This is a genomic window from Streptomyces sp. ERV7 (assembly GCF_001653515.1).
GTDB lineage: Bacteria > Actinomycetota > Actinomycetes > Streptomycetales > Streptomycetaceae > Streptomyces.
This window is the reverse complement of record NZ_LYOY01000001.1, coordinates 340114-396285: the sequence shown is the minus strand read 5'-3', so window position 1 is coordinate 396285 and position 56172 is coordinate 340114. Positions and strand designations below refer to the sequence as shown.

Below are 56172 nucleotides of genomic sequence, written 5' to 3'. Positions count from 1 at the left end.
CGCCGACGTCCGCGCCGAGCTCGCCCGCGCCGGGTTCCAGGTGGACCTGTACGCGCTGGAGGAGCTCGGGCGGCGCCCGGACGGCAGCCCCCGCTGCCGCCTGCTGGTCGCGACGGCCCACTGAAGGTCAACCCCTCTCACCTGCGGTGATAACGCCTGGTGATGCTCGTGTGGCGCGGGGTGAACGGCGGTCGTACCGTGACGGAGGTGGTTCTCACCGGACCGCCGCCAGGGCGCGGCGAACCGGTATTCGACACTCTCGGGGTCACGAGGTGAATGCCTTGCCCTCCGTGCACTTTCCTCTGATGCTCGCGCTGGCCGTGGGCGCGTACTTCCTGTGGCGCAAAGGCGGCACCAAGCTGTCCCACGCGCTGATCTGCGCCGGATTCGGCTTCTACTTCGCCGATACGGCCGCGGCCCCCTCGCTGCACAGTGCGGTCAACTCGGTTATGGGCATGCTCAGTCAGCTGGGCTGAGCCGCCGCCCTTCTCGCTCAGGCGTCCGCGACCCAGCTGCCGTGGAAGCCGAGCGGCACCCGCCCGGGCAGATGGATCCGGGCCAGCGGACGGCCGGTGAAGTCCTGCGCCGACAGGATCAGCAGGTCGGCGGCGCCGCGCTCCGGATCGTGGACGTACGCCAGGGTGTAGCCGTCGTCCTCCGCCGCCCTGGGCGCCGGGTCCGGCCCGTGCGCGGGCACGAAGACCGCCTCACCGACGGCGGCGCCCCGGGGGAGCCGGTGCGACTGGGAGGTGCCGCGCAGGAAGTCGTGCTTGATCAGGGCGTTGCCGAAGGAGCGGTCCGGCGGGACGCCGTCGGCCGTCAGATACGCGGTGAACATCTCGGCGCTGGCCGCCGTGTACCCGTACCGGTGGCGCCGGGACACCAGCGCCTCGTTGACCCGGGGGAACTCCTGCGGCCGGTCGTCGAGCCGCCGGGTGTGCACGCGGCCGTGCGCCAGGTCGACGGTCCAGCGGTCGAGCGAGGCGGGCGCGAGCGCCGAGGGGCCGTCGGAGTCGCGGCCCGCGACCTGGAACGGCGCCGGGAAGGTGGTGAGTTCGACGACCACCGAGGCGCCGTCGTCGTAGGCGTTGAGCGTGTGCGAGGCGAAGACGGGGTCGATCTCGAACCAGCGGACGCCGCCTCCGGCGCGGGGCATGACGCCCACCCGCGCGGGATGCCGGTCGTTCCACACGTACGGGACGATCGCGCCCGCCTCGGCCGCCGCCGCGTCGAAGGTCACGGGGACGTCGAAGAGGACCACATACCGCTCGGTGAGCGCGAAGTCGTGCATCATCGGGCTGTCGGCGACGGGGATCCGTGTCGTACGCGCGACCCGCCCGGTCCGGTCGACGACGAGGTGGCGGACGTGGTCCCAGGTCGGGTAGTAGGTCACCGCGTGCAGCTCGTCGGCGTGGGCGTCGTACTTGGTGTGCGCGGTGAAGGCCCCGCTCAGTGTGGAGCGGAAGTCGTACGGGCGCAGGGTGTTGAGCTCGCCGTCGAGCTCGTACGGCAGCGGCCCGCTCTCCTGGAGGGCGAGGATGCGCCCCTTGTACGGGATGACGTGGGTGTTGCAGGCGAAGTCGCCCTCCGGGACGGGGCCGGGGTACGGCTCGCCGAGCTTGCGGCTCACGGCGGCCGAGCGGACCCACCGGTTGCGGTACCACTCGGCCCGCCCGTCCCGCAGCCGCACCCCGTGGACCATGCCGTCCCCCAGCATCCAGTGGTGCGCCCGGGGGTCCTCCAGGCCCAGCACATTGGGGCCGGTGCGCAGATAGCGCCCGTTCAGCGAGCGGGGGATGCGGCCGGTGACGGGGAGGTCGAAGGCGGTGAGCTCTTCGGTGACGGGCGCGAAGGCCCCGCGCAGAAACGGCAGGCCCATGGCGGACGGCGCCGGTGCGGGCGGTGTGATGCGCGGGGCGGCGGCCGCGGCCGGCCCGCCGCGCAGGGCGAGCAGTCCTCCCGCCGTCGCGCCCGCCGCGCCGCGCAGTACGTTCCGCCGAGTGTGATCGTTCATGTCCGAGCCCCCTGCTCCCTCGTTCGCAAGCCCTGTCGCCGACGATCGTCCGCCCGGGCGGGGGCCTTGGTCAGGAGGCCTGGGCCCCGGACCGGGGTGGTGCCAGGCCCCCTCTTCCCGCCGGGGCCCTTCGGGGTTTTCGCACGAAATCCCAGGCAAGGTGTTGAATGTGCGACTATTGAGATGATGTGATGCGGGTCACAGATCGGGAGTGGCAGCAAGGAGCGAGTCGATGTCCACCACTGTCGAACAGTCCGTCCTGGCCCGCCTCGTCACCGACGCCTCCCACGGCGTCCCCGTCCCCGTCACCCTCAGCTATGACGGCGCCGACCCACTGGCCGTCCGGATGGTGTTTCCGCCCGAGGTCTCGCTGCACGACGGCGGCGTGACCTGGGTCTTCGCCCGCAACCTCATCGACCGGGGACTGTGTGCCCCGGCCGGCACCGGCGATGTGCACGTGTGGCCGCTCGGAAGGGCCCAGACCATGGTGGAGCTGCGCTCCCCGGACGGCCTGGCGCTCCTCGAATTCGGCACGGCGGCGCTCCGCCGCTTCCTCTTCCTCACCTACGCGGCGGTCTCCGCCGACGTCGAGAACCAGGACCTCGACATGGACACCGCCCTGGCCGAGCTGCTGCGCGAGAGCAAGTGAGCGCGCTGCCCCGGTGAAGCCGGGTCACCCCAGCACCGGCGCCGCCCGGTCGAGGACGGCGCCGATGCGCTCCCAGGCCGCCGTGTCGCGGGCCACCGGCTCCAGCGCGACGCCTTCGCCCGTACCCCACGCCGTCGCGGTCGCCACCGCGTCCGCGCCGGTGACGGCCGCCGCGGCCAGCGCGGCGGCGCCGAGTGCCACGAGCTCGGTGGCGCGGGGCACGATCAGCGGCCGGCCGGAGAGCCTTCGTACGGTCTCGACCCAGGTACGCCCCTGGGCGCCGCCCCCGATCAGCCGCAGTGGAAGGGTCGCGGCCCCGGGCCCGGCGGGGTCGAGGCCGCACGCGTACAGCAGGTCGTCGAGGGCGCGCAGGGCGGTGAAGACCGCGCCTTCGTAGGCCGCGCCCAGGAGTTGGGGCCCGGTGGTGGCGTGCCGCAGACCCGTGAGCAGCCCGGCGGCTCCCGGCAGGTCGGGGGTGCGCTCGCCGTCGAGGTACGGCAGGAGCACCGCCTCGCCGCCGGGTTCCGCCTCGTCGCGGCCGAGTCCGAGCAGGGCGGCGACCTTGTCCACGGCGAGCGTGCAGTTCAGGGTGCACGCCAGCGGGAGGAAGGTGCCGTCGGTCGCGGCGAACCCGGAGAGCGCGGGCGAGGCGGGCCGGGTGCGGGTGGCGGCGAAGACCGTGCCGGAGGTGCCGAGGCTGAGGACGGGGTGGTCGAGCAGGCCCGCGCCGCCCAGCCCCAGCCCCACGGCGGCGGCCATGTTGTCGCCGGTCCCGGCGGCGACCGCGATCCCGGCGGGCAGCCCGAGCGCCTCGGCGGCCCGGGCCGTCAGGGACCCCACCCGGGTGGCCCCGGAGGCGGCGACCTCGGGCAGCAGCCGGACGTCCAGGCCGAGGAGCTCCAGCAGCCCGGGGTCGTAGGAGCCGGTCGCCGTCGAGAACCAGCCGGTGCCCGACGCGTCCCCGGGGTCGGTCGCGGCGGTTCCGGCCAGGCGCTCGGTGAGGAAGTCGTGGGGGAGGCGGATTCCGGCGGCCGCCGAGGTGTGCGCGGGCTCGTTCTCGTGCAGCCAGCGCCACTTGGCGGCGGTCACGGCGGCGACCGGCACCGAGCCGGTGCGCGCGGTCCACGCCTGCGGGCCGCCGAGCGCCTCGGTGAGGGCGGCGGCCTGCGGGGCCGAGCGGGTGTCGTTCCACAGCAGGGCCGGGCGCAGCGGACGTCCGGCGCGGTCCAGGACGACCAGGCCGTGCTGCTGTCCGGCGACCGCGATCCCGGTGACGGCCGAGGCGGGCACCCCCGCCTCCTCGATCCCGGCCGCGACCGCCTCGCACAGCGCCCGCCACCACAGCTCCGGGTCGCTCTCGCGCGCTCCGGCGGAGCCGTCGACCCGGTGCGGGGCGCGGCCCACGGCGAGCGGCCGCCCGGTCTCCGCGTCGGTGAGCAGCGCCTTGGTGGACTGGGTGGAGCTGTCCACCCCGATGACGACCGGCCCCTGCGCCATACGGCACCCCTTCTGCTGCGGATCCGGCCTGCGGACCTGGACGTGCTGACCTGCACGGGCGAATTTGCGCGTGCGCGAAACAAATTAGGTGAAGGCCCGGGGTTACGGAAGCCGCGGCGATCATGTCATATTTGTCAGGTCAGTGAACAAATACCAGCAGGGGCCGTCGGGCGCCCCGCACCGAGGTGGACACGACGATGACGGAACGCTTCACTCCCACCCCCGAGGACAAGTTCACCTTCGGTCTGTGGACCGTGGGCTGGCAGGGGCGCGACCCGTTCGGCGACGCGACCCGGCCCGCCCTCGACCCGGCCGCCACCGTCCACCGGCTCGCCGAGCTCGGGGCGTACGGGGTGACCTTCCACGACGACGACCTGATCCCGTTCGGCGCGTCCGGCGCCGAACGCGGCGCCCACGTCAAGCGCTTCCGCGCGGCGCTCGACGCCACCGGCCTCGCGGTGCCGATGGCCACCACCAACCTCTTCACCCACCCCGTCTTCAAGGACGGCGCCTTCACCGCCAACGACCGGGACGTACGGCGGTACGCGCTGCGCAAGACGATCCGCAACATCGACCTGGCCGTGGAGCTCGGCGCCCGGGTGTACGTGGCGTGGGGCGGCCGCGAGGGTGCGGAGTCCGGGGCCGCGAAGGACGTACGGGTGGCGCTCGACCGGATGAAGGAGGCCTTCGACCTGCTGGGCGAGTACGTCGTGAGCCAGGGGTACGACCTGCGGTTCGCGGTCGAGCCCAAGCCGAACGAGCCGCGCGGGGACATCCTGCTGCCCACCGTCGGGCACGCGCTCGCCTTCATCGAGCGGCTGGAGCGCCCGGAGCTGGTCGGGGTCAACCCGGAGACCGGGCACGAGCAGATGGCCGGGCTCAACTTCACCCACGGCATCGCCCAGGCGCTCTGGGCCGGAAAGCTCTTCCACATCGACCTCAACGGCCAGTCCGGCATCAAGTACGACCAGGACCTGCGGTTCGGGGCGGGGAATGTGCGCGACGCGTTCTGGCTGGTCGACCTGTTGGAGTCGGCGGGTTACCAGGGCCCGCGCCACTTCGACTTCAAGCCGCCGCGCACCGAGGACGCCGACGGGGTGTGGGCCTCGGCGGCCGGCAACATGCGCAACTACCTGATCCTGCGCGAGCGTGCGGCGGCCTTCCGCGCCGACCCGGCGGTACGGGAGGCGCTGCGGGCCTCCCGCCTCGACGACCTCGCCCGCCCGACGGCGGCGGACGGCCTGGCCGAGTTGCTCGGGGACCGCTCGGCCTTCGAGGAGTTCGACGTGGAGGCGGCGGGAGCGCGCGGCATGGCGTTCGAGCAACTGGACCAGCTGGCGATGGAGCATCTGCTGGGGGTGCGGGACTGAGCGGGCGTGGGGTTTCCGGGCCGGGTGGCGCTGCTCGGCGGGTGAGCGGCCGTCCCGGTCAGGACTCCGCCCACGCCGCCGGGTCGTCCAGTACCGCCTCCACGACCAGGGCCGCCGCGCCCCGGGCCGCGTCCCCCGCCAGGGACGAGGCGCGCAGACGGCCGCTGTCGCGGGGCCACAGGCCCGACACCACCCGGGTGGTGAGCTCGGCCTCGGCCGGGGGCGTCAGCCACGGCGCCAGTGCGCGGTAGACGCCGCCGAGGACGACGGTCTGCGGGTCGAGGAGGTTCACCGCGCCCGCGAGGACCCGGCCCAGCATCCGCCCGGCCGTGCCGAGCGCCGTCAGCGCGGGCTCGTCGCCCGCCCGCGCCCGTCGCTCCAGCTCGGCCACGCCCGCCGCCCCGGCGTCCTCGTCGAGGCCCGCGCCGCGCAGCAGCGCCGACTGGCCCGCGTACTGCTCCAGGCAGCCCCGCGCCCCGCAGCGGCACTCGGGCCCGGCCGGATCCACCGGGACATGGCCGATCTCCCCGGCGAAGCCGTGCGCGCCGCGCAGGAGTTCGCCGTTCAGGACGAGGGCGCCGCCCACGCCGATCTCGCCGGAGAGGTAGAGGAACGTACGGGCCTCGCCCGGGCCGCCGAACCACAGCTCGGCGAGCGCCGCCAGATTGGCCTCGTTCTCCGCACTCACCGGCAGGACAGGGGCGTTCGGGCACTCGGCCAGCGCCCGCGCGAACAGGACGTCGGCCGGGACGCCGTTCCAGCCCAGGTTCGGTGCCTGGCGGACCGTGCCGTCCGCGACCAGGCCCGGCAGGGCGAGCGTCACCGCGGCGGGCCGCAGCTCCTGCTGACCGGCGGAGTCCAGCGCCTGCGAGGTGAGCCGGGCCGCCCGGGCCAGCACCTCGGCGGGCGGCGCGCCCCGGTTGTCCAGGTGCTCGGTGAGCCGGACCCGGTCGGTTCCGGCCAGATCCACCACGCACACGGTCGTGTGGTCGACGTTGATCTCGACACCGACCCCGGCGGCGCCGGTCCTGGCCGGTTTGAGGACCGTGCCGGGCCGCCCCGCCTGCCCGCTGAAGGTCTTGCCCGACTCCGTCAGGAAGCCGCCCTCCAGGAGCTGCTCGACCAGCGAGGACACGGCCGCCCGGGTCAGTCCGACGCGCGCCGCGACGCCCGCCCGGGTGGTCTCGCCCTCGTCGTGGACCGCCCGGAGCACCAGGCTGAGGTTGTGCCGACGCACGGTGTCCTGGTCGGCCTTGGGCGCCAGCGGGGCGAGGTTGCTCTTCATGTCGTGGCCGAGCCTATGCGATGGTCCGGGCGCCGCAGTTGCCCGATCCAGCGGCGCTCGAACGAGACTCGCGTCCCGGCGCTAGGTTCTCTGATCATGAGTGAGAAGACCATCACCGAACTGCCCGCCGACGAGGCCTTCGCGGTCGCCGCGAGCGCCGAGAGCTTGGAGAGGGCCGCCGAGGCCCTGCGGGGCAATGGATTTGCCGTGCACATAGTGGACACCGCCGCCGATGCCCGCGCGCTGGTGGCCGAGGAGCTGCCGACCGACCAGGCGATCTTCGCCTCGACCAGCGAGACCCTGCGGCTCTCCGGGATCCAGGAGGACATCGACGCGTCCGGCCGGTTCAAGAGCATCCGCGCCGAGCAGGCCGACTGGGACCTGCGCGCCCGCCGCGACGACGTACGCACCGCGCGTTCCGCGCCCGACGTGGTCGTCGGCAGTGTGCACGCCGTGACCGAGGACGGCCGGCTCGTCACCGGCTCCGCGAGCGGCAGCCAGCTCGCCGCGTACGCGTACGGCGCGGGCCGGGCGATCTGGGTGGTCGGCGCCCAGAAGGTCGTCGCCGACCTCGACACCGCGCTGCGCCGCATCGAGACGTACTCGCTGCCCAAGGAGGACGTCCGGGCCCAGCGGGTGATGGGGCAGCGCAGCGTCCTCGCCAAGATCCTCATCACCGGGCGCGAGGTCGTTCCGCGCCGCAGCACCGTCGTCCTGGTCCGCGAGCCGATCGGGTTCTGAGGACCGTTCCCGGACTCTCCGGCACCATCGTCCGAGCCGCCGCACCGCAAGGTGCGGCGGCTTCCGCCGTTCTGTAGGCGGTCGGGGCCGAGATGCGGTTGAACGTAACACCGTTGCAATCCCTTGCGAAAGAGTTTGCGGCGAGAAAGCGGAGAGAAAGCGCGGAGATTTCCCTGGTGTGGCGACGGTGTGTCCAAAGGGTTGACCAGTTGGTCCGGGCCGCCTACGGTCTCGACCGCAATAGCTTTCCGGTTGTTTCAGCAAGAACATTCAGAGTCCTCCTGGGGTAGCAGGGCCGCGCCGCCCCGGAGGCCGCTCCCCCCCCCCGCATCCCCGGCCCCCTGCACCGCTTCCCCGCGAACCCGAAGGACTGATGACCATGCGCCGCACCCGACCAGCCGCACTCGCCCTCGTCGCCGGCACCCTCGCCCTCTCCCTCGCCGCCTGCGGTCAGGACAGCGAGGGCGGCGGCAAGGCGACGCCCAAGGGCGGCAAGGGAGCCACGATCGGCATAGCGATGCCGACCAAGTCCTCGGAGCGCTGGATCGCCGACGGGAACAACATGGCCGCGCAGTTCCGGGCGCTCGGCTACAAGACCGATCTCCAGTACGGCGAGGACAGCGTCGACCAGCAGGTCGCCCAGCTGGAGAACATGATCACGAAGGGAGTGGACGCCCTGGTGATCGCGGCCATCGACGGACGCGCCCTCGGCGACGTCCTCAAGCAGGCCGCCGACCAGCACATCAAGGTCATCTCCTACGACCGCCTCATCCTCGGCTCCCCGAACGTCGACTACTACGCCTCGTTCGACAACGAGAAGGTGGGCGTGCTCCAGGCGACGTACATCGTCGACAAGCTGGGCCTCAAGAACGCCCAGCAGGCCGGCGGCAAACAGGGCCCCTTCAACATCGAGCTGTTCGCCGGATCGCCCGACGACAACAACACCCGCTACTTCTTCCAGGGCGCCCTCAAGACGCTCCAGCCCTACATCGACAAGAAGCAGCTCGTCGTACGCAGCGGCCAGACCCGGCTCAACCAGGTGACCACACTGCGCTGGGACGGCGCCACCGCGCAGAAGCGCATGGACGACCTGCTGACCAAGGCGTACTCCACCGAGCACGTCGATGCCGTCCTCTCGCCGTACGACGGGATCTCGATCGGCATCCTGTCCGCCCTGCGCTCCGGCGGCTACGGCACCGCCGCCAAGCCGTACCCGGTGGTCACCGGACAGGACGCCGAGGTGGCGTCCGTGAAGTCCATCATCGCGGGCGACCAGGCCCAGACCGTCTACAAGGACACCCGCGCCCTGGCCAAGCAGGCCGTGCAGATGGCCGACGCGGTACTCACCGGCAAGACGCCCCAGGTCAATGACACCAAGACCTACGACAACGAGAAGAAGGTCGTGCCGGCCTTCCTCCTCAACCCGGTCAGCGTCGACAAGTCCAACTACCGGGCCACCCTGGTCGACTCGGGCTACATCAAGGCGAGTGACCTCAAATGAGCACCCCGGACATGGGGGCGCCGATCCTGGAGATGCGCTCCATCGTCAAGACGTTTCCCGGCGTCCGGGCGCTCTGCGACGTCTCGCTCACCGTCGCACCCGGCGAGGTGCACGCCATCTGCGGCGAGAACGGCGCGGGCAAGTCCACCCTGATGAAGGTCCTCAGCGGCGTCCATCCGCACGGGAGTTACGAGGGCGAGATCCTCTTCCGGGGCGAGCCCTGCGCGTTCAGGGACATGAGGGCCAGCGAGGCGCGCGGCATCGTCATCATCCACCAGGAGCTGGCGCTCGTCCCCTATCTCTCCATCGCCGAGAACATCTTCCTCGGCAACGAGCACGCCACCCGGGGGATCGTGAGCTGGGGCGAGACGCTCAAGCACGCGGCGCGGCTGATGAAGAGGGTGGGGCTGCGCGAGCACCCGCAGACCAGGGTGGCGGACATCGGGGTCGGCAAGCAGCAGCTCGTGGAGATCGCCAAGGCCCTCTCCAAAGAGGTCCGGCTGCTCATCCTGGACGAGCCGACCGCGGCCCTCAACGACGAGGACAGCGCCCATCTCCTCGACCTCATCCTGGAGCTGAAGGCCCAGGGCATCGCCTCGATCATCATCTCGCACAAGCTCAACGAGATCGCGGCGGTGGCCGACTCGGTCACCGTCCTCAGGGACGGCCGGACGATCGAGACCCTCGACGTGAAGGCCCCGGACACCACCGAGGAGCGCATCATCCGGGCCATGGTCGGCCGGGACCTCGACCACCGCTTCCCCCCGCGCACCCCCTACGAGGGCGATCCCGGCGCCCACCCCGCCCTTGAGGTGCGGGACTGGACCGTGCACCACCCCATCGACCAGCAGCGCAAGGTCGTCGACGACGTGACCCTGCACGTGCGGCGGGGCGAGATCGTGGGCGTCGCCGGGCTGATGGGCGCGGGCCGCACCGAGCTGGCCATGAGCGTCTTCGGCCGCTCCTACGGCCGGGGCATCAGCGGCACGGTGTGGAAGGACGGCCACCGCATCCGTACGAGGACCGTCCCCGAGGCGGTCGGCCACGGCATCGCGTACGTCACCGAGGACCGCAAGCACTACGGCCTCAACCTCATCGACACGATCAGCCGCAACATCACCCTGGGCGCCCTGGGCAAGGTGTCCCGGCGCGGGATCGTCGACGAGCACGAGGAGCGGCGCGTCGCCGAGTCGTACCGCACCTCCATGGGCATCAAGGCGCCGACCGTCTTCGAGCCGGTCGGCCGTCTCTCGGGCGGCAACCAGCAGAAGGTCGTCCTCAGCAAGTGGATCTTCGCGGGTCCCGATGTGCTGATCCTGGACGAGCCCACGCGCGGCATCGACGTGGGCGCCAAGTACGAGATCTACACCGTCATCGACCAGCTCGCCGCCCAGGGCAAGGCCGTCGTCTTCATCTCCTCCGAACTGCCCGAACTCCTCGGCATGTGCGACCGCGTCTACACCATGGCGGCCGGCCGGCTCACCGGCGAGACCGCCCGCGCGGACGCGACCCAGGAAGTCCTGATGCGCCTCATGACCACGCACGACATGACCACGAACAAGAGGTAGCCGAAAATGGGTCCGGTCACCACCGACGCCGCACCGAGCACCCCGAGGACTCCCGAGCCCCCACGCTCCCCCGCCGGGGCGCTGCTCCTGGACGCGGCCCGCCGCAACATGCGCCAGTACGGGATGCTGGTCGCGCTCGGACTGATCGTCGTGCTCTTCCAGATATGGACCGACGGCGTCCTGCTCAAGCCGAACAACGTCACCAACCTGGTGCTCCAGAACAGCTACATCCTGGTCCTGGCCATCGGCATGGTGATCGTCATCATCGCCGGCCACATCGACCTGTCCGTGGGCTCGCTCGCGGCCTTCGTCTCGGCGGCGTGCGCCGTGATGATGGTGGAGCACCACGTGCCCTGGGTGCTCGCCCTGGTCATCGCGCTCGCCATCGGCGCGGTCGCGGGCGCCTGGCAGGGGTTCTGGATCGCCTATGTCGGCATCCCGTCCTTCATCGTCACGCTCGCCGGGATGCTGCTCTTCCGGGGCGGCACCCAGATCCTGCTCGGATCCCGCTCGCTGGGCCCGTTCCCCGAGGGCTTCCAGAAGATCTCCACCGGATACCTTCCGGAGGTCGGACCCGACACCAACTACCACAACCTCACCATCCTGTTGGGGCTGTCCCTGGTCGGAGTCGTCCTGGTCCAGGAGGTGCGCTCACGGCGCCGGGAGCAGGCCTACGAGCTCGATGTGCTCCCCCGCGGCCTGTTCCTCACCAAGTGCGTGGCGATGGCCGCCGCCGTCCTCGCCTTCACCCTGACCCTGGCCAGCTACCGGGGCGTACCGGTGGTGCTGCTCGTGCTCGCCGCCCTGCTCATCGGGCTCGGCTTCGTGATGCGCAACGCGGTCGTGGGACGGCATGTCTACGCGCTCGGCGGCAACCAGGCGGCGGCGAAGCTCTCCGGCGTCAAGGACAAGCGGGTCACCTTCCTGGTCTTCGTGAACATGGGGGTCCTCGCGGCGCTCGCCGGTGTCGTCTTCGCCGCACGTCTCAACGCCGGCACACCCAACGCGGGCGTCAACTTCGAGCTGGAGGCCATCGCGGCGGCCTTCATCGGCGGCGCCTCGATGAGCGGCGGCGTCGGTACGGTGCTGGGCGCCATCATCGGCGGCCTGGTGCTCGGCGTCCTCAACAACGGTATGTCGCTGGTCGGCGTCGGCACCGACTACCAGCAGGTCATCAAGGGTTTCGTCCTGCTGGCCGCCGTCGGCTTCGACGTCTGGAACAAACGCAAGGTCGGCTCATGACACCCCATCACCTTCTCTGAGGAGCAGCGGACATGAACACCAGCAGACGTACGGTGATGGCCGCGGGCCTCGCCGCGGGCGTGGCGGCGACGAGCCTGGGCACGGCCCAGGCCTCGACGACGACCCGCACCCCCACCAGGACACTGTTCGGCACCCTGGACGACGGCACTCCCGTACACCTGTGGAGCGTCACCAACGGCGGTATCCGGCTGGAGGTGCTCTCCTACGGCGGGATCGTGCACCGCCTCGACGTGCCCGACCGGCACGGGCGCCGGGCCAACATCGCGCTCGGCTTCGACAACCTCGCCGACTACGTCGCCAAGTCCCCCTACTTCGGCGGTCTCATCGGCCGCTACGGCAACCGCATCGCGGCCGGCAGGTTCACCCTCGACGGGCAGACCTACCAACTGCCGCTCAACGACAGTGCGAACAGCCTGCACGGCGGCACCAAGGGCTTCGACAAGCAGATGTGGCACGTCGAGCCGTTCACCCACGGCTCCCGCACCGGCCTCGTGCTCTCGCGGATCTCGCCGGACGGCGAGATGGGCTACCCCGGCTCCCTGAAGGTCCAGGTCACCTACACCCTCACGGCGCGCGGCGAGTGGCGCATCGACTACCAGGCGACCACGGACCGGGCCACCGTCCTCAACCTCACCAGCCACACCTACTTCAACCTGGCCGGCGAGGGCAGCGGCTCGATCCTCGACCACACCCTCGAACTGGCCGCCGCCCGCTACACCCCGGTCGACGCGGGTCTCATCCCCACCGGCGAACTGGCCCGCGTCACCGGGACCCCGTTCGACTTCCGGCGTACCAAGCCGATCGGCCGGGACATCCGCCAGGGTCACCAACAGCTCCTGTACGGCAAGGGGTTCGACCACAACTGGGTCCTGGACAAGGGGACGAGCCGGGAGCCCGCGTACGCGCTCACCCTCGCCGAGCCGCACTCCGGCCGGGTGATGAAGATGTTCACCACCGAGCCGGGAATGCAGTTCTACAGCGGCAACTTCCTGGACGGCACCCTGGTCGGCACCTCGGGCCGCACCTATCGTCAGGGCGACGCCCTCTGCCTGGAAGCCCAGCACTTCCCCGACTCGCCCAACCACCCCGCCTTCCCGTCCACGGTGCTGCGTCCGGGCGAGACGTACCGGACGTCGACCGTGCACGCCTTCTCGACGCGCTGAACCCCGGGGACGGCCGGGTGCCGCCTTCGGCTCAGCCGGCGAAGGCGGTGCCCGGCAGCCCGTGTCCCAGGCCCGGCAGCACCAGGAGCGCCCCGGAGAGCGGGTGCGGCCGGCGCAGGCCGGTGCGGGCCGTGGTGACGTACAGGTCGGTGAGGTCCGGGCCGCCGAAGGCGCAGGCGGTGGGGCGCCCGACCGGCAGCTCGACGACCAGGTCGAGCGTGCCGTCCGGGCCGTAGCGGCGCACCGCGGCTCCGTCCCACAGCGCCACCCACACGCCGCCGTCCGCGTCGACGGTGAGCCCGTCGGGGAAGCCGTCCTCGTCCTCGAACCGTACGAACGGCCGCCTGTCGTGGCCGAGTCGGCCGTCGAAGTCGAGGACGTCGATGCGCCGGGTCGGGCTGTCCACGTAGTACATGAGCCGTCCGTCCGGGCTCCAGCCGGTGCCGTTGCTCACCGACACCGGCCCGGGCAGGGCGGTGGTCGCGCCGTCGCCCGTGATCCGGGTGAGGGTACCGCCGCCCGGCGACTCGTCGTAGCGCATGGTGCCCGCCCACAGGGCGCCGTCCGGTGCGACCGCCGCGTCGTTGCCGCGCCGCCCGGGCACGGGGTCCCGCAGCAGCCACGAGAAGGCGCCGTCGGGGCCGTAGAGCCCCACGCCGTCACGGAGGTTGACGACGAGGCCGCCGACCGCGCGCGGCTTCGCGGCGCCGACGTGCTGCCCGGTCGCCATGACCGTACGCCGGCCGCTGCCCGGCTCGTACGTATGGATCCGCGAGGCCAGGATGTCGACCCAGATCAGCCGTGCGGTCGCCGGGTCCCAGGTCGGCCCCTCGCCGAGCTCCGCCCACTCCCGTACCGCCACGTCCGGCCTCATCGCGTCCCCCGGTGGCCGAGCCGCACGGACAGGTCGCCCGCGCCCTTCAGCGCCAGCTCGGCGAGCTCTGCCTCACGTGCCTCGCTCCACCTGATGACGGGTACGGAGATGGACAGCGCGGCGACGACCCGGCCCGCGCTGTCGCGGACCGGGGCGGCCACACAGCTGACGTCCGGGTTGGACTCCCGGTGCTCGAACGCGGTCCCCCGGGCCCGGATCCCGGCGAGCGCGGTGCGCAGCGCGGCCGGGTCGGTGATGCTGTCGGGGGTCATGGCGACGAGCTCGCCGTCCGCGATCCTGGCGTCCAACTCGGGTTCCGGGAGCGAGGCGAGCAGCATCTTGCCGACGGAGGTGCAGTGGGCGGGCAGACGGCGGCCGGCCGCCGAGACCATGCGCACCGCGTGGGTGGAGTCGACCTTGGCGATGTAGATGACGTCGGTGTCCTCCAGGATGGCCACATGGACGGTCTCGTCGCAGGTCTCGGCGACCTCGCGGGCCACCTGCTGCCCCTCGGCGGCGAGGTCCAGCTGCTCGGCGTACCGGCTGCCGAGCTGGTAGGTGCGGACGCCGAGCCGGTAGCGCCCCGGCTGCTCGGGCGTCGCGACCAGATAGGAGCGGGCGGCCAGTGTGGTGACCAGCTCGTGGACCGTCGTCCGTGGCAGCCCGAGCCTGCGCATGACGTCCGGCGCGGAGAGCGGCGCCTCGCTCTCCAGGAAGAGTTCCAGCACGTCCAGTGCCCTGGCCACCGCCGGCACGAGTCGCCCCATGGCCCGCCACCCACCCTCTACGTTCGAAACTTCGATCAACGACCGGAATGACGAACACAGGCTAGCGACAGGGAGGTTCAGGGGGCAATGGTCAGGACCATGCCCCCTCCGGGGCCGGGCCCGGTCACCGGGCCCAGGGGTACTCAGCGCGGGCGTGCGGTGGACACCGCCGGGGCGGGGATGCCGCGAGCGGTGACGAGGCGGGCGCTGCCCTCGGCGAGCTGGTAGGCGAGGCCGACGACGCCGGTGTGGCCGGAGGCCACCTGGTCGGCGAGCACGCGGGAGCGGTCCAGGAGCAGGTCCACGGTGTGCTGTATGTGCGTGTCGATGAGATCGCTGTCCGAGGTGAGCCCGGCGGCCCGGGCGGCCAGCACGCTCGGGGTGACGCGCTCGACGACGTCCCGGACGTACCCGGCGGCGGACATCCCGTCCTCGACGGCGGCGCGGGCGGCCGCGACGGCGCCGCAGGAGTCGTGCCCGAGGACCACGACGAGGCGGCAGTCCAGGACGCTCGTGCCGTACTCGATGCTGCCCAGGACCTCCGGACCCAGCACATGCCCGGCGGTGCGGACCACGAACAGGTCGCCGAGCCCCTGGTCGAAGATGATCTCGGCGGCCAGCCTGGAGTCGGAGCATCCCAGCAGCACCGCGAAGGGCTTCTGCGCCGGCGCGAGTTCGGCCCGCCGTGCGGCGTCCTGGTTCGGATGCCCCGGGGCCCCTGCCACGAAGCGCCGGTTCCCGGCGAGCAGGGCGTCGAGGGCGTCGGCGGGAGAGACGGGAGTGGAAGCCATGTCGCCAGACTCTACGAGGCGGACGCCGGCGGCGCACGGCCCGGGAACCGCGCCGAGGTGGAGCACAGCACCGCATACGCTCCATAACCGACGAATGTGACGATTCCATGACCATGTGGCCGTTGGTGGTTGTTTTCGGCCAGGATCGAGACCGTCACTCCGTGTGCAGGGTACCCGGCCCCCCCTCCCGCCGTCCTCCTGCGCGCGTCGACGTACGGCCGTTCCGTCGCGCACACCGAGTGGCAGGCATTCATGCGGACTTACCGTGAGTTCGGCGAAAATTCTTATGCCTTTCTGACAAGTTACGACAAGACTCGACCGAATCTGACCGTGATCCTTTGACTCTCGATCGGCGGCTCGGTGAAGGTCGTTCACATGTCCGACACATCTGGGGCCTCCACGGGGAGCCCGATGCGCCGACGCGACTTCCGGATGCTGCTCGCAGGAGCGGCCGCCGGACAACTCGGCGCTCAGGTCACATTGGTGGCCCTCCCCCTGGTGGCCGTCCTCGAACTCGACGCCTCCGCCATCCAAGTGGGCCTGCTCACGGCCGCGGAGACCGCCGCCTTCCTGCTCGTCGGTCTGCCGGCCGGGGCCCTCACCGACCGTATGCGCAAGCGTCCCCTGATGATCCGGGCGGACCTGGTGCGCGCCGTGGCCATGGCCAGCATCCCCGCCGCCGCGCTCGCCGACGCCCTGACCATGGCCCAGCTCTACGCCGTCGCGCTGATCACCGGCGTGGCGACCGTGTTCTTCGACGTGGCCCACCAGAGCTTCCTGCCGCAGATCCTGCCGCGCGAGGAGCTCATGGCCGGCAACGGCGGTCTGGAGACGGTGCGTTCGACCGCGCAGGTGGCCGGGCCGGGGGCCGGAGGCGGGCTCGTCCAGCTCTTCGGGGCACACCTCGCCGTCCTCGCCGACGCCCTCGGCTATCTGCTCTCCGCCCTGTTCCTCCTGCGCATCGAGCAGCCCGAGGAACCGCCCCGCACCGCCGCCGACGCATCCCTGCGCAAGGACATAGGCGAAGGCATCCGCTTCGTCACCGGCCATCCGCTGCTGCGCGTCATCGCCCTCACCACGGGGCTCGGCAACCTGTGCATGGCCGTCCTCATGGCGACCCAGACCGTGCACCTCGTACGCGTCGTCGGCCTCGAACCGGGCGCACTGGGACTGGTCCTCTCCGCGTCCGCCGTCGGTGGGCTCCTGGGCGCCCTGTGCTCCGGGCGGCTCGCCTCCCGGTGGGGTCAGGCCCGGCTCATCCTCTGGTCCGTCCTGCTGAGCGGGCCGTTCGCCCTGCTGTGGCCGCTGTCCGGGCACGGCACCCTCGGGGCGGCCCTGTTCGCCACCGGGTCGGCGGGCATCTCCTTCGGCGCCGTCGTCTACAACATCGCCCAGGTCAGCTTCCGCCAGGGGCTGTGCCCGCCGCAGCTGCTCGGCCGGATGAACGCCACCCTGCGCTTCCTCATGTGGGGCACGCTGCCGCTCGGCGCACTCCTGGGCGGCGCCCTCGCCGAGACCTTCGGGCCGCGCACCGCACTGGCCTGCTGCGCCGCCGGTTTCCTCGCCGTACCGCTGCCACTGCTGCTCTCCCCGCTGCGCCGGATGCGGGACCTGCCCGAACCCGAGGCCCCCCGGGCGGACACGGCCCTGGACGGCGACGAAGAGCCCGCACCCGCCCGCTGAACCACGGCGCACCCCAACACACCACCACAGAGCGAGGATTCCGTGCCCAGCATCACGAGCCAGTACCTGGCCCGCTACCGGCGTATCACCGCCGACGACGGGGCGGGCGCCCTGCTGCCGGTCACCGGGGCACAGCGCCGCTTCGCACTGGTGCGTTCGCTGGACCCGGCCGGACGCCCGGACCTGGTGCCGATGTTCTTCGCCTTCCCGTACGGCACCGTCGACCCCGAGCGCCTGCGGACGGCCGCCCGCCGACTCGCCGCACGGCACACCGCCCTGCGCTCACGGCCCGCCGTCGTCCGGGGCACCCCGGTCCTGCACACCGGGGAACCGGACGTCCACGTCACCTGCCCGGCCCCCGCGCCGGGCGAGCGCCCCGCCGACACCCTGCGCCGCGCACTCGCCTCCTGGGATCCGCAGGGCCCGCCCCTGCGGCTGTTCCTCGCCCGCGACGAACAGGACCGCACCCAGGACGTCCTCGCCGTCGTCCTCGACCACGCCGTCTGCGACGGCCGGTCGCTGGCCCGGATCGCCGACGAACTCGGCGCCGCGTACACCGAGGACACCGTCACCACGCCCGAGGAGACGGCAGCCGAACTCGCCGCCTACCGCGAGGCGGTCCTGCTCCAACTCGGCGCCGAGGAACGCGCGGACACGCCCGAGGCGGCCGCGTACTGGGCGGACCGGCTGCGCGCCGTGCGGGCACACGCGCCGCTGCCCCGCCCGGAACGCGTACCGGCGGGCACGCTCCCCAGCGGCTCGGCCGAGACCCGGCTGCCCGCGCACGACGGCGGCGTCCCCTTCCCCGGGCTGCTCGACGCCTGTCGCGCCGCGACCGGCGCCCTGTACGGCCCGGACCACGTCGTCCCGCTCGGCTACCCCTGGGGCGGCCGCCCCGCCGGTGCGCGGCCGGTCGTCGGCTGCTTCCTCAACACCGTGGTCTTCCCCGCCGCCACCGGCCACGAACCGGCGCCGGAGGCGACGGCCGACGCCTGGTGGGACGACCTCGACCGGGCCGACATGCCCTTCGACGCGGTGGTGGCCGCCGCGCGGTCGGCCGGTACGGGCTGGAACGGCGCTCTGGACGGACTGCTGACCGTCGACGACGACAGCCGCCGCCCGCCCCTGCGACTGGCCGGTGTCGAGGGCCGGGAGGTCCACATCGACGGCAGACCCGTACGCGGCCCCTTCGCCGTCTCCGTCACCCAGGGGGCCGAGATCCGTCTGCGGATGGTGTGGGACCGCGCGGTACTCGACGACGCCACCGCGCACCGGGCCTTCGAGGCACTCGCCCAGGCGCTGCGCCCGGCGACGCGCACCGCGGGCTGACCCCGGCACAGCGGCCGACAAAGGGCGCGCGGCACTCAAGCCGCCGTGGAGCGCGCCCCCTTGGAAACGCGGCGCACCCCGCCGCGCCGCACACCCGACGCATCCCCCAGACCCCACACGCCCTTTCACGCGGCCCCGCGCGACCCGCGAGGCCGCCCGTACGACCCTGCCCGGCACGACCGTGACCGGGCCCCGGAAACCGCCCGACAACCCTCAGGGACCGCTCATGCTTCCGCTCTCCGCCTCGCAGGAGATCGTCTGGCTGCACGAACAGATGCAGCCCGGCAGCCGTGCCTACAACTTCACCGCCGCACTCGACCTGTGGGGCCCCCTCGACACCGAGGCCCTGCACCAGGGCCTGGCCGCCACCCTGGCCCGCCACGCGGGCCTGCGGCTCGAACTCGTGGAGCGGCCCGGGTCCGTACCGGGCCAGCGGGTCGCGGAGCGGTGCGCGCCGAGGCTGCACACCACCGACCTCAGCGGCGAGGACGACCCCGAGGCGGCCTTCCAGGACCTGCTGCGCGGCGAGGCCGAGACGCCGCTCGACACCTTCGAGGCGCCGCTGATCCGCTGGACGCTCGTACGACTCGCCGAGCACCACCACCGGCTCGTCCACGTCGAACACCATCTGATCCACGACGGGCACTCGTTCGCGATCCTGCTCGACGACGTCTTCCGCACCTACCGCGCCCGCGTCACGGGGGAAACCCTCACGCTCCCGCCCGCCCCTTCGTACGCGGACCATGTGCGGGCCCAGGCAGACACCGCCTACGCCCTGGAGTCACTGGAGTTCTGGCAGGCCGAACTGCGCGACCAGCCCCGCGACCTGCCGCTGCCCGGACTGACCCGCCCCGGCGCCCACCGCAGGCACCACGGCGGACAGCTGCGGCAGACGATCGGCGCCGATCTCGCCGAGCGGCTGCGCGCCCACACCCGTGAGCGCGGCCTCACCCCCTTCGCCACGCTCCTGGGACTGTTCGCCGAACTCCTGCGCCGCCACAGCGGCCGCTCCCGGATGGTCGTCGGCACCGCGGTCGGCAACCGGCCGCCGGGGTACGAGGACGCCGTCGGCATGTTCGTCAACACCATCCCGCTGCCGCTCGCCCTGGACGCCGCCGTCCCGGCCCAGGACACCATGGACGAGGTCACCGACACCCTCATCCGCGCCCTGCCGCACCAGGACGTGCCGGTCCAGGAGCTGACCCGGGCGCTCGGCCTGCACACCTCCGGCGCCGACAACCCGCTGTTCTCGGTCATGTTCAGCGCCCACGACGCACCGCTGCCCGAGATCGACCTGCCGGGCCTGGACATCACCCTGTTCGAGGGGTTCAACACCGGCACCACCCGCTTCGACCTGGACGTGGTGCTGCTGCCGGACGACCGGCGCGGCGTCACCACGCGCCACGGCGCGCCCGGCATGACCCTGGTGTGGGACTACGACGCCGACCTGCTCGGCGAGGACGTGGCCAAGCTGCTCTCCGGCCGCTTCCTGGAGCTGCTGCGCGCCTACCTCGACGCCCCCGAGGCCCCGTTGGCCGACCTCGCCCCGGCCGCGGTGGAGCCGGCCGCCGAGGCCGCGCCCGTGCCGTACGACCGCGATCTGCTGGATCCGGTGGCCGCCCACCACCCGTCGCTGCCCGCCCTGCTGTGCGGGGCGCGCCGGGTGACGTACGGCGAACTCGACGAGCGGGTCGCCTCGCTCGCCGAGCGGCTGCGCACGGCGGGGGTCGCACCGGGACAGCCGGTGGCCGCCGTCCTGCCCCGGGGAGCCGACTCGGTCACCGCCCTGCTGGCCTGTCTGCGCACCGGCGCCGTCTACTGCCCGCTGTCCCCCGCCGACCCGCCCGCCCGTATCGCCCTGCTGCTCCGGCGGCTCGCCCCGGCGCTGGTACTGACCGGCGAGGGCGGCCCGGAGCTGCCGGACGACCTGCCCGCCGCCCGGATCGACGCGCCCGTGCTGCCCCGCGCCCACGCGGCCGACGTCCTGCCCCACACCACCTACGTCATCCACACCTCCGGCTCCACCGGAACGCCCAAGCCGGTCGCCGTCGGCCGCGCGGCCCTGGAACACCATCTGACCGCGGCCGCCCAGCGGTTCGCCCTCACCAGCGCCGACCGGGTCCTGATGTTCGCGCAGCCGTCCTTCGACGTGGCCCTTGAGGAGGTGCTGCCCACCCTGCACTCGGGCGCGTGTCTGGTGGTGCCCGAGCACGAGGTGCCCACCGCGTCGGAGCTCGCCGAACTGCTCGCCGCCGCCCGGGTCACCGTCGCCAACCTCCCCACCAGCTACTTCCTCGCCACCCGCGAAGAGCTGCGGCCCGCGCTGCGCGAGGAGAGCTGGGCGCCCCGGCTCTTGGTCCTGGGCGGCGAACGCCTGCCCGCCGAGACCCTGCGCGGCCTCCTCGCCGACACCGACGCCACCGTCCTGAACGCGTACGGCGTCACCGAGGCGGCCATCACCTCCACCGTCCACGAGGTCGCCCGCGACGCCCTGGGCGAGGGCGCCGAGATCCCGCTGGGCACCGAACTGCCGGGCGAGCGCGTCCACGTCCTGGACGCGCACCACCGCCCGCTGCCGAGCGGCGCCGTCGGTGAACTGGCCATCGCCGGGCCCGGCCTGGCCGAGGGCTACCCCGGCAACCCGGAGGTGACGGCCGCCCGGTTCCTCACCGTGGACGCGCTCGGCGGGGAGCGCGTCTACCTCACCGGCGACCTCGGCTACCGGGGTCTGGACGGCCTGCTGTACTTCCTGGGCCGTCGCGACAACCAGGTCAAGCTGCGCGGCCATCGCATCGAACTGGAGGAGATCGAGGCGGCGGCGTCCGCGGTGCTCGGCGGGCGCTCCTGCGCGGTCGTCCTGGACCGTGAGAGCCCCGCCGCGCCCCGGCTCGTCGGCTTCTTCGAGGACGGCTCCGGCCCCGCCGACGTCGACGAGAAGGCGCTGCACACCGAGTTGGGCCGCCGTCTGCCCGGCCCCCTCGTGCCCGCCCGGTGGGCCCGCCTCACGACGATGCCGACGCTGGCGGGCGGCAAGCCGGACCGCACGGCCCTGGGCCGCCGCGCGGTCGCGCTCGACCCGGTGGCCCCGGCGGCGCCCGAGCCGGAGACCGTGTCCGGGGACGCGGAGACCATCGCCGTGCCGGACGATCCGATGACGACCCTGCTGGTGGACGGCTGGCGTGAGGTGCTCGGCCACAGCCGCTTCGACGCCGCCTCCCACTTCTTCCACATCGGGGGCCATTCGCTGCTGGCCGCCGAGCTCGCGGCCTGGCTGGAGCCCCATCTGGGCACGCGTCCGCCGTTGAAGGTGCTCTTCCGCAACCCCGTGCTCGCCGACCAGGCCGACGCCCTCGCCGCCACCGCCCCTCTCTCCACGGAGTCGTGATGATCCAGTCCCCCTCCCTTCCCGAGACCACCGTCGCGGCCACCGGCACCGGCACGGCGGTGAGCGTCGCCCACGGCCCCGCCGCCGAACCGACCGCCGTCGTCGCCCGCTTCGAGGACTGGGCCCGGCGCACCCCGCAGGCCCCCGCCGTCATCGACGGCACGCGGACCTGGACGTACGGAGACCTCGATGCCGCCGCCGAGCGCGTCGCCGCCGCCCTGCGCGACCGCGTACGGCCCGGGGATCTGGTCGGTGTCTGCCTCGACCGGTCCACCGCGCTGGTGGTGACCGCCGTCGCGCTCGCCCGGATCGGCGCCGTCTACCTGCCGCTGGGCCCGCGCCCCGGCGAGCGCCGCACCCAGGCCGTCACCGAGGACCTCGACGTCGCCTGCCTCATCGGTGAGCCCGGTGTGCTGCCCCCGGCCCACCACGCCGGGGAGCACCTCGCACTGCCCCTGCCCACCGACGGCGTGAACGCGCCGGCCGGGGCGGTGGCCGCGTTCGCCGCCCGCCCCTCCGGTGCGCGACGCGCTCCGGCGGGCGCCCTGTACGCCGTCCTCACCTCCGGATCGACCGGCCGCCCCAAGGCGGTCGCCGTGGCCGAGGCCTCGCTCTCCGTCGCCCTCGACTGGTACCGGGCGGCCACCGCCCTGGCGCCGGGCGACCGGCAGTCCCTGCTGATCGGGGTCGCCTTCGACCCGCATCTGCTGGAGCTGTGGGCCGGGCTGACCTCGGGTGCCGCCCTCGTCCCGGCCCCCGACGACACCCGCTGGGACGCGGAGCTGCTCACCGACTGGTGGCGCGATGCCGCCGTGACGGTGTGCGTGGCGGCGACCCCCACCGTCGAGCCGCTCCTGGACCGGCCGTGGCCGAGCGACCTGAAACTGCGTCACCTCGTCGTCGGCGGCGACCGTATGCGCCGCCGCCCCGGCCCGGACGTCACCGCCACGGTCCACAACGCCTACGGCCCGGCCGAGGCCACCGTCGTCACCACCACGTACGCGATGCGCGCCACCGACGCGGCCGCGGGCGAGGTGGCGCCGCCGCCGATCGGCACACCCCTGCCGGGCGTCACCGTCGTCGTCACCGACGACGAGGGCCGGCCCGTCGCCCGGGGGCAGGACGGCGAACTGCGCATCGGCGGCCACTGCCTGGCGCTCGGCTACCTCGACCCCGAGCTGACCGCGCGCCGCTTCACCGCCCCGGCCGGGCACCCGGCGCTGGAGGCTGTCGAGCGCCTGTACCGCACCGGCGACCGGGTCCGCATGGGCGCCGACGGCGGTCTGGAGTTCCTCGGCCGCCTCGACCACCAGGTCAAGATCAGCGGGGTGCGGATCGAACTCGGCGAGGTGGAGGCCGCCTTCGAGCAGGACGCCCGGGTGCGCACGGCCGTCGTCACCGTGCGGCGCGACGACTCCGGCCTCGCCCGTCTCGTCGCCCACCTCAAGCCCGCTGCCGACACCCCGGCCTCCGCCGACCTGCTCACCGCGGTCCGCGCCTGGCTCCCCGAGCAGGCCGTCCCGGCCGCCGTCCGGTTCGTCGACGCCTATCCGCTCGACGCCAACGGCAAGGTGGACCGGGCCGCGCTGGCCGCCCAGGACCCCTCCCCCGCGGCGCCCGCAGCCCCGGCGGACGAGCCGGCCGACGCCACGCCCGGCGAGCGGCTGGTCCTCGCGGCCGTACGCGACCTCCTGGGGCGGCCCGAGACCGTACTCGGCGAGAACTTCACCGATATCGGCGGCACCTCCGTCGTCGCCGCGCGCCTCCTCGCGCACGTCGAGCGGGAGAGCGGCATCCGCCCGCGCGCGCACGAACTGCTGCGCAGCACCGACCTGGGCGCCTTCGCCGCCCTCCTCGACCAGCGCTGGACCCCGCGACCGGCAGGAGCCTGACATGACATCCACCACCGCGCCCACCCTGGCCCCGGATCGGGCGACAGCGCTGCCGGACCTCGTGGCCCGGCACGCCGCCCGCACCCCCGACGCCCTGGCCGTCGTCGACGGCGACACCACCCTCACCTACGGTCAACTCGACCGGGCAGGACGCGCCCTCGCCGCCCATCTGCGCGAGCATCAGGTGGCACCCGGCGACCGGGTGGCACTGCTGACCACCCGGTCCGCCCGCACCGTCGTCGCGCAGCTCGCCCTGTGGGGTGCCGGAGCCGTGTGCGTGCCGCTCGATCCCGCGCAGCCCCGGCTCCGTACCGAAGGGATGATCGCCGACGCGGGCGTCACCCTCACCGTCGGCGACGCCAAGCTGCTGGACGCGGCCGGGCTCACCGGGCCCGTCCTGGCCCTGCCCGAAGTGCCGCTGGCCGACGGCCCGTCGACGGCGGGCGCCGCCCCGGACAGCCCCGCCTTCATCATGTTCACCTCCGGCTCCACCGGCCGCCCCAAGGGCGTCACCCTCGCGCACCGGGCCGTCGCCGAACTGGTCACGGCACCCGAGTACGTCACCGTCACCGCCCGCGACCGCGTCCTGTTCCACTCGCCGATGACCTTCGACGCCTCGACGTTCGAGGTGTGGGCCGCGCTCGCCAACGGCGCCGCGGTCGTCGTGTGCACCGTGCCCCGGCCGTCCCTGGAAGACCTGGCCCGGCACGTCGAACGCCACGGCGTGACGGTGGCGTTCTTCACCACGGCGCTCTTCCACCAGCTGGCCGCCCGCCGCTCACGCGTCTTCGGCCAGCTCCGCTCGGTCGTCGTGGGCGGCGAGGCCATGGCCGCCCGCCAGGCCCGCGACGTGCTGGCCGCCTTCCCCTGGCTGGAGCTCGTCAACGGCTACGGACCGACCGAGACCACCACCTTCGCCACCGCGCACACCGTCACCGGGCACGACTGCGACGCGCCGCCGCCGATCGGCCGTCCCATCGCCGGGGCCACCGTCCACGTCCTGGACGCCGACGGCAACCCTGTCCCCGACGGCGACCGGGGCGAACTGTGGGTCGGCGGTACCCGGCTCGCCGACGGCTACGCGGGCCGCCCCGAGCTCACCGCCGAGCGCTTCGTCGACCACCCCACCGCCGGGCGTCTCTACCGCACGGGCGACATCGTCTCCGCCCGCCCCGACGGCGTCCTGGACTTCCACGGCCGCAACGACGACCAGGTCAAGGTGCGCGGCTTCCGCATCGAACCCGCCGAGGTCGAACACGCCCTGCGCCGGCAGCCGGACGTGGACGACGCCGCCGTCACGGTCGACGGCGCGGGTACGCCCGAGGCGCGCCTGGTCGCGTTCGTCGTCGCCGCGCCCGGGCCCGTGGCCGCGGCGACCGCGCTGCGCGAGCGGCTCACCGCCGTCCTGCCCGCCCATCTGGTGCCCGACGCCGTCACCCTGGTGGACCACCTTCCGCTGACCCCGTCCGGCAAGGTCGACCGACGCGCCCTGGCCGACCGCACCCGGGCCGCCGCCCAGGGCGCGGCCGATACGCCCGCCCCGGCGATGAGCCCTCTGGAGCAGGCCGTCGCCGAGGTGTGGAGCCAGTCCCTGGGCAGCGAAGTCACCCACGCCGGGGCCGACTTCCTCGCCCTGGGCGGTCACTCCCTCCTCGCCCTCGCCGTCACCGACGACCTGCGCGAGGAGCTCGGCGTCGAGCTCGCCCTGGCCGACTTCTTCGCCGCCCCGACCGTCGCCGCCCAGGCCGCCCTCATCGAACGGGCCCTGCTGGCCGCCCACAGCGACCTCCACCCCGACACCCCGGAGCACAGCGATGTCCACTGACGCCGACACCTCGGCGCGAGCCGAACAACAGCGGCTCCAGCGCGAACTGCTGCGCAGGGCCCGGGCCGGCGCGGCCCGGCGCTCCCCGGCCGCCCCGAACGACACCACCGAACAGACCGGCCGGCTGCCCCTGTCCCGGGCCCAGCGCCGCATGTGGCTGATGGAACGGCTCGGCGGCGCGGGCGACTCGTACCACGTCCCCTTCGCCACCCGGGTGCGCGGCCCGTTCGACCCGGCCGCGCTCGCCACCGCCCTGGGCGCACTGGTGGCCCGGCACACGATCCTGCGCACCTGCTACGCGGAACGGGACGGCGAGCCCTTCCAGGAAGTGCTCCCGGCCCCGCACACGGTCGCCGTGCCCGTCGTCGACACCGCCGAGCCGGACGCCCCGGCGCTGCTGCGGGCGGAAGCGGCCCGGCCGTTCGACCTCGCGGCGGGCGAGGCGGTACGCGCCCGGGTGCTGCGCCACGGCGAGCAGGACCACACCGTACTGCTGACGTTCCATCACATCGCCATCGACGGCGGCTCCCTGGACACGGTGGCCGAGGAACTGGCCACGCTGTACACCGCGGCCACCGACGGATCGGGCCGGCCCCTCCTCGCCGCGCCGCCGCAGTACGCCGACCACGCGCGCCGCGAGCACGAGGGGATCCCCGGCCTCCGGGCGGAGCTGGACCGCTGGGGCGGCCTGCTGGCCGACGCCACCCCACCCCGCCTGCCCGCCCCGGCGGCGCCGTACACCGGCGCCCACTCGGCGGCCGTACACACCGTGCCGCTCGCACCCGCGCTGCCCGACGCCCTGCGGGCCCTGGGCGCCGAGCACCGCGCCACGCTCTTCGCGGTGTCGCTCACCGCGGCCTTCGCCGCGCTGCACCGCCTCACCGGCGACGAGGACCTCGTCATCGGCGTGGCGGGCACCCACCGCACCGGGGCGGCCATGCGCGGCCTGGTCGGCCTGTGTGTCAACACCCTGCCCGTCCGCGTCGACACCTCGGGCGACCCCTCCTTCGCCCAACTGCTGGACCGCGTACGCGACGCGCTCCTGGAGGCCCAGCGCCACCGCCACCTCCCCTTCGACCTCGCCCTGGAACGCCTCGGCGCCACGGCACGCGGCGCCGACGGCACCGCGCTGGTCCGCGTCACCTGCGACGTGCTGGGCGAGCCCACGGTGCTCCGGCTGCCCGGCACCCTCGCCGAGTACGTCGACGTGCCCACCGGCGGCGCCAAGTTCGCCCTGTCCTACGGCCTGGCGCCCGGCGACGCCGAACAGCCCACGGCCCTGGTCCAGTTCGACCGCGGCGTGCTGGACGGCGCCGCGGCCGAGGCGACCGTACGGGACTACGCCGCCCTCCTCGACGCGGCGGCGGCCACCCCGGAGCTCGCCCTGAGCAAGCTGCCCGGGCTGAGCACACCGCCCGGCCCCGGCGCCCAGGCCCGGCCGGAGGGGCACCCGGACGCGGCGGTCCAGCCGTCCCCGGCCCGCCCCGGGGACAGCGGCGCCCACCCTGCGGCCCAGGCTCTGCGGGCCCACCCGCAGGTCGCCGACGCCCTGGTCGTCCAGCCCGACGAGGGGCCGCCCGTCGCCTACGCCGTCCTCGACGACAGCTTCGGCCCCTCCGGCAACGAGCTGCTCGCCCTGCTGCGCCGCTCGCTCGCACCCGAGTCCGTGCCCGCCGCGGTCACCCTGCTCGACGCGCTGCCGCAGACGGCTGCCGGGATCCCCGATGCCGCCCGGCTGCCCGGCCGGCCCGCCCCGGACGTCCTGCGCGGACCGCGCGCGGCGGCCGTCACCGAGGCCTTCACCGCGCTGCTCGGACTCACCCCGTCGCCCGACGGCGACTTCTTCGGCCTGGGCGGCCACTCCCTGATCGCCGTGCAGCTCGCCGAACGCCTGCGTACCGGGCTCGGCCTGCCGCTCACCGGCCTCGACGTGCTCCAGGCCCGCACACCCCGGGCCCTCACCGCGCTCCTGGACGAGCGCGCGGCCCAGCAGGCCGCGGCCAAGGCCACGAGCAGGCCCGCCCGTTCCCGGGCCGTCCGCCCCGGTACGGTGCTGGTCACCGGCGCGACCGGTGGCGTCGGCGCGTTCGTCCTGCGGGAACTGGCCGCCCGGGGCCGCCCCGTACTGGCCCTGGCCCGGCCCGAGTCCGCCCACCTGATCGCCGCCGAGGGCGTCGACGTCGTCGAGGGCGACCTCACCGACCTGGCCGGACTGCGCGACGCCGTCGCGGACGTGGACGCGGTCGTCCACGCCGCCTCCACCTTCACCCGGCCCGAAGTGGACCTGGCGGCCATGGAGACGATGGTCGAGGCCTGGAGCGGCGGGCCCTTCGTCTTCGTCAGCAGCGTCGACGCCTACGGGCACCCGCTCGCGCACCGGGTCGTGGAGGAGTCCGCGCCCCGCGAGCCCCTCAGCCCGTACGGCAGGGCCAAGGCCGACTGCGAAGCCATGGTGCTGCGCGCGGCGGGCACCGGTGGACGCGGCGGAGCGAGCGCCGTGCGCTCACCCATCGTCTGGGGTGCGCACGAGCGGCTGCGCGAGCAGCTGCGGTGGGGCGCCATCGGCGCGCTGTACCAGGCCGCCGGCCGGGGCGAAGCGATCGAGCTGCCCCGTCCCGGCACCGGCGGACACCCCTGGTACGGCGTCGCCTGGGTGCACGCGGCCGCCCTGGCCCGCGCGGTGGCCGAGTGTCTGGAGCGCCCCGTCCACGGCGTCGCCAACGCCGTGAGCGGCCACGTCTCCTGGCACGACCTCGCCCGCGACCTCACGGACCTGCTCGGCACCCGCGCCGAGGTCCGCGAGAGCGACGGCGTGCCGCCGGACCTCGACCACCGCTGGCACTACGACAGCCACCGCCTGGCCCGCCCGCTCCGGGCCGCACCGGGCGAGGACCGGCGGAGCGTACTGGCCGAGATGATCAAAGGCATGACGGGCGACACCGCCTGACGGGCCGTCAATCCTCGGGGTGCCCGGGAGCGCCCACCGCTGCCGCAGTCCCTCGCGACCGTCGGGGTCAGTCCGCGCACGGGATGTACGCCAGGCCGTGGGCACCGGGCTCACCGGTCCTGGCGATGTCCAACCGGCTCAGCTCGCTCAGCGTCTCCAGGTCGACGATATGGACGGTGGACGAGACCACGCAGGACACATACGCGACCCGGCCGTCCGGCGACGAGGTGATGGTCAGCGGGAACAGCCCCACCTCCAGCGCCCCCACCCGCTTGCGGGTCTCGGCGGAGAAGACCGTGAGGCGGCCCGGCGCCTGGCGGCCCAGCCGGGACGCCGGGTCGGGTTCCATGCGCAGCTCGCCCACCAGCAGCATGCCCGTCGAGGTGAGGTGCACCGGCAGGACGACGTCGTCCGTGGGCAGCGTGTCGACGACGGACGCCGTCCGGGCGTCGATGACGTTGATGCCCGCGGCCGGCCGGTCCTCGGCGGGAGCGAGGAAGGAACCGGCGTACGGCGAGGCCACGTAGGCGTACGCGCCGTCGGCGGACACGGCGAGCCCCTCGCTGCCCGGCACCTCGACCTTCGCGGTGAGGACACCCCGTTCGAGGTCGACGACCGACACGAACGGCGCCTCCTTGTTGGTGGCGTACCCCGTCCTCCCCGCGGGGTCGATGGCGAACCAGTGCGGGCCGGGCGCGTCCGTGTCGATCCTGCCCAGCGGCCGGCGGGTCCGCGTGTCGATCACCACGACTCCACCGGGCCGGTCCGCCGAGCCCTCCACGCTGACGTAGAGGCGGTGGTTCGCCGTGTCCAACGCCAGCCCGTGCGGCCCGTGTTCGGGGGCGAGGTCGACGACCTCGACGATGCGGCGCGTGTCGGGGTCGATGACGGTCAGCTCGGTGCGTCGGCCGCCGTTCGCGTGGTAGTAGCCCGAGTGGTACGTGGTGGTGCACCACAGCAGGCGCTGCGTCGGGTCGAAGCACACCTCGTGGGGTTCGGCGAGGATGTCGACCGTATCGATGTGCCGGTCGGTGGCGGCGTCGAAGAACGAGAGGGTCGGCCCGCTCTGGCTGACCACTGCCAGCACATCGCCGTCTCGGCCGGCGCGGGGTGACTGCTGCACGGAAGGCTCCCTGGAAGGACGAAGAGGACGTCACACGACGCGTCGTCGCGGACCCCTCCACTCTCGCCACGGGCGGCCGCCTCAACAATGCAAGAATGAGCATCCAATCATTGCCTCAGACGTAAACATGCAGCTCAGGAGCATCATTGGATCTCAATCTGCTGCGCGCCCTGGACGCCCTGCTCCAGGAGAACAGCGTGACCCGCGCCGCCGAGCGGCTCGGCACCTCGCCCGCCGCCGCCAGCCGTACGCTGGCCCGGCTGCGGCGCGCCGTCGGTGACCCGCTTCTGGTCCGCGCGGGGCAGGGCATGGTCCCGACCCCGCGCGCCCTGGAACTCCGGGACGAGGTCCGCGCGTTGCTGCGCGGCTGCGACGACGTCCTGCGGCCCGGCGCCGGCTTCGACGCCGTACACCTCCAGCGCTCCTTCACCGTGCAGGCCGCCGATGTGCTCCTGACGGGGCTGGCCGGGACCTTGAGCGACCGGATCCACGCGGAGGCGCCCCAGGTGGACGTGGTCTTCCTGCCGGAGGCGATCGAGGGCGGCCCGGCGCTGCGGCAGGGCCTGGTGGACGTGGAACTCGGCGTCCTCGACCACCTCGACCCGGAGATCCGCACCCAGCACCTCACCCGGGTGGCACTGGTGGGCATCGCCCGCAGCGGGCACCCCCTCTTCGCAGGGCGGATCACCGCACGCCGGTTCGCCGCGGCCGACCACATCGGTATCTCACGGCTCGGCAAACGCCTCGGGCCCATCGACGGCGCACTCGCGGAGCTCGGGCTGCGGCGCCGGATCGCGGTCGTCGTTCCCAGCCATACGAGCGCGATGATGCTCGCCCGTACCACCGACCTCGTCGCCCTCACCCTGGCCGGCTGGCTCCCCGACACCACCTCGGCGCTGGGGCTGCGCACCTTCCCCGTCCCGCTCGATCTGGCGCCCCTGGAGCTTGGCATGGCCTGGCACCCGCGGAACTCGGCCGACCCGGGCCACCGTTGGTTCCGCGACCACTTGGCCGCCTCGGTGCTGGCCCCGCCCCCGGTCAGTCCCTGACGAGACAGAAGGGGTGCCCGGCCGGATCGGTGAGGACGCGCCACCTCTCCCCGCCCGGCTGGTACTCGGGCCTGCCCGCCCCCAACTCCAGGAGCCGGGCCTCCGCCGCGTCCAGATCGTCGACCTGGAAGTCGAGGTGCATCTGCTGGGGAACGGCCTGGTCGGGCCAGTGAGGGGCCTGGTGGGCGTCGACCCGCTGGAAGCCGAGGAAGAGCCCGTCCGCGCCGGTGAGACCGGCGAACTCGGCGTCCGACTTCGGGTGGGGTTCGAGGCCGGTGGCCTTCTGGTAGAACGCCGCCAGCGCCAGTGGATCCGGGCAGTCCAGCGTGATGGCGGTCAACTTCATCTGCAGGGGCACGGCAACTCCGAGTCGATCGGCGGACGTTCTCCCCGCACACCCTAGAAGAGCGCCCGGCGGCCCCGGTCCCCCACCACCTGCGGGTATGGCGCACGCAGGGTGCGACGCCGTCGGGTCGTCGCACGAAGCGACCCGACGGGCGTCGTTCCGTGTGGGCGCGGTGCGCCTCACACCGTCTTGATGCCGCCGCCCTCGACGACGTAGTCGGCGCCGGTGATGCTCGCCGCACGGTCGGACACGAGGAACGCGACGACGGACGCGACCTCGTCGGGCTCGACCATACGGCCGGTGGTCATGCCCATCGCCGCGGGCACCGCGGACACGAAGTCGCGGTGCCCGACGCCGTTCGCCTCGGCGAGGCGGGCGCCGAAGCTGTCGGCGTCCTCCCATATGGCCGTACGCGTCGGTCCGGGAGAGACGGTGTTCACCCGCACGCCCCGGGGCCCGAACTCCTCGGACAGCGCCTTGCCGAAGGCGTTGAGGCCCGCCTTGGCGGCGCCGTACTCGATCGGGCCGGTGCTCGGCAGCCGTGCGGTCATCGACGAGATGTTCACCACCGAGCCCCGGCGCTCCAGGATGCTCGGCAGCAGTCGGCGGGTGACCCGGACCGTGCCGAACAGGTTGACCTCGAAGCTGTGCGCCCACAGGGCGTCGTCGGTCGCGAGGAACCCGTCGAAGGTGAACTCGTCCCCGCCGCCGAGGTTGTTGACGAGGATGTCCACACCGCCGAGTTCCGCGAGCGCCCGCGCCCCCAGCTCCTCGGCGCCTTCCGGTGTACTCAGGTCGACCGCGACCGGGTGGGCGCCGGCCTCCTTCAGTTCGGCGGTGATCGTCCGGGCCGCGCCGACGACCCGGACCCCCTCCGCGATGAGCTGCCGGGTGATCGCGAGGCCGACGCCCCGGCTGGCCCCCGTGACGACCGCGGTCTTCCCTGCGAGATCGAGTTCCATGTCCCACTCCTCAGATTTTCTTGAACTAGAGGTACAAAATCAGCGCACAAAAAGGGCGCCCGGCGACGACGCCGAACAGCCGGCACGGCCGGGCCGCTCTACAGCGACCCCATCACCGCGTCCACGACCCGCCGCAACTGCGTGGCGTCCTCGGCGGTCTTCGCCATGACGCGCATACCGATCACCGTCGCGAGCAGCCAGGCGGCCAGCGCCACCGGGTCGCGGCCGGCGTCGATCTCGCCGGCCCGCTGCCCCTCCTCGACGGTGGCCCGGAAGGCGCTCTCCGTGCGCGCGAACATCCTGCGTACGGTGTCGGCCGTCCCGGCGTCCGAGGGGGCCGACTCGGCGGCGGCGTTGACCGCCATACAGCCGCGCCGGTCCGGGTCGCCCAGGTCGAGCTCGACCAGCGCCTCCAGCGCCCCCCGCAGCCGGTCCTTCGCCGTACCGGGGTGGTCCAGGAGCTCCGTCAGCCATGCGGCCTGCGAGTCGCGGTAGCGGGCGAGCGCCCGCTCGAACAACGCGTGCTTGCTGCCGAAGGCGTTGTAGAGACTGCCCTTGCCGATGCCGAGCTCGTCCACGAGGTCCTGCGGCGTCGTCGCCGCATACCCCTTGCGCCAGAACACGCCCATCGCGCGCTCCACCGCCACATCCGGATCGAACTGCTTCGGCCTGCCCATGGGTTCACCGTAGCACCGTTTTTGACCCTGAGGTCAAATAGAAGGCTCTCCGGCGGCGAGCGGCGTCGGCTCGCAGAGGTCGCACCAGGCCACGGCGCCCTCCTGGAGACTGCCCAGCGCCAGCCGCCCCGCATGCTCGGCGACGCCGGTCACCATCCGGTACCCGCGCCCGCGCAGTTCGCGCACCACCCGGCCGTACGTGTCCACCTCGACCACCCGGGCGCCGCCCAGAGCGGGCGGGGGCGGCAGCCGGCGGGCCGCGGCGGCCACCGCCCGGCGCACCCGGGGCGGTGCCCGGTGCAGCCACTCCAGCGGGGGTGTGCGCGCCCCGGCCAGCGCGACCCAGAACCCACCGCCGGGGCTGCGGGACATGTTGTCGGGGAAGCCCGGCAGGCCGTCGGCCAGGGTGTCGTGGCGGCCCGCGTCGGGGCCGGTCAGCCACAGTCTGGTCAGCCGTCGCGCGCCGGTCTCGGCCACCGTCACGAACGACTCGTCGGGCGCCAGCGCCACGCCGTTCGCGAACTGGAGCCCGTCGAGCAGCACTTCGGCCTCGCCTCCGGGCACCAGTCGCGCCAGCAGGCCGGTGGGTTGGTGCTCCACGATGTCGGACAGCCAGTCGTCGAGGCCGTGCCGGCGGCTGGACACCGTGAAGTAGACCGTGCCGTCCGGGGCCGCCACCGCGTTGCTGCAGAACCGCAGGGGCATCCCCGCCACCGAGTCGGCCAGCACCTCGGCTTCCGCCCTGCCGCCCGGATCGAGACGGAGCAGCCCGCGCTCCGCGTCGCACACCAACAGCCGCCCGTCGGGCAGGACCTCCAGGCCCAGCGGCCGCCCGCCCGTCCGGCCGACCTCCTCGACGCCGCCGGGGCGATCGGGCCCGCCCGGCCCGGGCAGGACGATCCGCAGGACGCGCCCGTCCGCGACGCCGGTCAGCAGGCGTCCGGAGCCGTCGAAGACGACGTCCTCGGGCCCCGTGCCGCCCAACTCGACCAGACGCAGCGGCGGCAGCGGGGCGCGGGTGGCGGGACTCGGCATGGCGGCCCTTCTCGTCGTCGGACGCCGTCGCGATCTTCCTCGTACGGCAACAGCCTCCTCCCACCTGCCCGTCCCCGCCCGCCGGAACACCCGGGGGCCGGATTCAGGCCGGGCGGTCCGCGGTGACCAGCCATGACGTGCTGAGCAGCCGGACCGTGCCGTCGGACGTCTCATGGGCGCGCAGCCACTCCTCCAGCCTCCGGCGGGCAGCGGCCCGGGCCGCCGCGTCCATCTGCGCGATCAGATGGCTGCCGGGCCCCGTGCCGAGCAGGAACTCCGCCGCGTCCGCCGCCCCGCTCCCCCAAGTCCCGTACGCGCGGGCCTCGGTGACGGTGACGCCGGTGAACCCGGCGGCCGTGAGGACCTCGCGGATACGGGCCGGCTCCGCCAGCGAGAACATACCGGGCAACCCCGGCCGTGCCAGATCCCCGAGCGGCAGCGGACCGCTCAGGACCGAGAACGCCTCGACCCAGCCGTTGCCGTCGGCGGCCGCCGGGCACACGAACGCCAGGCGCCCGCCCGGCCGCAGCGCCCGCCCGATGGCACCGAAGGCGACGACCGGGTCGGCGAAGAACATCACCCCGAAGCGGCTGAGCGCCGAGTCGTGGGCCCCCGGCTCGAAGGGGTGGACCTGGGCGTCGCCCTGCTCGAAGGCGATGTTGGACACGCCGTCGCGCTCCGCCCGGGCGCGGGCCCCGGCCAGCATCGGGCCGGACAGGTCGAGGCCGAGCGCGTGCCCACGCGGGGCCCGGAGCGCGGCGAGCCGCGTGGTCTGGCCGGATCCGCAGCCGATGTCGAGGACCCGGCACCCCTCGGTGAGGGCGGCGGCTTCGAGCAGCGGCTCGTTGAAGCCTTCGTTCACGGCGTTCCAGCGGTCCTGGTTGCGGGCCCAGTGGGCGCCCTCGGGCCCGTTCCAGGCCTGCGCCTGCTCGGTGTTGACGACGTCGGGCACGGAAGCCTCCTGGGTGGCGACAGAGAATGGGCGTACGCCCAAACAGTATGGGCGTATGCCCATACTGACAACCCCGGCTAGGATCCGCAGAGCGGGGAACGCGCCCGCGACCACGGCAGCAGTACGGGAGAAGGTCCATGTCACCGCGCGGAGTGGCGACGCCAGATGTGAGGGAGCGGCTGTTCGCGGCCGCCGAGCGGGTCCTGGAGAAGGGCGGGCCCGGCGCGCTGACGAGCCGGGCCGTCACCAGCGAGGCGGAGTGCGCCAAGGGGCTGCTGCACACGCACTTCGCCGGGCTCGACGAGTTCGTCGCGGAGCTCTGCCTCGACCGGTTCGCCCGTACGGCCACGAAGGCCGAGGCGCTCTCGGGGCTCGTCGGGAACGGCTCGGTGGCCAAGAACCTCCAGGCCGTCGCCCTCGCGCTGCTCGGCTCGGGCGGCCCGGCCGTCGCGGGCCTGGCCATGACGCGCCCGGCGGCCGCCCTGCGCATCCGGGAGGCGCTGGAGGCGGGGGCGCCGGGCTTCGCCGCGGTCCAGGACGCCATCGCGGACTACCTCGTGGCCGAACTCCGGCTCGGCCGGGTGGCCCCCGCCGTCGACCCACAGGCGGTGGCCCTTGCCCTGGTGGGCGCCGCCCACCACCTGCTGCTGACGAGCTGGCCGGGCACGCCCGACCCGCGGACGCAGATGACGCACCTCGTGGTGGCTCTGGTGGGCGGATAGGACGGTCGGCACCACGGTGCCCTCACGCCCGCCCCGTCACTGGCACATCACACCCAACAGCCGACCGGGATCCGGTACGGTGCCTCGGCCGAGCCCGTCAGCGTCCGCCAGCGCCGTCAGGAGACACCGTTGCACGCCCCAGTCGAGACGTCCCGAGTGCTGGTCGCCCTCCATGAAGCCGTCGCCGCCGCCGAGGAGGGCCAAGGGGGCGCACTGTGGCGGCTGGCGGAACGGGGCAGACAGCTCGACGCCAACCTGGTGCGGCTCTCTCCCGGTGCGGCCGTGGCCGAGCATGTCGAGTCCGACCTGGATGTGATGCTGGTCGTGGTCGAGGGCGACGGCCACCTCGACAGCGGGGTGGAGCGGCAGGCCCTGGAGCCGGGTTCGGTGGCATGGCTGCCGAGGACGGCCCGGCGCGCACTCCTCGCGGGGCCCGGCGGCCTCGCGTACCTCTCCGTCCACCGGCGGCGCCCCGGGCTGAGCATCGGCGTCCGTACCGCCGACGCCGACGAAGGCGGTGAGGCGCCCTGCGCGCTGGACCAAGTCTGCCCCGAGTGCGGGCGGATGGCGGCGGAGTCGGACGCCCGCTACTGCGCTCGCTGCGGCGAGGCACTGCCGACGTAGGCGGCGCCGGCGGCTGATGGTCCCAACCTGTCCGGCGCCTACGTCCTCCCTACGGAGACAACGCCCTGACGAACTACCTCACTCGCGGCGGTGAAAACCTCGAATTCGCCCACCGAGTCGCGGGGGCGAGATCCCGTCACCGTTGAGCGCCACCGTCCGGCGTCCGACCGTCGTGCACCGCTCCCGCCGCTCCATCCGCCGTGGCGAGCCTGGCGATCGCCGCCGAGAGGTGCTTCTGCACCCGCTCGGGCAAGGGGGTGCCGCCGGCCGAGTCGACCACCTGCTGGGCCACGCGGTGCAGCTTGGTGTTGGTGTTCTGGGACGTCATGACCAGCGCGCTCCAGGCGCCCTCGGGGCTGATGGCGAAGGCGGCCATGAGAACGCCCCTGGCCAGGTCGATGGTCCCCCGGCTCTCCATCGCCCGCCGCAGCTGCCCGAGTTCAAGCCCCGGGTCCGTCTCCGGGCCCGTGTCGACGGGCTCGGCAGAGTGTGACGGCTGCGCCATGGCCATCTCCCGTGTGCTCAGGGTCCTCCGGGTCCATCCTCCGTGCCCAGACTCGCGCCCGGACACGAGACACGTCAAGATATACATGAAGTCAGATTCGCCTGTTCCATTACGCGAACCCCCGGGCGTACGATCCATTCATGGGTGAAGTGCCGGAACCGCACACAGGATGGACGTTCATCACCAGCCACGCGCGCGTGCTCGCGGCCATCGCCGAGAACCAGAACGCGCGGATACGCGACATCGCCGCGCGCTGCAGACTCACGGAACGTGCCGTCCAGAAGATCATCGCCGATCTGGAACAGGCCGGATTCCTCTCCCACACCCGTGAAGGGCGCGGCAACACCTACCGGATCGAGCCGGCCAAGGTCCTGCGCCACCCGGCCGAGGCCGAGGCGGGCCTGACCGTCGCCTCCCTGCTCGCCCTCCTCGCGCAGGACGAGGCCCACCGCACCGAAGGCGTCTACAGCGGCTCCCGTACGCGTACCGAGGGCGGCGGCTGAAGCCGCGACCCGGCAAGCAGTTCGGTGGCCGCCCGAGGGCCGGCCGCCGCCGGTGTGGACGAGGTGGCCGCCGAAGGAGTCGCCGGGCTTGTCCGGCGTTCCGGCTCCGCACTACCGTGCCCGTGTGGATCTCTTCTCGGACTCATGGACAGCGTTGCGCTCGGCGGTGGCCGAACTCCCGGACGAGGACTTCGCACAGCCCTCCGGCTGCACCGGCTGGCTCGTGCGGGACCTCGTGTGCCACCTGGTCATCGACGCGCAGGACGTCCTGATCACCCTCGCCACGCCCGCCGACGCGGAACCGACCGTCGACGCGGTGACCTACTGGAACGTCGAGGACCACCCGCCGACCGGCGAGGACCCGCTCGACGCGCTGACCGTACGGCTGGCCGCCGCGTACGAGGAACCTGGGCTGCTCAGGTTCCACCTCGACGATGTGGGCTCCGCCGCCGGGCGCGCCGCCGAACTCGCGGACCCCGGCGCCCGGGTGAGCACCCGCGACGAGGTGCTCACGGTCGCCGACTACCTCACCGCGTACGTCCTGGAATGGACGCTGCACCACCTCGACCTGACCGCCCACCTCCCGGACACCGCAGGACCGCCCGCCCGGTGCCTGGCCCACTGCCGGGCGACGCTGGAGGAGATCGCCAAGACGGCGTTCCCGGCGTCGTTCACCGACCGGGACGCGCTCCTGATCGGCACCGGCCGCCGCGCTCCGACCGAAGCGGAACAGGCCGCACTCGGTGGGCCGGCCGCGCGACTGCCGTTCGTCCTCGGCTGACGAAACGCCCTTACGGTGTGCGGGTGTAGAGGTCGGCGAGGGTACGGACGTGGCAGCACAGGGCCCACGGGTCGAGGGGTTTGAGGAGGATCCCGGCGGCGCCGAGTGTGAACGCGGTCCGGGCGAGCTGGTTGTCGCGGCTGGTGCCGGTGACCAGGAGGACCGGCAGGTCGCGGGTCTGGTCCAGACGGTGGAGGTAGGACAGCGTCTGGAGACCGTCGATGTGCGGCATCACCACGTCCATCACCACCGCCGCGACGGGCTCGCGCAACACCGTCTTGAGGGCCTGTTCGCCGCTGGTGGCCCGCAGGACGGGACGGCCCAGCGGGGTGAGGGCGTGTTCCAGGGCGAACAGGTTGTCCTCGTGGTCGTCGACCAGCAGCAGGGCCTGCCCCTGGCCCGGCGGTAAACCGTTTCCGGGCACGCGGGACGACGGAGGTGGTACGGGCACAGATGGCTCCCACTGATCGGCTGTACGGCGATGAGCGGGGTAGCCGCTTCCTGACCACTCCGGAACGGGAGCATATCGACTCCCGCAGGCCCGGGGCCAGTTGGTGCGGGTTTCTCACCCGCGCCCCTGGCCCATCACCTCTCCGCGGGAGCGGATCACTGTTCGAGGAGGAGGTACGGCAGTTTGCGCATGTCGTGGAAGACGACGGTGTCCGGCCCTTCGAGCCGCTCGGCCGGAGTCAGCCCACCGGCATAGCCGAAGGCCCGCATACCGGCGGCGCGGGCGGCCTCGACGCCGGGGCGGCTGTCCTCGACCACCGCGCACGCGCCCGGGTCGACGCCCATCCGCCGGGCGGCGTACAGGAACAGGTCCGGCGCAGGCTTTCCCCGGTCCACTTCGGTGGCGCTGTGGATACGGCCCGCGAAGCGCTCGTACAGGCCGGTGCGGCCGAGGGTGTGGCGCATCTTGTCGTGGGAGCCGCTGGAGGCGACACACGTCGGCAGGGTGATCGCGTCGAGCGCCTCGGGCAGCCCGTCGACGGGCGACAGGGCCGCGTCCACCGCCTCACGGTGGAGCTGCTCGAACCGCTCGCGCCACACCACGGCCGCCTCGTCGCCCAGCCGGGCGGCGACCTGCTCGCCGATCGAGGCGGTGGAGCGCCCGATGAAACGGTCGATCACCTCGTCCTCGGTGAGCGGCCATCCCAACTCGGCGCCCAGGGCGACCTGTACACGTACGGCGATGCGCTCACTGTCGACCAGCACGCCGTCGCAGTCGAATATCACGAGTTCCACAGGCTTGATCATCGTCGCAGCATAGAGAGTGCGGCTTCGCACTGCCCGAACCGGCCGTACGCCCAGGTCCGTGCGCTCCGGTCACGAGACCGTACCGGTGTCGGTATCTCTCGACCGGCCCTGGGTGTGCAGGTGTTCCAACGCGTCGAGGACGACGGTGCGTTCGTGCCAGTCGAGCCAGCCCCCGGCCTGCCGGCCGGTGGCCGCGAGGGCCTTCGCCTGGGCCGGGTGGAGGGCCTTCGTGGGGCGTTCGAGGTGGGCGGAGACCATTCCCAGGCACGCACCCGACGGCCCGACCAGCGGCACACTGTGGCACGCGCGGCTGCCCGCCGCGAGGATGGTGTGCCGTGCCTCCTCGGTGAACACCTCGTCGGTGGCGACATCGTGCACGGTGGTCAGCGCCACGTTCGCGGCGGCCTTCGCACACGACGTACCGCTGTCGCCGACGAAGGCGAAGAACTCGACGAAGTGCTCGCTGAGACCGGTGTGGTGCTCGATCCGCAGTCCACCGGCGGCCCGGTCGCTGATCTGCACGTTGCCCATGTCCGTGCCCGTGATGGCCAGGGTCTGCGACAGGACCGCACCGAGCACCGCGCCCCGGTTGACACGGCCCGGGTCCTCCACACCGACCGCGTCCAGGAGCGGCGGCTCTCTTCGCGTCCGTCGCGGGAACCACAAGTCCGAGGGGCCGTCGGGTCTTTGGGTACGCACGACCGCTTCGGCCAGCACGCGCAGCTTCACGTTGTGCCGCTGGGAGGACCGGCGCAGCAGCGCGAACGCGCTGTCGGCGTCCGGCAGCCGGTAGCGCTCCTGCAGGATGCCCTGGGCGTGCGAGATCAGAGGCCGGCTGCGGACCTGGGCCCGCAGATCACGGACCTCCTCGCGCAGCCGCGCCACCTCCTCGGCCACACCGTCCACGCCGTCCGCGCCGGACTCGCCGCGGTTGCCCATGTGCTCCATACCGTCACCCGCCCTGGCCCGGTTCACGCGCTCAGCACGGAGTCGTCGAAGGTACGGGCACCGGGCAGCCGGTGACGTGCCGCGATCACGGCCGCGTCGACGTCCCGGGTCCCCGTCGCGACACACAGGGTGTAGGAGACGTCCTCAAGGCGTCGACGGGTGGCCTCGCCCCCCTCGGCCGCGTTCAGCGCGCACAGCGCGTCGTACTCGGCGAGGAGATCACGCAGCACTGCCGGGTGAGCCATCAACATCAGGAAGCCTCCGCTCGATACGGTCACGACAGGTTTCCACTGCCCCGGCTCCCCACCCGTACACCCCCACCACAACCCGCTCGTCTCAGTCGGGCACGGAGGTGACGTTGGCGTGGGCCGCGGTGCGGGCCCTCTGGCTGACCGCCGTGACATCCAGGTCGCCTGCGGGGATCTCGTAGATCTTCCCGTTGACGCCCGACCGGTAGAGCTTGCCCGCCGGGAAACCGCCGCGGCCGTGTCCGTAGGTGATCTGGGTGGAGAGGTACATGCCCGACTCCACGGCGCAGAGGGCGTCTCCCTCGACCCGCCAGATCTGGCCCGCCGCATGGGTGGCGATGAGCGGGCGCCCCCGGCCGTCGAGCGTGAGGCCGTCGGGGAGGGCGAGGGCGTCGGAGGGCCCTGCGGAGATCCAGCGCCGGGGGTGCGCGGGGTCGCCGACCGGGATGCGGTAGAGGCCGGGGGCGACGGTGGTCTGGATGACGTAGACCTGCGTTCCGTCGGGGGCGACGGCGATCCCGTTGGGCTGCCGCACCTGGGCCCAGGCCGGGTCGACCCGTCCGTCCGGCGTGACGCGGCCGATGCTGCGGCCGCCCAGGGTGGTGGTGTACACGGTGCCGTCGGGCGCCAGGGCCACGCCGTCGATGCCGCCGAGGCCCGAGGCGTATGTGCTGACCCGGCCGGAGTCCGGATCCACCAGCAGGAGCTTCGACAGCGGGAGAGCGTCTCCGGTGAGCGAGTGCAGGGCGTCGTTGCCGGTGCCGACGAGGAGCCGGCCGTCCTCGCGGACGACGATCCCGCCGTTGGCGCCGATGTTCCCGGTGAGGGGTACGGGGGCGCTGCCCGGCGCGTCGATGCGGTAGACGCGGCCCGTGAAGTAGGCGGTGGCGAACATCCGGCCCTGCTGGTCGACGGCGATCGACTCGACCCAGTCCGGTATGCGGGCCACTTCGACCGGCGCCGCCGAGCGCTTGGCGTCGCACGCGGGTGCCGCGGATGCGGGGGCGGGGGCCAACACCCCTGCGGCTGCGGCGAGTACGACCGCCGGCACGAGGGCCCGGCGCGGTCCCCGTAAGGCGGCGCGAAACCTCCTGCGCGACTTCGTGGTGGTTTTCATCGGTACCCCTCCAAGGCCAAGTCGGGCTTGCCCGGCGAAGTATCGACCGAAGGATCTTTCTACGCTACCCCCCAGTAGGTAGCGCGGATCGGGGAACGAGGATGACTGTGCACAAGTCTTGAACCAGTGGGAGCGCTCCCAGCATGGAGTTGGACGGGCCCGCGGTCAAGATGTTTGAGGAGTCGAAGTCATCAGACCTCGGAGAAGCCCAACTCGTTCGCTGTTCTAGGGCAGTTGGGGACCCCTGGACCCCCGCGCGAGCCGAGCCGCACGGAGGTCCACGGGATCCGGCTACTTCAGGTACGGTCCGGCGGAGCCGACCCGGCCCGGGCCGTTCAGGACGTACACCCGCAGATTGCCCTTGCCGGGGGCGCCGACGCTCAGGGTGCCGTCGCCGACGACCTTCACGTCTCCGGTGACGGCATCGGTGTAGGTGCCGTTGGGGATCCCCCGGTACGTCGCCGCGTTGGTCACCGCGACCAGCGCGAAGCTGTCGACGCCGCTCGCCGTGTCGGTGTAGCGGCGCTTGAAGGCCATGTCGCCGGAGATGCCCTCCGTCGAGTACTGGCCCATCTGCAGCGCCGGGACGGCCCGCCGGATCCGGTTGAGCCGCTGGACGTGCTTGGCCAGGGGCTGGGCCAGCGTGGTGGCGACGGGCCCCGAGGCACTGGAGACCGTACCGAAGCCGGAGGCGGTGACACTGCCTTCCAGGCCGGCGCCGTAATAGGCCCGGCCGGTGCTCGCGAGCGGACAGGTCGGCCCGCAGTCGATCTGCCTGCCCGCCTGGAATTCCGTCTCCGAACCGTAGTAGAGGGTCGGAATCCCCCGGAAGGTCCACATCAGCGACATGTTCTCGGCCCATGCGTCGGTGCCGCCCGCATAGCGGGTACTGGACTTGTTGGGCCCGTAGTCGTGGCTGTCGACATAGACCACGTTGTATGTCGCGTCATTGGTCGAGTCGTCGGAGTCCCGGCCGTTGTTGTAGGCGTTGGAGGCATCACCGAAGTTCATGTGCATCCGCATGTCGATGATGTTCATCCCGGAGAACCGACTGTGGTCCGGTGCGTGATACGCGTTCCCGTTCAGGAAGGCGTTGTTGGAGGTCGGCTGGTTCCCGGTGCCGAGCTGCTCCTCGTAGTCGTACTGCTCGATCGCGGCAGTTGCGTCGTCCGCGCTGTATTCCTTGCGCTCCTTCCAGGTGTAGAACTGCGCGGAGTGGTTGACCGATCCCCTGTTCCACTTGTCGTTGACGAAGGCGGCCACCTCGCCGAAGACGAAGAAGTCCCTGGCCCTGGCCACGCCGAACTTCGCCGTGACCTCGTTGTACATGGCGGGCAGGAAGCGGCGGTTCCAGGTGGTGCGCGGAATGTGCACGGCGGTGTCGATACGGAATCCGTCCACTCCCATGTCGATGTACTTGTTGTAGGCACCGATGAGGTAGTTCTGGACCGGCGTCGATTCGGTGTTGAAGTCGGCCAGGTCCTCGTGCAGCCAGCAGGAGCGCGAGTCCTCGCCCTCCCAGTTCCCGATCCAGCACTGGTGGTAGTACGCCTTGGGGAACATCCCGGAGGTGGGGCTCGGCCATTGGCAGTTGTAGACGGTGTAGCCCTCCGCGCTCTTTCCTCCGGTGGGCTTGCCCCAGTTCACGCAGGTGTTGCCGCTCGGCTCGGCCGTCGACCACAGGTCGCCGTTGTAGTACGACTTCCCGGAGACGGGCTCGACCGTGAGGCCGTCATAGGCGAAGTCGTCCTGCTTCTGGTCGTAGTACCAGCTCCACTGGGAGTCGCGCACGCCGTAGACCGTGGGGGTGAACAGGCCTTTCGCACCCCAGCGGGAGCTGTGGTTGTAGACGACGTCCTGGTAGATCTTCATGCCCTTGGCGTGGGCCGCGTTGATGAGGTCCTGGTAGGAGGCGCCCGCGGACTCCAGGCGCGGGTCGACCTTGTAGAAGTCGTAGCCGTGATAGCCGTGGTAGTCGTAGTCCGAGCGGTTGAGGACCACCGGGGTGATCCAGACCGCCGAGAAGCCGAGGCCCTTCACATAGTCGAGCTTGTCGACGAGGCCCTTGAAGTCGCCCCGGAACATGGGGTCGTTGTTCGCGGCGTTGCCGGACTTCACATGCTGGCTGCCGCCCCGGTCGTTGGCGCTGTCGCCGTCGTAGAAGCGCGCGGTGAGGACGAAGTAGATCGGGTCCTTGCGCGGGTCCCCGCCGAGCGGCTGCCCCGCCTTGACGACGGGCGCGTCCCCGGTGGTGGCGGTCACGGCCGCGCTCGCCGCCGAGACGTTCCCGGCCGCGTCGCGGGCGCGTACGACATAGGTGTAGGCGGTGTGCGCGTCGAGGCCGGTGTCACTGCGGACCGTGGAGGTGGTGTCGGCGACGACGGTGCCCTGGGTACCGCCGGTGCGGGTGACCTGGTAGCCGGTGACGGCGGTGTTGTCGCCGGAGGCGTTCCAGGACAGCACGACGGAGGTGTCGGTCACGCTCGCCCTCACCCCGGCGGGAGCGGTCGGCGCCTCGGTGTCGGGCGCGGCCGTGGCGCACGGGTCGGCCGCGGACGCGGTGACCGTCTTGTCCCTGACCGTGGAAACACCTGTCCTGAGCTGGTAGTTGGCGCCGTTGTTGTTGTCCCAGACGCCGTTGCCGTTGTTGAACGTGGCCTGCCAGGTGGTCGCCGTGCCCAGGTCGACGGTCTTCCTCACCCAGTCCGTGCAGGCCGGCTCCATCCCGACGCCGGGCGCGGTCGTCCAGGAGCCGCCGGTCGGCGCGTAGTGCAGGTTGTACGCGGCCCAGCCCACGGTTTTGGTGTAGTAGTACACCGTCGCGGCGTTGCCGCTGCCGCTGCCGCCCGTGGTCGTACACGGGTCGCTGTGGGCGACCGTACCGTCCTTGACGGCGATACTGCCGGTCCCCAGGGCGTAGTTGGCGCCCCCGTTGTTGTCCCAGACTCCCGAGCCGTTGGTGAAGGTCACCTGGAGCCCGGCGGCGGAGCCGAGGTCGACGGTCAGCTTGACCCAGTCGGTGCAGCCCGCCTCCATCCTGACGCCCGGCACGGTGGTCCAGGAGCCGCCGGTCGGCGCGTAATGGAGGTAGGTGGCCGGCCAGTTCTTGGTCTTCGTGTAGTAGAAGACGGTCGCGCTGTTCGAGGTGGCGGCGATCGGTTCGGTACGGGCGGTGTCGGCCCGTGGCGATGCCAGGACCAGGCCGCCCAGCAGCCCGAGCGCGGTCAGGAACGCCGCGAGCGGGCGCCTTCGGCGTGGGCTGCGTGTACGGCGGGGTGTGCGTCTCATGCGCGGCTCCAGTGTGGGGGCTGCCGCGACGAAGGGGGATGCGGCAGCGGGGCATGTGTGCACGCAAGAACTGGCTGAAATTTACAGCAAGTTATTGCAGTGCGGAAGCTACCGGCGCCCGACCGCAGACGTAAAGAGTCCTCCTCCCTTGCCATGCGCCACCCGAGCCCCTACCGTGATGCCCCACCAGTGGGAGCGCTTCCATCCGTCGGACGCCGGGCATCTGCCGACGTCCAGGCCGTGAAGGATCCGCTCATGCGACACCCCCCGCACTTGGCCGTACCCTTCGCCGCGGCGGCGCTCGTGCTCGCGAGCGCCGTGGTCGTCCCTCGTGTCACGGCATCCGGAGCCGAGCCGTCCTGTTCGGTGGCGTATACGGTCACCAACGAGTGGGGCGGCGGCTTCCAGGGTTCCGTCACGCTCATCAACAACGCCTCGGCGTTGGCCGGTTGGAGCCTGGGCTTCGCGTTCACCGGCAACCAGAAGGTCACCCAGGGCTGGAACGCCAAGTGGTCCCAGTCCGCCGGAACCGTCACCGCCGCCAACGAGAGCTGGAACGGTTCGCTCGCCCACGGCGCGAGCGTCACCCTCGGCTTCCTCGCCTCCCTCACCGGCGCCAACACACCACCCCGCGCGTTCACCCTCAACGGCGAGCCGTGCGCCACCACGGGCGGCGGCGACCCCACGCCGACCCCCACCCCCACCGCCGAGGCGCTGGCGGGGGCGTACGGCGGGCCCGCGCCGGTGGTGACGGGTGAGTACCGGCTCGGGGACGTCCGCCACATCACGGCCGACTCGGCGCGGCTGCGCGAGCAGCTCGGCTGGCGGCCGGTGGTGGGGTTCGCCGAGGGGATGGCGGAGTTCGCCCGGGCGGAGCTGCGTCCGGCCGTCGGCTGACGTTACGTCAGGTGCGGGCGGCCGGGAGGACCAGTTCGAAGCGGCAGCCGCCGTGCACGTTGTGGACGGCGGCGCTGCCCGCGTGGGCCTCGACGATGCCGCGCACGATCGCGAGGCCGAGGCCCGCGCCGCCCGGCGGGGTGCGCGCCTCGGTGCCGCGCCAGCCGGTGTCGAAGACGCGGGTCAGATCGTCGTCGGGGATGCCGCCGCAGCCGTCCGTCACCGAGAGCACCACCGACTCCGCGCGCGCCTCGGCGGCGACCGCGACCGTGCCGTCGGCCGGGGTGTGCCGGATCGCGTTGACCAGCAGATTGGCCAGGACCCTGGTCATCTCCTTGCCGTCGACCTCCACCGGGACCGGCTCGACGCGGTCGCCGACCAGCCGTACGCCGTGCTCGCGGGCGAGCGGGTCGGCGCCCGCGAGCGCGTCCCCGACCAGGTCGTGGACGGACATCCGGGCCGGGTTGAGGGCGAGGGCGCCGGCGTGGATGCGGGAGAGCTCGAAGAGGTCGCCCACCATGCCGTTGAGGCGCTCGACCTCGGTGCGGATCTGCCGGAAGTAGCGCTCGGGGTCCTTGGCCATGCCGTCCTCCAGGGCCTCGGCCATCGCCCGCAGCCCCGCGAGCGGGGTGCGCAGATCGTGCGAGATCCAGGCGACGAGCTCGCGACGGGAGGTCTCCAGGGCACGTTCGCGCTCGCGGGAGGCGGAGAGCTTGGCGCTGGTGGCGGCGAGCTCACGGCTGAGCGCGGCGAGCTCGGCGGTGGCCGGTCCCTCGGGCGCGGCGAAGTCGCCGCCGTCGCCGAACGAGCGGGTGGCCAGGGCGAGTTGACGGCTGCTGGAGACGACCCGGCGGCCCAGGACGAGCGCGGTGGCGAGCGAGACGGCCGCGGCCATCGCGATGACCAGGGTGACGACCTTGAGGTCGTGCGAGGACAGGAACATCTCCCAGGCCACGGCGAGCGTCCCGGCGAGCATCGCGCTGACCGCGACGGCGGCCACCACCGCGAGCGAGGCGGTCACCGAGCGGTTGCGCAGCAGGCGCAGCGCGAGCGCCCCGAGCAGGCCCGCGGCGGCGGCGCCCAGGAACGCGTAGACGGCGATGAGCAGGACGTCCCTCATGTCAGACCTCCTCCCCGGCGGCGCGGGCGGCATCCCGCTGCCCGCCGCCGTCACCCTCGTCCGGCACCTCGAAGCGGTACCCGACGCCCCACACCGTCTGGATGAGCCGCGGCTTCGCCGGGTCGTCCTCGACCTTGCCGCGCAGCCGCCGCACATGGACGGTGACGGTGGACAGGTCGCCGAACTCCCAGCCCCACACGTCGTGCATCAGCCGCTCGCGGGTGACGGCCTCGCCGGGGTGGCCCATCAGATAGGCGAGGAGGTCGAACTCCCGCAGGGTCAGGGCCAGTTCGACGCCCTGCTTGGCGGCGCGGCGGGCGGCCGGGTCGAGGACGATGCCCGCGCGCCGCACCGGCGGCCCCGGCCGGGCGGTGGCGGCCCGGCTCCGGCGCAGCACCGAGTCGACGCGCAGCACCAGCTCGCGCGGACTGAACGGCTTGGTGACGTAGTCGTCCGCGCCTATCTCCAGACCCAGGACACGGTCGTCCTCGTCGCCGCGCGCGGTGAGCATGATGACCGGCACGGGCCCGGCGCTCCGCAGGATGCGGCAGACCTCCAGGCCGTCCATGCCGGGCAGCATCAGGTCGAGGACGACGAGGTCGGGCCTTCGCGCCCCGGCCGCGCGCAGGGCGGCGGGGCCGTCGCCGACGTGCTCGACCTCGTATCCGGCGCGTTCCAGATAGCCGGTGACCACCTCGGCCACGGTCGGGTCGTCGTCGACGACGAGGATGCGGGACCGGTCACTGTGCATGGTCACAGCGTCGCATCCGGCGGGGCCCCGCGTCGCCACCCGGATGGCCGACCCGGAGCGATGTCCCTGTTTCGTAAGAACCCGAAGTCCCGATTTGTCCGCCGCGCCTTCGTACCGTGAGGGACGTGACCGACTCGATCCCCACGACGGTGGACGTCGTACTCCCCTGCCTCGACGAGGCCGGGGCACTGCCCTGGGTGCTGGGCAGGATTCCCGAAGGCTGGCGGGCCGTCGTCGTCGACAACGGCTCGACCGACGGCTCGGCCGAGATCGCCCGCACGCTCGGCGCGACCGTGGTGCACGAGGCCCGGCGCGGCTTCGGCGCGGCCTGCCACGCGGGTCTGCTCGCGGCCCGCGCCGAGTACGTCTGCTTCTGCGACTGCGACGGCTCGCTCGACCCCGGGCTCCTGGCGCCCTTCGTACGGGAGGTGGCCGCCGGTGACGCCGACCTCGTCCTCGGACGGCGCAGGACCACCGCGCGCGGGGCCTGGCCGCCGCACGCGCGGGCCGGGAACCTGGCCCTGTCCAGGATGCTGCGCCGCCGCACCGGGCTGCGGCTGCACGACCTGGGCCCGCTGCGGGCGGCCCGGCGCGCGCCGCTGCTCGCCCTCGGTGTGGCGGACCGGCGCAGCGGCTACCCGCTGGAGATGGTGGTGCGCGCGGCGGACGCCGGGTGGCGGGTGCGCGAGCACGACGTGCCGTATCTGCCGCGCACCGGCAGGTCCAAGGTGACCGGCACCTGGCGGGGCACCTGGCAGGCCGTACGGGACATGCGCGCGGTGCTCGCCCTGCCGCCCGGGCCGCCGCTGCCCGCCACGACGGCGGACGCCCGGTGAGGGCGCAGAGCGCGCCGGTCACCCTGCTGGTGATCGCCAAGGCGCCGGTGCCCGGCCGGGTCAAGACGCGGCTGACCCCGCCGTACTCGCCCGAGGAGGCCGCGCGGATCGCCGAGGCCGCGCTCGCCGACACGCTGGACGCGGTGCTCGCCGCGCCGGCCAGGCGCCGCGTCCTGGTCCTCGACGGGGCGCCCGGCCCATGGCTCCCGCCGGGCATCGAGGTCGTCCCGCAGTGCGCGGGCGGTCTGGACGAGCGGCTGGCGGCGGCCTTCGCTCTCGACGCGGGCCCGGCCCTGCTCGTCGGTATGGACACCCCGCAGGTCAGCCCGGCCCTGCTGGCCCCGGCGCTGGCCGGCTGGGGGCCCGGCGAGGCATGGTTCGGCCCGGCGGCCGACGGCGGGTTCTGGTCGCTCGGCCTGACCGCCCCCGATCCCTCGCTGCTGCGCGGGGTGCCCATGTCCGTCCCCGAGACGGGCGCGGTCCAGCGGCGGCGGCTCGTCGACGCGGGACTGACCGTGCACGAGCTGCCGCCGCTGCGGGACGTCGACACCGCGGCCGACGTGGACGAAGTGGCGGCGCTCGCACCGGGCGGCCGGTTCGCGCGGACGGTGGCCGCGGCCGGGCGGCAGGGCGTCGCGCGATGACCACGACCGCCGCACCCGCCGCGCTCGCCTGGCGGGCCGATCCGTACACCGACGCCCTGCGCAGCGGGCGCGGGCCGCTGTTCCTGCACCGCCAGGACGGCTGGCTGCTGCCCCTTGAGGTGGAGCGGTGGTGCGCGGCGCCGGACCCGGCCGACCTCACCGTGCTGCGCCGGTGCCGGGGCGCGGTGCTCGACATCGGGTGCGGGCCCGGGCGCCTGGTGGTGGCCCTGGCCGCGCTCGGTACGGCCGCGCTCGGCGTCGACGTCAGCCCCGAGGCCGTCCGCCGCACCCAGCGGTCGGGCGGCAGCGCCCTGTGCCGGTCGGTCTTCGACCCGCTGCCCGGCGAGGGCCGCTGGCACACCGCGCTCCTGCTCGACGGCAACGTCGGCATCGGCGGCGACCCGGCCGCGCTGCTCACACGGGCCGCCCGACTCATCGAGGCGGATGGCCAGTTGATCGTGGAGGCGGCGCCCCTCGACGTCGACGAGCGCGTGGAGGTGCGGGTGGCCGACGGCCGGGGCGCCTTCGGGGCGGCCTTTCCCTGGTCGCGTCTGGGCACCGCCGCGCTGCTGCGGTACGCGCACGCCACCGGCTGGCGGGCCGGCGAGCAGTGGACGGCCGCCGGGCGCCCGTTCGTCGTGCTGCGAAGGATGCCGGCACGGGTGTGAGCGCGGCCGGGCCCGGACTCCGATGGGGAGTCCGGGCCCAGCGGCCTGTCCGCGTCCGGCGTTCCCGACGGTGCGGCAGGGCGCGGAGAGGCGATCCAGCGCGTACGCCACGGGCGGCGCCCGCCAGGGCTAGCGCCCTCCCTCCGGGGTCTTCCGGCGGCGGCCGCGCTCCTCACGTACCCGCTTGGCCGCCGCCACCAGCGCCCCCGCGACCGCCACCGCCGCGAGCAGCACCAGCCAGTTGCGCAGGTAGTCCAGCGGCAGCACCGTCGCGTTGGTCACCGGGCCCGGCCGCAGGATGTCCGGGAGCGCGATCGCCGTGAGGCAGCCCCCGGTCATCAGGGCCGCCCGCAGCGGGCCGCGCGCCCACGGCCGGGTCGCCGCCACACCCAGGCCGACGAGCAGCACCAGCGGTGCGATCAGCCCGTCGTGCAGCACGACCGCCCCCACCAGCCACACCGCCACGTCCCACGGCGACTGCGCCCACACCAGCGACACCCCGAGCCCCATCAGCGCGACCCCGAGCGCGCCCACCGCGTACCGTCCCATCACCGCACCTCCAGTCGCGTGACCCACTTGGTCTGGAGCACCCCGGGCCGGTTGGGGGCGATGATCCGGGCCGGATAGCCGTGGTCGGGGGTGAGCACCTGCCCGTTGAGCCGCAGGGCGAGGAGGGTGAGCGGGTCGCGCGCGTAGGTGCGGCCCATGTCCATCACGCGGTACGCGCCGTGCTGTTCGAGCGAGACGACCCGCAGCGCGGCCCCGGGCGCGCCGGCCCGCTCCGTCAAGTCCTTGATCCGCACACCGGTCCAGTGCGCGTTCTTGCTCCAGCCCTCGACGCACGCGATGGGCAGCTCCACCTCGTACTGGGGCAGCGCGGCCAGTTCGTCGAGCGTCAGCTCGTAGGGGCGCGGCCCCGCCACCGTCAGCCGCCAGGCCGCCGGGTCCACCCGGGTCGTCCCGGCGGCCGCCGCCGTGCGGTTGACGGGCAGGCCGAGCGGGCCGTGGTCGGGGTGGCGCGGCGCCAGCAGGTCGAGGTCCTTGAGCGGGGTGAGGGACTGGCCCACCGTCGTCACCGTGACCGCGCCGACCGCCACCGCGAGCCCGGTGAACAGCGAGCGCCGGTCGAGCGCGTTCTCCGCCTCGGCCGGCAGCGCGCGCGTGGCGGCCGAGCGCCGCCACCAGTACGCCTTGATGTCCGGCCACTTCACGGCCAGGTGCAGCAGCAGCGCGCCGGTCAAGAGCCAGCCGACCGCGAAGTGGACCGGGACGAAGCTGAACGGCCACGGGTACCACTGGACGGTGTTGAGCAGCCCGGTCAGCAGTTCGAAGACCGCGCCCGCGACGAGCACCGCCACCGAGAGCCGCTCAAGGCCGTGCCGTACCCCCTTCAGCGCGGGCCACACGAACAGCTTCGGGTAGACGGTCCACAGCTTGCCGAAGAGCAGCGGGATCGCGGCGATGCCCACCCCCACGTGCAGGCCCTGGTTCAGCCGGTACCCCCAGCTGGGGCGGGCGGGCAGATCGTCGGCGAGCCAGCCGGGCGGGTGCTGGAGGTAGTGGCTCAGCACACCGGTGACCATGCAGACCAGCATGGCCACGCCGAGCAGCCGGCCGATCGCCGTCGCGGTGCGCCGGTCGTGCAGGGCTCCCCGGAAGGACGGCAGGAGGGCCGACGGCGGCGGGGGAAGCGGAAGTCGTGGCTTCATGTCTCCATGAGATCCCCCGAGCGCCCTGAACAGGGCTCCTGACACCTTACGGTTCACGGACGCGTGGTGCGCTGGGCCGTCCGGGCGCCCCTGGGCCTGCGAATGTGGACGGGTGATCGCTTCGCGTACCGCCACCGCCCCGGCCGCCCCGCCCACCGGCGCACCGGCCGCGCTGCGCCGCTCGGCCCCGACCGCCGTGCTGCTGGCCGCGCTGACCGCCGTGCTCGTCCTCACCGTCGTCGAGGACGGCTACTACTTCCGCCCGGGCACGCTCTCCTGGTGGTATCTGGCCTGCTGGCTGCTGTTCGCGGCGGCGGCCTGGTCGCTGCGGCGGGTCCCGGCCCGCCACCGCGCGGGTCTGGTCCTGGCGGGCGGGGTGCTGGTCGCGGCGACCGGCCTCGCGGCGCCGCCGACCACCAGCACCGACATGTTCCGCTACGCCTGGGACGGGCGGGTGCAGGCGGCCGGGATCTCGCCGTACGACCACGCCCCCGCCGACCGGGAGCTGGCCGGGCTGCGCGACGACTGGCTGTTCCCGAGCGGCGCGGCGTGCGAGGGCCCGGACCGGGCCCGGTTCGGCGAGGCGGACCGCTGCACCCGCCTCAACCGCCCCAAGGTGCACACGATCTACCCGCCGGTGGCGGAGGCGTACTTCCTCGGCGTCCACGGGCTGTCCCCCAAGGCCGCCCGGCACAAGCCGTTCCAGGTGGGCGGCGCGGTGCTCGCGGTGGCCACCACGGGCGTCCTGCTGCTGATCCTGCGGCGGCGCGGGGACGACGTGGCGCGGGCGGCCTACTGGGCGTGGTGTCCGGCGGTGCCGATCGAGGCGGTGAACAACGCGCATGTGGACGTGCTGGCGGTGCTCTTCTCGGTGGCGGGGCTCGGCGCGGTCGCGGTGCGCCGCAGAGCGGCCGGGGGTCTGCTGATCGGCGCCGGGATCGCGGCGAAGATGCTGCCCGCCGTGGTGCTGCCGGGCGCCCTCGCGGGCGTGCTGGCGGGCCGCCGTCCCGACTGGCGGCGCGCGGCGGCCGTACTGCTCCCGGCGTCCGTGTGCGTGGCGCTCTCCTACCTTCCGTACGCGCTCGTCTCGCACGCCTCGGTCTTCGGCTACCTCGGCGGGTACGCCAAGGAGGAGGGGTACGACGACGCCTCCGCCCGCAGCCGGTACGGGCTGCTGCGGCTGGTACTCCCGGACGACTGGGCGCTGCCCGCCGCGCTGGTCCTGATCGCGCTCGTCGTCCTGTACGTGCTGCGCCGGGGCGATCCGGAACGCCCGTGGAGCGGAGCCCTGTTGGTGCTGGGCTGGGCGTTCTTCCTGATGACGCCCGGCTACTCGTGGTACGCGCTGCTGCTCGTCGCCCTGGTGGCCCTGGACGGCCGCTGGGAGTGGCTGGCGGTCGCCGCGGCGGGAGCCGTCTGCTATGTGACGGCGTGGGCGATGCCGCACTCCTTCGACGTGGTCAGGACGAGCGCCTACGCGGTGGCGGCGGCGATCGTCCTGGCCGGGTGGGGGATGCGCCGCCGGGCCCTGTCAGTGGCCCGGGTTAGTGTCTGATGCATGACGACAACTGCCGCGATCGACACGCGAGTAGGGCCGATGCTGCGCGGCTGGCGCGAGCAGCGCAGGATCAGCCAGCTGGAGCTGGCCCTGCGCGCCGACTCGTCCGCGCGGCACATCAGCTTCATCGAGACCGGCAGGTCGCGCCCGAGCCAGGAGATGATCCTGCGTCTCGCGGAGCACCTGGAGGTGCCGGTCCGCGAGCGCAACGCCCTGCTCCTCGCCGCCGGTTACGCCCCGCAGTACGCGGAGACGTCGCTGGAGGACCCGTCCCTGGGCGCCCTGCGCGAGGGCATGGAGCGGCTGCTGCGGAGTTACGAGCCGTTCCCGGCCCTGATACTCGACGGCACGTACACGGTGCTGGCGGCGAACCGGGGCATCGCGATGCTCCTCGACGGCGTGCCGGAGCGGCTGCTCGCTCCGCCGCTCAACGCGATGCGCCTGACGCTGCACCCGCAGGGCCTGGCGCCGCGTATCCGCAATCTGCGCCAGTGGCGCGGGCATCTGCTGGAGCAGATGGAGCGTCAGATCGCCCTGATGCGCTCGGATTCGCTGCGCGAGCTGTACGAGGAGGTGGCGGGCCACCCCGTGCCCGAGTCGGCGGACGAGGACACGGCCGACGACGCCGCCTGCCCCTTCGCGCTCCCGCTGCGCATCGAGCACCGGGGCACGGTCCTGTCGCTCATATCGACGATCGCCACGTTCAACACACCGATGGACGTGACCGTCTCCGAGCTGGCCATCGAGACGTTCCTGCCGGCCGACCCGGAGACGTTCGCCTACCTCCAGTCGCTCACGCCGTAGGCGGTACGCGGTCGAGGAACCCGATCACGGAGGCGACCCGGCCGTCCCCGGCGAGCGTGACCACGTCGGACCCGGCGACCGGCGCGGAGCCGTCCGCGACCGAGACCAGCTCCCAGCGGAACCGGATCACGTCGTGGTGCCCGTCGACGGCCCCCTCCAGCCGGTACGCGTAACCGGGAAACTGGGCGTGGGCCCCGGCGATGTACCCGGCTATGGCCTCGTACCCGGCGACATCGCCCATCGGGTCGGTGTAGGTGCCGTTCTCGCTCCAGGCGGCCTCGACGGCCTTGGCCAGCTCCCCGGCCGAGCCGGTGGTGTTCCACGCCTCGAAGTAGTGGGCGACGGCGGTCTCATAGCGGTTCTCGGACATGGGAATCAGCCTCCGGAAAGAGATCGGGATCTGCTGCGCGTTCGATGGCGGAACCCGGGCCCCGGCCGGAGTGCGCCGCCCGGGACCCGATGGCTCCACCCTGCCCGGCGGGGGCGGTGGGGGTCGATTACCCGCGAGGTAATGCCCGAGGTCATGACCCCGGGCGGGCGGGCGCCGCACACCCGTCTGCGGGGGCTCCCGTCACCCGACTGAACTAGCCGATCCGGAATATCCCTCTAATCGGTTAATTGCCCCTTTCGAGGACATCGCCCTGCCCGGGCTCGGGGATACGTGACAGGAACACGACCGCACACCCCTGGAGCACCCGCGTGGAAACCGCAGGCGTCTGCCCGGCAGGAGACAAGGAAGTTCCATGGCCACCCTGTGCCGCCCCTCAGTAGCCGTACCCGACCATGTGATCACGCAGGAGGAGACGCTCGCGCTCGCCCGCGAGACCCACGCCGACCACCCCCAGCGGGACCTCGTCCTGCGCCTCATCCAGAACACCGGGGTCCGCACCCGCCACCTCGTGCAGCCCATCGAGGAGACCCTGCGGCACCCCGGCTTCGAGGAGCGCAACCGCCTGTACGAGGCGGAGGCCAAGGCCCGGGTGCCCGGTGTCGTACGGCAGGCGCTGGCCCACGCCGAGGTGGAGCCCAAGGACATCGACCTGATCGTCTACGTCTCCTGCACCGGCTTCATGATGCCTTCGCTGACCGCCTGGCTGATCAACACCATGGGGTTCAGGACCGAGACCCGCCAGCTGCCGATCGCCCAGCTCGGCTGCGCCGCCGGAGGTGCGGCGATCAACCGGGCGCACGACTTCTGCACCGCGTATCCGCGCGCCAACGTGCTGATCGTGTCCTGCGAGTTCTGCTCGCTCTGCTACCAGCCGACCGACATCGGCGTCGGCTCGCTCCTCTCCAACGGTCTGTTCGGGGACGCGATCTCGGCGGCCGTGGTGCGCGGCGAGGGCGGCACGGGCATGCGGATCGAGCGCAACGGCTCGCATCTGGTACCCAACACCGAGGACTGGATCTCGTACGCGGTACGCGACACCGGGTTCCACTTCCTGCTCGACAAGCGTGTCCCGGGCACCATGGAGATGCTCGCGCCCGCCCTCAAGGCGCTGGTGGCGCAGCACAGTTGGGAGATCCCGCAGATGGACTTCTTCATCGTCCACGCGGGCGGGCCGCGCATCCTCGACGACCTCTGCCACTTCCTGGACCTGCCGCCGGAGATGTTCCGCTTCAGCCGGGCCACCCTCACCGAGCGCGGCAACATCGCCAGCTCCGTGGTCTTCGACGCACTGGCCAGACTCTTCGACGAGGGCGGCGCGGCGGACGGGGCGGGCGGGCTCATCGCGGGCTTCGGCCCCGGCATCACGGCCGAGACGGCCATCGGGCGCTGGGCCAGGGCGGCCCCGATGGCGGCCGCGATGAGCAACTGAGGCCCGTGCGTGCCGGGCGTCGGGGCGCGGGCCGGGGTCCAAAGACAGGCTCTCAGTGCTCGGGGGGCGTCTCCCGGGCGCAGGACGTCCCGTCGTCGGGCAGCACTCCGTCGAGCAGGAAGGTGTCCGCCGCGTCCCGGACGCACTGCGAGGCGGTGTACCCGCCGTGCCCCTCGCCCTCGTAGGTGAGGACCACGCCCTTGCCGAGGTGGCGGGCGGTCTCCGCGGCCCACTGGTACGGCGTGGCGGGGTCGCCCTTGGTGCCGATCAGCAGCACGGGAGGCGCGCCGGTCCGGTCTATCCTGCGGATGTAGTCCGTACCGGCGGGCCAGCCCGTGCAGGAGATCGCCGCGCCCACCTGCTCGGGGCCGAACATCGGCGAGGCCTTGGCGAACTTCTCCTCCAGCACGGCCAGTTCCGCGGCCGGGTCCTTGGCGCGCACCGGGTCGTCGGCGCAGTTGACGGCGAGGAGCGCCTCGCGGCTGTTGTCGTCGTCGGCGCGCTTGCCCTGCGCGTCCTCCCCCGCGAACTCCTTGTTGATCTGGTCGAGGGCGGCCGGGTCGCCCTTCTCGTGGAGGGTCGCGATGCCCTGCGCGAGGATCGGCCACAGCTGCTCGGCGTAGAGCGAGTTGGTGATCGCGGTGCGCAGGTCGCCGGAGGTGAAGTCGGCCCCGGAGGCCGTCT

General features: G+C 73.1%; 52 protein-coding genes (2 of these 52 cut by a window edge). 27 read left to right on the top strand and 25 right to left on the bottom strand.

Translation table 11 applies throughout. From position 1 onward, the window contains the following. Positions 1 to 124, top strand: partial view of a class I SAM-dependent methyltransferase gene (locus A8W25_RS01670; RefSeq protein WP_067154580.1) — the final stretch only. 596 nt of this gene lie to the left of the window's left edge; only the last 124 of its 720 coding nucleotides appear in the window; the start codon falls outside the window, past its left edge; it ends in the stop codon at positions 122 to 124. Between the two features lie 166 nt (positions 125 to 290). After that, positions 291 to 476: a DUF2304 domain-containing protein gene (locus A8W25_RS33205; protein ID WP_234386103.1), complete on the top strand. Its 186-nt coding sequence runs from the start codon at positions 291 to 293 to the stop codon at positions 474 to 476. A gap of 17 nt (positions 477 to 493) precedes the next feature. Here A8W25_RS33205 and A8W25_RS01665 read toward each other — a convergent pair whose 3' ends face one another. Further along, positions 494 to 2014, bottom strand: a complete 1521-nt coding sequence (locus A8W25_RS01665; protein WP_067154577.1) for a carotenoid oxygenase family protein — start codon at positions 2012 to 2014, stop codon at positions 494 to 496. Between the two features lie 232 nt (positions 2015 to 2246). Here A8W25_RS01665 and A8W25_RS01660 point away from each other — a divergent pair, with 232 nt between their 5' ends. Continuing rightward, entirely contained in the window at positions 2247 to 2663 is a 417-nt protein-coding gene (locus tag A8W25_RS01660) for an SsgA family sporulation/cell division regulator (RefSeq protein WP_067154562.1), read from the top strand. Positions 2664 to 2687: 24 nt separating this feature from the next. On the opposite strand, the gene xylB is transcribed toward A8W25_RS01660, so the two are convergent. Then, entirely contained in the window at positions 2688 to 4160 is a 1473-nt protein-coding gene (gene xylB / locus A8W25_RS01655; protein WP_067154559.1) for a xylulokinase, read from the bottom strand. 197 nt (positions 4161 to 4357) lie between these two features. On the opposite strand from xylB, the gene xylA reads away from it, so the two are divergent. Beyond that, entirely contained in the window at positions 4358 to 5530 is a 1173-nt protein-coding gene (xylA, locus tag A8W25_RS01650; protein ID WP_067154556.1) for a xylose isomerase, read from the top strand. 58 nt (positions 5531 to 5588) lie between these two features. Here xylA and A8W25_RS01645 read toward each other — a convergent pair whose 3' ends face one another. Continuing rightward, positions 5589 to 6815, bottom strand: a complete 1227-nt coding sequence (locus tag A8W25_RS01645) for an ROK family transcriptional regulator (RefSeq protein ID WP_067154553.1) — start codon at positions 6813 to 6815, stop codon at positions 5589 to 5591. 96 nt (positions 6816 to 6911) lie between these two features. On the opposite strand from A8W25_RS01645, the gene A8W25_RS01640 reads away from it, so the two are divergent. The 5 genes from A8W25_RS01640 to A8W25_RS01620 all read left to right on the top strand — a co-directional run bounded on the left by A8W25_RS01640 (position 6912) and on the right by A8W25_RS01620 (position 13051). Then, positions 6912 to 7556, top strand: coding sequence for an LUD domain-containing protein (locus tag A8W25_RS01640; RefSeq protein WP_067154550.1), 645 nt, complete (start codon positions 6912 to 6914; stop codon positions 7554 to 7556). 379 nt (positions 7557 to 7935) lie between these two features. Further along, positions 7936 to 9057, top strand: coding sequence for a multiple monosaccharide ABC transporter substrate-binding protein (gene chvE / locus A8W25_RS01635; RefSeq protein ID WP_420708392.1), 1122 nt, complete (start codon positions 7936 to 7938; stop codon positions 9055 to 9057). Positions 9058 to 9068: 11 nt separating this feature from the next. After that, positions 9069 to 10625 carry a multiple monosaccharide ABC transporter ATP-binding protein gene (gene mmsA / locus A8W25_RS01630; RefSeq protein WP_067154543.1) on the top strand — a complete coding sequence of 519 codons (1557 nt, stop codon included), beginning with the start codon at positions 9069 to 9071 and terminating at the stop codon, positions 10623 to 10625. Positions 10626 to 10631: 6 nt separating this feature from the next. Next, positions 10632 to 11867, top strand: coding sequence for a multiple monosaccharide ABC transporter permease (gene mmsB / locus A8W25_RS01625; RefSeq protein ID WP_079125745.1), 1236 nt, complete (start codon positions 10632 to 10634; stop codon positions 11865 to 11867). 32 nt (positions 11868 to 11899) lie between these two features. After that, a complete protein-coding gene (locus tag A8W25_RS01620; RefSeq protein WP_067154540.1) occupies positions 11900 to 13051 on the top strand; it encodes an aldose epimerase family protein in 1152 nt (383 codons plus the stop codon). A gap of 31 nt (positions 13052 to 13082) precedes the next feature. Here the strand turns inward: A8W25_RS01620 and A8W25_RS01615 are convergent, their stop codons facing one another. From A8W25_RS01615 to A8W25_RS01605, 3 genes are all read right to left on the bottom strand, one after another. Next, a complete protein-coding gene (locus tag A8W25_RS01615) occupies positions 13083 to 13925 on the bottom strand; it encodes an SMP-30/gluconolactonase/LRE family protein (protein ID WP_067154537.1) in 843 nt (280 codons plus the stop codon). After that, a complete protein-coding gene (locus A8W25_RS01610) occupies positions 13922 to 14692 on the bottom strand; it encodes an IclR family transcriptional regulator (protein WP_067154533.1) in 771 nt (256 codons plus the stop codon). Before A8W25_RS01610 ends, A8W25_RS01615 begins: the two co-directional genes overlap by 4 nt. A 143-nt stretch (positions 14693 to 14835) precedes the next feature. Further along, a complete protein-coding gene (locus A8W25_RS01605) occupies positions 14836 to 15483 on the bottom strand; it encodes a carbonic anhydrase (protein WP_067154530.1) in 648 nt (215 codons plus the stop codon). Between the two features lie 375 nt (positions 15484 to 15858). Between A8W25_RS01605 and A8W25_RS01600 the strand changes: the two genes are divergently transcribed. The 6 genes from A8W25_RS01600 to A8W25_RS01575 all read left to right on the top strand — a co-directional run bounded on the left by A8W25_RS01600 (position 15859) and on the right by A8W25_RS01575 (position 28544). Then, on the top strand, positions 15859 to 17166 hold the full coding sequence (locus A8W25_RS01600) for an MFS transporter (RefSeq protein WP_067154527.1): 1308 nt from the start codon (positions 15859 to 15861) through the stop codon (positions 17164 to 17166). A gap of 42 nt (positions 17167 to 17208) precedes the next feature. Further along, positions 17209 to 18495 (top strand): condensation domain-containing protein, encoded by a 1287-nt coding sequence (locus tag A8W25_RS01595; protein ID WP_067154524.1) that lies wholly within the window; start codon positions 17209 to 17211, stop codon positions 18493 to 18495. 226 nt (positions 18496 to 18721) lie between these two features. Then, positions 18722 to 21880, top strand: coding sequence for a non-ribosomal peptide synthetase (locus A8W25_RS01590; RefSeq protein ID WP_067154521.1), 3159 nt, complete (start codon positions 18722 to 18724; stop codon positions 21878 to 21880). After that, the gene (locus tag A8W25_RS01585) at positions 21880 to 23772 is read left to right on the top strand and encodes a non-ribosomal peptide synthetase (protein WP_067154518.1); all 1893 of its coding nucleotides are present in this window, start codon (positions 21880 to 21882) and stop codon (positions 23770 to 23772) included. Before A8W25_RS01590 ends, A8W25_RS01585 begins: the two co-directional genes overlap by 1 nt. Position 23773: 1 nt before the next feature. Continuing rightward, positions 23774 to 25597, top strand: a complete 1824-nt coding sequence (locus tag A8W25_RS01580) for a non-ribosomal peptide synthetase (RefSeq protein WP_067154515.1) — start codon at positions 23774 to 23776, stop codon at positions 25595 to 25597. Next, entirely contained in the window at positions 25587 to 28544 is a 2958-nt protein-coding gene (locus A8W25_RS01575; protein ID WP_067154512.1) for a condensation domain-containing protein, read from the top strand. The genes A8W25_RS01580 and A8W25_RS01575 overlap by 11 nt, the downstream gene beginning before the upstream one ends. Before the next feature lie 67 nt (positions 28545 to 28611). On the opposite strand, the gene A8W25_RS01570 is transcribed toward A8W25_RS01575, so the two are convergent. Continuing rightward, positions 28612 to 29667: a YncE family protein gene (locus tag A8W25_RS01570; protein WP_067154509.1), complete on the bottom strand. Its 1056-nt coding sequence runs from the start codon at positions 29665 to 29667 to the stop codon at positions 28612 to 28614. Between the two features lie 146 nt (positions 29668 to 29813). On the opposite strand from A8W25_RS01570, the gene A8W25_RS01565 reads away from it, so the two are divergent. Further along, positions 29814 to 30716: a LysR family transcriptional regulator gene (locus tag A8W25_RS01565; RefSeq protein WP_067154507.1), complete on the top strand. Its 903-nt coding sequence runs from the start codon at positions 29814 to 29816 to the stop codon at positions 30714 to 30716. Here the strand turns inward: A8W25_RS01565 and A8W25_RS01560 are convergent. The 5 genes from A8W25_RS01560 to A8W25_RS01540 form a co-directional block, all read right to left on the bottom strand. Beyond that, positions 30706 to 31074 carry a VOC family protein gene (locus A8W25_RS01560; RefSeq protein ID WP_079125744.1) on the bottom strand — a complete coding sequence of 123 codons (369 nt, stop codon included), beginning with the start codon at positions 31072 to 31074 and terminating at the stop codon, positions 30706 to 30708. The genes A8W25_RS01565 and A8W25_RS01560 overlap by 11 nt on opposite strands. A gap of 167 nt (positions 31075 to 31241) precedes the next feature. Further along, complete coding sequence (locus A8W25_RS01555; RefSeq protein WP_067154504.1) at positions 31242 to 32024, bottom strand: oxidoreductase; 783 nt, start codon at positions 32022 to 32024, stop codon at positions 31242 to 31244. A gap of 98 nt (positions 32025 to 32122) precedes the next feature. After that, positions 32123 to 32701 (bottom strand): TetR/AcrR family transcriptional regulator, encoded by a 579-nt coding sequence (locus A8W25_RS01550; protein WP_067154502.1) that lies wholly within the window; start codon positions 32699 to 32701, stop codon positions 32123 to 32125. 33 nt (positions 32702 to 32734) lie between these two features. After that, positions 32735 to 33736: an SMP-30/gluconolactonase/LRE family protein gene (locus A8W25_RS01545; protein ID WP_067154499.1), complete on the bottom strand. Its 1002-nt coding sequence runs from the start codon at positions 33734 to 33736 to the stop codon at positions 32735 to 32737. Positions 33737 to 33839: 103 nt separating this feature from the next. Beyond that, positions 33840 to 34688, bottom strand: coding sequence for a class I SAM-dependent methyltransferase (locus tag A8W25_RS01540; RefSeq protein ID WP_067154495.1), 849 nt, complete (start codon positions 34686 to 34688; stop codon positions 33840 to 33842). A gap of 137 nt (positions 34689 to 34825) precedes the next feature. On the opposite strand from A8W25_RS01540, the gene A8W25_RS01535 reads away from it, so the two are divergent. Both A8W25_RS01535 and A8W25_RS01530 read left to right on the top strand, forming a co-directional pair. Beyond that, positions 34826 to 35410, top strand: a complete 585-nt coding sequence (locus A8W25_RS01535; protein WP_067154492.1) for a TetR/AcrR family transcriptional regulator — start codon at positions 34826 to 34828, stop codon at positions 35408 to 35410. 129 nt (positions 35411 to 35539) lie between these two features. After that, positions 35540 to 36034, top strand: coding sequence for a hypothetical protein (locus A8W25_RS01530; RefSeq protein WP_067154489.1), 495 nt, complete (start codon positions 35540 to 35542; stop codon positions 36032 to 36034). Positions 36035 to 36170: 136 nt separating this feature from the next. Here the strand turns inward: A8W25_RS01530 and A8W25_RS34645 are convergent, their stop codons facing one another. Next, entirely contained in the window at positions 36171 to 36539 is a 369-nt protein-coding gene (locus A8W25_RS34645) for an ANTAR domain-containing protein (protein ID WP_324616175.1), read from the bottom strand. 140 nt (positions 36540 to 36679) lie between these two features. Here A8W25_RS34645 and A8W25_RS01520 point away from each other — a divergent pair, with 140 nt between their 5' ends. Both A8W25_RS01520 and A8W25_RS01515 read left to right on the top strand, forming a co-directional pair. Continuing rightward, positions 36680 to 37042 carry a MarR family transcriptional regulator gene (locus A8W25_RS01520; RefSeq protein WP_067154485.1) on the top strand — a complete coding sequence of 121 codons (363 nt, stop codon included), beginning with the start codon at positions 36680 to 36682 and terminating at the stop codon, positions 37040 to 37042. 124 nt (positions 37043 to 37166) lie between these two features. Next, complete coding sequence (locus tag A8W25_RS01515) at positions 37167 to 37823, top strand: maleylpyruvate isomerase N-terminal domain-containing protein (protein ID WP_067156568.1); 657 nt, start codon at positions 37167 to 37169, stop codon at positions 37821 to 37823. A 10-nt stretch (positions 37824 to 37833) separates the two neighbouring features. Here A8W25_RS01515 and A8W25_RS01510 read toward each other — a convergent pair whose 3' ends face one another. From A8W25_RS01510 to A8W25_RS01485, 6 genes are all read right to left on the bottom strand, one after another. Continuing rightward, positions 37834 to 38247: a response regulator gene (locus A8W25_RS01510; RefSeq protein WP_067154482.1), complete on the bottom strand. Its 414-nt coding sequence runs from the start codon at positions 38245 to 38247 to the stop codon at positions 37834 to 37836. A gap of 182 nt (positions 38248 to 38429) precedes the next feature. Continuing rightward, positions 38430 to 39080 carry an HAD family hydrolase gene (locus A8W25_RS01505; RefSeq protein ID WP_067154479.1) on the bottom strand — a complete coding sequence of 217 codons (651 nt, stop codon included), beginning with the start codon at positions 39078 to 39080 and terminating at the stop codon, positions 38430 to 38432. Positions 39081 to 39149: 69 nt separating this feature from the next. Beyond that, on the bottom strand, positions 39150 to 40028 hold the full coding sequence (locus A8W25_RS01500; RefSeq protein ID WP_234386101.1) for an ANTAR domain-containing response regulator: 879 nt from the start codon (positions 40026 to 40028) through the stop codon (positions 39150 to 39152). A 23-nt stretch (positions 40029 to 40051) separates the two neighbouring features. Beyond that, entirely contained in the window at positions 40052 to 40279 is a 228-nt protein-coding gene (locus A8W25_RS01495) for a DUF5133 domain-containing protein (protein ID WP_067156565.1), read from the bottom strand. Positions 40280 to 40364: 85 nt separating this feature from the next. Further along, entirely contained in the window at positions 40365 to 41393 is a 1029-nt protein-coding gene (locus A8W25_RS01490) for an SMP-30/gluconolactonase/LRE family protein (RefSeq protein WP_079125742.1), read from the bottom strand. Positions 41394 to 41684: 291 nt separating this feature from the next. Continuing rightward, the gene (locus A8W25_RS01485) at positions 41685 to 44681 is read right to left on the bottom strand and encodes a carbohydrate binding domain-containing protein (protein WP_067154471.1); all 2997 of its coding nucleotides are present in this window, start codon (positions 44679 to 44681) and stop codon (positions 41685 to 41687) included. Between the two features lie 255 nt (positions 44682 to 44936). Between A8W25_RS01485 and A8W25_RS01480 the strand changes: the two genes are divergently transcribed. Then, positions 44937 to 45578, top strand: coding sequence for a cellulose-binding domain-containing protein (locus A8W25_RS01480; RefSeq protein WP_079125741.1), 642 nt, complete (start codon positions 44937 to 44939; stop codon positions 45576 to 45578). A 7-nt stretch (positions 45579 to 45585) separates the two neighbouring features. Here the strand turns inward: A8W25_RS01480 and A8W25_RS01475 are convergent, their stop codons facing one another. Both A8W25_RS01475 and A8W25_RS01470 read right to left on the bottom strand, forming a co-directional pair. Continuing rightward, entirely contained in the window at positions 45586 to 46698 is a 1113-nt protein-coding gene (locus A8W25_RS01475; protein ID WP_067154464.1) for a sensor histidine kinase, read from the bottom strand. Position 46699: 1 nt separating this feature from the next. Further along, positions 46700 to 47449 carry a response regulator transcription factor gene (locus A8W25_RS01470; protein ID WP_067156562.1) on the bottom strand — a complete coding sequence of 250 codons (750 nt, stop codon included), beginning with the start codon at positions 47447 to 47449 and terminating at the stop codon, positions 46700 to 46702. Positions 47450 to 47565: 116 nt separating this feature from the next. On the opposite strand from A8W25_RS01470, the gene A8W25_RS01465 reads away from it, so the two are divergent. Genes A8W25_RS01465 through A8W25_RS34635 form a run of 3 tightly spaced genes read left to right on the top strand, consistent with a single transcriptional unit; the run spans position 47566 to position 49597 of the window. After that, positions 47566 to 48285, top strand: a complete 720-nt coding sequence (locus A8W25_RS01465) for a glycosyltransferase family 2 protein (protein WP_067154461.1) — start codon at positions 47566 to 47568, stop codon at positions 48283 to 48285. Further along, on the top strand, positions 48282 to 48929 hold the full coding sequence (locus A8W25_RS34640; protein WP_158942359.1) for a TIGR04282 family arsenosugar biosynthesis glycosyltransferase: 648 nt from the start codon (positions 48282 to 48284) through the stop codon (positions 48927 to 48929). Before A8W25_RS01465 ends, A8W25_RS34640 begins: the two co-directional genes overlap by 4 nt. Further along, the gene (locus tag A8W25_RS34635; RefSeq protein WP_067154456.1) at positions 48926 to 49597 is read left to right on the top strand and encodes a methyltransferase domain-containing protein; all 672 of its coding nucleotides are present in this window, start codon (positions 48926 to 48928) and stop codon (positions 49595 to 49597) included. The genes A8W25_RS34640 and A8W25_RS34635 overlap by 4 nt, the downstream gene beginning before the upstream one ends. 129 nt (positions 49598 to 49726) lie before the next feature. On the opposite strand, the gene A8W25_RS33200 is transcribed toward A8W25_RS34635, so the two are convergent. Further along, complete coding sequence (locus A8W25_RS33200) at positions 49727 to 50146, bottom strand: hypothetical protein (protein WP_067154453.1); 420 nt, start codon at positions 50144 to 50146, stop codon at positions 49727 to 49729. After that, positions 50146 to 51306 (bottom strand): molybdopterin-dependent oxidoreductase, encoded by a 1161-nt coding sequence (locus A8W25_RS01445; RefSeq protein ID WP_067154450.1) that lies wholly within the window; start codon positions 51304 to 51306, stop codon positions 50146 to 50148. Before A8W25_RS01445 ends, A8W25_RS33200 begins: the two co-directional genes overlap by 1 nt. 172 nt (positions 51307 to 51478) lie before the next feature. Here A8W25_RS01445 and A8W25_RS01440 point away from each other — a divergent pair, with 172 nt between their 5' ends. Together A8W25_RS01440 and A8W25_RS01435 are read left to right on the top strand one after the other, a co-directional pair. Then, positions 51479 to 52861, top strand: a complete 1383-nt coding sequence (locus A8W25_RS01440; protein ID WP_067156556.1) for a glycosyltransferase family 87 protein — start codon at positions 51479 to 51481, stop codon at positions 52859 to 52861. A 3-nt stretch (positions 52862 to 52864) separates the two neighbouring features. Beyond that, the gene (locus tag A8W25_RS01435) at positions 52865 to 53668 is read left to right on the top strand and encodes a helix-turn-helix domain-containing protein (protein WP_067154447.1); all 804 of its coding nucleotides are present in this window, start codon (positions 52865 to 52867) and stop codon (positions 53666 to 53668) included. Here A8W25_RS01435 and A8W25_RS01430 read toward each other — a convergent pair. After that, positions 53658 to 54038 (bottom strand): nuclear transport factor 2 family protein, encoded by a 381-nt coding sequence (locus tag A8W25_RS01430; protein WP_067154443.1) that lies wholly within the window; start codon positions 54036 to 54038, stop codon positions 53658 to 53660. The genes A8W25_RS01435 and A8W25_RS01430 overlap by 11 nt on opposite strands. Positions 54039 to 54411: 373 nt before the next feature. Between A8W25_RS01430 and A8W25_RS01425 the strand changes: the two genes are divergently transcribed. Continuing rightward, positions 54412 to 55488 carry a type III polyketide synthase gene (locus A8W25_RS01425; protein ID WP_067154440.1) on the top strand — a complete coding sequence of 359 codons (1077 nt, stop codon included), beginning with the start codon at positions 54412 to 54414 and terminating at the stop codon, positions 55486 to 55488. 52 nt (positions 55489 to 55540) lie between these two features. Here A8W25_RS01425 and A8W25_RS01420 read toward each other — a convergent pair whose 3' ends face one another. Further along, a protein-coding gene (locus tag A8W25_RS01420) for an alpha/beta hydrolase (RefSeq protein WP_067154437.1) crosses the window boundary here: on the bottom strand, positions 55541 to 56172 show its 3' portion. Its footprint extends 967 nt past the window's final position; the window shows 632 of its 1599 coding nt (coding positions 968-1599); its start codon lies beyond the right edge, outside the window; its stop codon occupies positions 55541 to 55543.

Coding starts and splice junctions, on each gene's coding strand:
- A8W25_RS01620 (WP_067154540.1), top strand. CDS start 11,900: ATGAACACCAGCAGACGTACGGTGATGGCCGCGGGCCTCGCCGCGGGC.
- mmsB (WP_079125745.1), top strand. CDS start 10,632: ATGGGTCCGGTCACCACCGACGCCGCACCGAGCACCCCGAGGACTCCC.
- xylA (WP_067154556.1), top strand. CDS start 4,358: ATGACGGAACGCTTCACTCCCACCCCCGAGGACAAGTTCACCTTCGGT.
- A8W25_RS01545 (WP_067154499.1), bottom strand. CDS start 33,736: ATGCCGAGTCCCGCCACCCGCGCCCCGCTGCCGCCGCTGCGTCTGGTC.
- A8W25_RS01490 (WP_079125742.1), bottom strand. CDS start 41,393: ATGAAAACCACCACGAAGTCGCGCAGGAGGTTTCGCGCCGCCTTACGG.
- A8W25_RS01590 (WP_067154521.1), top strand. CDS start 18,722: ATGCTTCCGCTCTCCGCCTCGCAGGAGATCGTCTGGCTGCACGAACAG.
- A8W25_RS01585 (WP_067154518.1), top strand. CDS start 21,880: ATGATCCAGTCCCCCTCCCTTCCCGAGACCACCGTCGCGGCCACCGGC.
- A8W25_RS01580 (WP_067154515.1), top strand. CDS start 23,774: ATGACATCCACCACCGCGCCCACCCTGGCCCCGGATCGGGCGACAGCG.
- A8W25_RS01610 (WP_067154533.1), bottom strand. CDS start 14,692: ATGGGGCGACTCGTGCCGGCGGTGGCCAGGGCACTGGACGTGCTGGAA.
- A8W25_RS01475 (WP_067154464.1), bottom strand. CDS start 46,698: ATGAGGGACGTCCTGCTCATCGCCGTCTACGCGTTCCTGGGCGCCGCC.
- A8W25_RS34645 (WP_324616175.1), bottom strand. CDS start 36,539: ATGGCGCAGCCGTCACACTCTGCCGAGCCCGTCGACACGGGCCCGGAG.
- A8W25_RS01660 (WP_067154562.1), top strand. CDS start 2,247: ATGTCCACCACTGTCGAACAGTCCGTCCTGGCCCGCCTCGTCACCGAC.
- A8W25_RS01645 (WP_067154553.1), bottom strand. CDS start 6,815: ATGAAGAGCAACCTCGCCCCGCTGGCGCCCAAGGCCGACCAGGACACC.
- mmsA (WP_067154543.1), top strand. CDS start 9,069: ATGGGGGCGCCGATCCTGGAGATGCGCTCCATCGTCAAGACGTTTCCC.
- A8W25_RS01430 (WP_067154443.1), bottom strand. CDS start 54,038: ATGTCCGAGAACCGCTATGAGACCGCCGTCGCCCACTACTTCGAGGCG.
- A8W25_RS01480 (WP_079125741.1), top strand. CDS start 44,937: ATGCGACACCCCCCGCACTTGGCCGTACCCTTCGCCGCGGCGGCGCTC.
- A8W25_RS01605 (WP_067154530.1), bottom strand. CDS start 15,483: ATGGCTTCCACTCCCGTCTCTCCCGCCGACGCCCTCGACGCCCTGCTC.
- A8W25_RS01600 (WP_067154527.1), top strand. CDS start 15,859: ATGTCCGACACATCTGGGGCCTCCACGGGGAGCCCGATGCGCCGACGC.
- A8W25_RS01495 (WP_067156565.1), bottom strand. CDS start 40,279: ATGTTGATGGCTCACCCGGCAGTGCTGCGTGATCTCCTCGCCGAGTAC.
- A8W25_RS01615 (WP_067154537.1), bottom strand. CDS start 13,925: ATGAGGCCGGACGTGGCGGTACGGGAGTGGGCGGAGCTCGGCGAGGGG.
- A8W25_RS01550 (WP_067154502.1), bottom strand. CDS start 32,701: ATGGGCAGGCCGAAGCAGTTCGATCCGGATGTGGCGGTGGAGCGCGCG.
- A8W25_RS01435 (WP_067154447.1), top strand. CDS start 52,865: ATGACGACAACTGCCGCGATCGACACGCGAGTAGGGCCGATGCTGCGC.
- A8W25_RS01470 (WP_067156562.1), bottom strand. CDS start 47,449: ATGCACAGTGACCGGTCCCGCATCCTCGTCGTCGACGACGACCCGACC.
- xylB (WP_067154559.1), bottom strand. CDS start 4,160: ATGGCGCAGGGGCCGGTCGTCATCGGGGTGGACAGCTCCACCCAGTCC.
- A8W25_RS34635 (WP_067154456.1), top strand. CDS start 48,926: ATGACCACGACCGCCGCACCCGCCGCGCTCGCCTGGCGGGCCGATCCG.
- A8W25_RS01555 (WP_067154504.1), bottom strand. CDS start 32,024: ATGGAACTCGATCTCGCAGGGAAGACCGCGGTCGTCACGGGGGCCAGC.
- A8W25_RS33200 (WP_067154453.1), bottom strand. CDS start 50,146: ATGGGACGGTACGCGGTGGGCGCGCTCGGGGTCGCGCTGATGGGGCTC.
- A8W25_RS01520 (WP_067154485.1), top strand. CDS start 36,680: ATGGGTGAAGTGCCGGAACCGCACACAGGATGGACGTTCATCACCAGC.
- A8W25_RS01665 (WP_067154577.1), bottom strand. CDS start 2,014: ATGAACGATCACACTCGGCGGAACGTACTGCGCGGCGCGGCGGGCGCG.
- A8W25_RS01575 (WP_067154512.1), top strand. CDS start 25,587: ATGTCCACTGACGCCGACACCTCGGCGCGAGCCGAACAACAGCGGCTC.
- A8W25_RS01445 (WP_067154450.1), bottom strand. CDS start 51,306: ATGAAGCCACGACTTCCGCTTCCCCCGCCGCCGTCGGCCCTCCTGCCG.
- A8W25_RS01425 (WP_067154440.1), top strand. CDS start 54,412: ATGGCCACCCTGTGCCGCCCCTCAGTAGCCGTACCCGACCATGTGATC.
- A8W25_RS01535 (WP_067154492.1), top strand. CDS start 34,826: ATGTCACCGCGCGGAGTGGCGACGCCAGATGTGAGGGAGCGGCTGTTC.
- A8W25_RS01640 (WP_067154550.1), top strand. CDS start 6,912: ATGAGTGAGAAGACCATCACCGAACTGCCCGCCGACGAGGCCTTCGCG.
- chvE (WP_420708392.1), top strand. CDS start 7,936: ATGCGCCGCACCCGACCAGCCGCACTCGCCCTCGTCGCCGGCACCCTC.
- A8W25_RS01500 (WP_234386101.1), bottom strand. CDS start 40,028: ATGGAGCACATGGGCAACCGCGGCGAGTCCGGCGCGGACGGCGTGGAC.
- A8W25_RS01505 (WP_067154479.1), bottom strand. CDS start 39,080: ATGATCAAGCCTGTGGAACTCGTGATATTCGACTGCGACGGCGTGCTG.
- A8W25_RS01485 (WP_067154471.1), bottom strand. CDS start 44,681: ATGAGACGCACACCCCGCCGTACACGCAGCCCACGCCGAAGGCGCCCG.